Annotated in this window: 55 protein-coding genes (1 of these 55 running past the window's edge); 28 read left to right on the top strand and 27 right to left on the bottom strand. The window is 52.4% G+C overall.

The window, feature by feature from the left end; translation table 11 throughout:
* From HN413_06355 to HN413_06335, 5 genes are all read left to right on the top strand, one after another.
* Nucleotides 1–156, top strand: partial view of an ABC transporter permease gene (locus HN413_06355; GenBank protein MBT3390015.1) — the 3' end only. It extends 978 nt beyond the left edge of the window; the window shows 156 of its 1,134 coding nt (coding positions 979–1,134); the start codon falls outside the window, past its left edge; its stop codon occupies nt 154–156.
* Nucleotides 157–243: 87 nt separating this feature from the next.
* Nucleotides 244–1,368 (top strand): ABC transporter permease, encoded by a 1,125-nt coding sequence (locus HN413_06350; GenBank protein ID MBT3390014.1) that lies wholly within the window; start codon nt 244–246, stop codon nt 1,366–1,368.
* Between the two features lie 22 nt (nt 1,369–1,390).
* Nucleotides 1,391–2,356 carry an ABC transporter ATP-binding protein gene (locus HN413_06345; protein ID MBT3390013.1) on the top strand — a complete coding sequence of 322 codons (966 nt, stop codon included), beginning with the start codon at nt 1,391–1,393 and terminating at the stop codon, nt 2,354–2,356.
* Nucleotides 2,357–2,415: 59 nt separating this feature from the next.
* Complete coding sequence (locus HN413_06340) at nt 2,416–3,741, top strand: HlyD family efflux transporter periplasmic adaptor subunit (protein MBT3390012.1); 1,326 nt, start codon at nt 2,416–2,418, stop codon at nt 3,739–3,741.
* A 130-nt stretch (nt 3,742–3,871) separates the two neighbouring features.
* A complete protein-coding gene (locus tag HN413_06335) occupies nt 3,872–4,078 on the top strand; it encodes a hypothetical protein (protein ID MBT3390011.1) in 207 nt (68 codons plus the stop codon).
* A gap of 109 nt (nt 4,079–4,187) precedes the next feature.
* Here HN413_06335 and HN413_06330 read toward each other — a convergent pair whose 3' ends face one another.
* From HN413_06330 to HN413_06300, 7 genes are all read right to left on the bottom strand, one after another.
* Nucleotides 4,188–5,873, bottom strand: coding sequence for an AarF/ABC1/UbiB kinase family protein (locus tag HN413_06330; protein MBT3390010.1), 1,686 nt, complete (start codon nt 5,871–5,873; stop codon nt 4,188–4,190).
* Complete coding sequence (locus HN413_06325; protein MBT3390009.1) at nt 5,870–6,376, bottom strand: hypothetical protein; 507 nt, start codon at nt 6,374–6,376, stop codon at nt 5,870–5,872. The genes HN413_06330 and HN413_06325 overlap by 4 nt, the downstream gene beginning before the upstream one ends.
* Nucleotides 6,377–6,560: 184 nt before the next feature.
* Nucleotides 6,561–7,628 (bottom strand): phosphotransacetylase family protein, encoded by a 1,068-nt coding sequence (locus HN413_06320; GenBank protein ID MBT3390008.1) that lies wholly within the window; start codon nt 7,626–7,628, stop codon nt 6,561–6,563.
* A 10-nt stretch (nt 7,629–7,638) separates the two neighbouring features.
* Entirely contained in the window at nt 7,639–9,741 is a 2,103-nt protein-coding gene (locus HN413_06315; GenBank protein MBT3390007.1) for a CoA-binding protein, read from the bottom strand.
* Between the two features lie 302 nt (nt 9,742–10,043).
* On the bottom strand, nt 10,044–11,078 hold the full coding sequence (locus tag HN413_06310; GenBank protein MBT3390006.1) for an RNA 3'-terminal phosphate cyclase: 1,035 nt from the start codon (nt 11,076–11,078) through the stop codon (nt 10,044–10,046).
* Nucleotides 11,075–11,902, bottom strand: coding sequence for a carbon-nitrogen family hydrolase (locus HN413_06305; protein ID MBT3390005.1), 828 nt, complete (start codon nt 11,900–11,902; stop codon nt 11,075–11,077). Before HN413_06305 ends, HN413_06310 begins: the two co-directional genes overlap by 4 nt.
* Nucleotides 11,903–11,922: 20 nt before the next feature.
* Nucleotides 11,923–13,263, bottom strand: coding sequence for a YvcK family protein (locus HN413_06300; protein MBT3390004.1), 1,341 nt, complete (start codon nt 13,261–13,263; stop codon nt 11,923–11,925).
* 61 nt (nt 13,264–13,324) lie between these two features.
* Between HN413_06300 and HN413_06295 the strand changes: the two genes are divergently transcribed.
* Complete coding sequence (locus HN413_06295; GenBank protein MBT3390003.1) at nt 13,325–14,089, top strand: methyltransferase domain-containing protein; 765 nt, start codon at nt 13,325–13,327, stop codon at nt 14,087–14,089.
* Here the strand turns inward: HN413_06295 and HN413_06290 are convergent.
* Entirely contained in the window at nt 14,055–14,429 is a 375-nt protein-coding gene (locus HN413_06290) for a hypothetical protein (GenBank protein ID MBT3390002.1), read from the bottom strand. The genes HN413_06295 and HN413_06290 overlap by 35 nt on opposite strands.
* A 165-nt stretch (nt 14,430–14,594) precedes the next feature.
* Here HN413_06290 and HN413_06285 point away from each other — a divergent pair, with 165 nt between their 5' ends.
* Nucleotides 14,595–15,533: an ROK family protein gene (locus HN413_06285; protein ID MBT3390001.1), complete on the top strand. Its 939-nt coding sequence runs from the start codon at nt 14,595–14,597 to the stop codon at nt 15,531–15,533.
* Nucleotides 15,530–17,227, top strand: coding sequence for a single-stranded-DNA-specific exonuclease RecJ (gene recJ, locus HN413_06280; protein MBT3390000.1), 1,698 nt, complete (start codon nt 15,530–15,532; stop codon nt 17,225–17,227). The genes HN413_06285 and recJ overlap by 4 nt, the downstream gene beginning before the upstream one ends.
* Before the next feature lie 58 nt (nt 17,228–17,285).
* Here recJ and HN413_06275 read toward each other — a convergent pair whose 3' ends face one another.
* Nucleotides 17,286–17,969: a glycosyltransferase family 2 protein gene (locus HN413_06275; GenBank protein ID MBT3389999.1), complete on the bottom strand. Its 684-nt coding sequence runs from the start codon at nt 17,967–17,969 to the stop codon at nt 17,286–17,288.
* 127 nt (nt 17,970–18,096) lie between these two features.
* Here HN413_06275 and HN413_06270 point away from each other — a divergent pair, with 127 nt between their 5' ends.
* The 4 genes from HN413_06270 (at nt 18,097) to HN413_06255 (ending at nt 23,863) form a co-directional block, all read left to right on the top strand.
* Nucleotides 18,097–19,437 (top strand): AAA family ATPase, encoded by a 1,341-nt coding sequence (locus HN413_06270; GenBank protein MBT3389998.1) that lies wholly within the window; start codon nt 18,097–18,099, stop codon nt 19,435–19,437.
* A 9-nt stretch (nt 19,438–19,446) separates the two neighbouring features.
* Nucleotides 19,447–20,217 (top strand): glycerophosphodiester phosphodiesterase, encoded by a 771-nt coding sequence (locus tag HN413_06265; protein ID MBT3389997.1) that lies wholly within the window; start codon nt 19,447–19,449, stop codon nt 20,215–20,217.
* Nucleotides 20,217–21,023 carry a hypothetical protein gene (locus HN413_06260; protein ID MBT3389996.1) on the top strand — a complete coding sequence of 269 codons (807 nt, stop codon included), beginning with the start codon at nt 20,217–20,219 and terminating at the stop codon, nt 21,021–21,023. Before HN413_06265 ends, HN413_06260 begins: the two co-directional genes overlap by 1 nt.
* A gap of 68 nt (nt 21,024–21,091) precedes the next feature.
* Nucleotides 21,092–23,863 carry a hypothetical protein gene (locus tag HN413_06255; GenBank protein ID MBT3389995.1) on the top strand — a complete coding sequence of 924 codons (2,772 nt, stop codon included), beginning with the start codon at nt 21,092–21,094 and terminating at the stop codon, nt 23,861–23,863.
* Nucleotides 23,864–23,883: 20 nt separating this feature from the next.
* Here the strand turns inward: HN413_06255 and HN413_06250 are convergent, their stop codons facing one another.
* On the bottom strand, nt 23,884–24,873 hold the full coding sequence (locus tag HN413_06250; GenBank protein MBT3389994.1) for a serine/threonine protein kinase: 990 nt from the start codon (nt 24,871–24,873) through the stop codon (nt 23,884–23,886).
* A gap of 27 nt (nt 24,874–24,900) precedes the next feature.
* On the opposite strand from HN413_06250, the gene HN413_06245 reads away from it, so the two are divergent.
* From HN413_06245 to ychF, 3 genes are read left to right on the top strand one after another with little or no spacing between them, the layout of a single operon-like run.
* Nucleotides 24,901–25,587 carry an FHA domain-containing protein gene (locus HN413_06245; GenBank protein MBT3389993.1) on the top strand — a complete coding sequence of 229 codons (687 nt, stop codon included), beginning with the start codon at nt 24,901–24,903 and terminating at the stop codon, nt 25,585–25,587.
* Between the two features lie 30 nt (nt 25,588–25,617).
* A complete protein-coding gene (mscL, locus tag HN413_06240) occupies nt 25,618–26,064 on the top strand; it encodes a large-conductance mechanosensitive channel protein MscL (GenBank protein MBT3389992.1) in 447 nt (148 codons plus the stop codon).
* Nucleotides 26,065–26,074: 10 nt separating this feature from the next.
* The gene (ychF, locus tag HN413_06235) at nt 26,075–27,169 is read left to right on the top strand and encodes a redox-regulated ATPase YchF (protein ID MBT3389991.1); all 1,095 of its coding nucleotides are present in this window, start codon (nt 26,075–26,077) and stop codon (nt 27,167–27,169) included.
* A gap of 91 nt (nt 27,170–27,260) precedes the next feature.
* Here the strand turns inward: ychF and HN413_06230 are convergent, their stop codons facing one another.
* The 4 genes from HN413_06230 to HN413_06215 form a co-directional block, all read right to left on the bottom strand.
* Nucleotides 27,261–28,637 (bottom strand): hypothetical protein, encoded by a 1,377-nt coding sequence (locus HN413_06230; protein ID MBT3389990.1) that lies wholly within the window; start codon nt 28,635–28,637, stop codon nt 27,261–27,263.
* Between the two features lie 113 nt (nt 28,638–28,750).
* Nucleotides 28,751–30,301 (bottom strand): GAF domain-containing protein, encoded by a 1,551-nt coding sequence (locus tag HN413_06225; GenBank protein MBT3389989.1) that lies wholly within the window; start codon nt 30,299–30,301, stop codon nt 28,751–28,753.
* A 66-nt stretch (nt 30,302–30,367) separates the two neighbouring features.
* Nucleotides 30,368–31,684 (bottom strand): acetyl ornithine aminotransferase family protein, encoded by a 1,317-nt coding sequence (locus HN413_06220; protein ID MBT3389988.1) that lies wholly within the window; start codon nt 31,682–31,684, stop codon nt 30,368–30,370.
* Between the two features lie 205 nt (nt 31,685–31,889).
* Complete coding sequence (locus HN413_06215) at nt 31,890–33,242, bottom strand: L-lysine 6-transaminase (protein ID MBT3389987.1); 1,353 nt, start codon at nt 33,240–33,242, stop codon at nt 31,890–31,892.
* Nucleotides 33,243–33,402: 160 nt separating this feature from the next.
* Here HN413_06215 and tgt point away from each other — a divergent pair, with 160 nt between their 5' ends.
* The 3 genes from tgt to HN413_06200 are packed head-to-tail and all read left to right on the top strand — an operon-like array spanning nt 33,403 to nt 36,135.
* Nucleotides 33,403–34,500 carry a tRNA guanosine(34) transglycosylase Tgt gene (gene tgt / locus HN413_06210; GenBank protein ID MBT3389986.1) on the top strand — a complete coding sequence of 366 codons (1,098 nt, stop codon included), beginning with the start codon at nt 33,403–33,405 and terminating at the stop codon, nt 34,498–34,500.
* A 43-nt stretch (nt 34,501–34,543) separates the two neighbouring features.
* A complete protein-coding gene (uppP, locus tag HN413_06205; protein ID MBT3389985.1) occupies nt 34,544–35,407 on the top strand; it encodes an undecaprenyl-diphosphatase UppP in 864 nt (287 codons plus the stop codon).
* A 56-nt stretch (nt 35,408–35,463) separates the two neighbouring features.
* On the top strand, nt 35,464–36,135 hold the full coding sequence (locus tag HN413_06200) for a hypothetical protein (protein ID MBT3389984.1): 672 nt from the start codon (nt 35,464–35,466) through the stop codon (nt 36,133–36,135).
* Here the strand turns inward: HN413_06200 and HN413_06195 are convergent.
* Both HN413_06195 and HN413_06190 read right to left on the bottom strand, forming a co-directional pair.
* A complete protein-coding gene (locus tag HN413_06195; protein MBT3389983.1) occupies nt 36,127–36,699 on the bottom strand; it encodes a hypothetical protein in 573 nt (190 codons plus the stop codon). The genes HN413_06200 and HN413_06195 overlap by 9 nt on opposite strands.
* Entirely contained in the window at nt 36,696–37,115 is a 420-nt protein-coding gene (locus HN413_06190) for a response regulator transcription factor (GenBank protein MBT3389982.1), read from the bottom strand. The genes HN413_06195 and HN413_06190 overlap by 4 nt, the downstream gene beginning before the upstream one ends.
* A 180-nt stretch (nt 37,116–37,295) precedes the next feature.
* Between HN413_06190 and HN413_06185 the strand changes: the two genes are divergently transcribed.
* Complete coding sequence (locus HN413_06185; GenBank protein MBT3389981.1) at nt 37,296–38,015, top strand: hypothetical protein; 720 nt, start codon at nt 37,296–37,298, stop codon at nt 38,013–38,015.
* A gap of 12 nt (nt 38,016–38,027) precedes the next feature.
* Nucleotides 38,028–38,726: a hypothetical protein gene (locus HN413_06180; protein MBT3389980.1), complete on the top strand. Its 699-nt coding sequence runs from the start codon at nt 38,028–38,030 to the stop codon at nt 38,724–38,726.
* Nucleotides 38,727–38,787: 61 nt separating this feature from the next.
* On the opposite strand, the gene HN413_06175 is transcribed toward HN413_06180, so the two are convergent.
* The 3 genes from HN413_06175 to pdhA form a co-directional block, all read right to left on the bottom strand.
* Nucleotides 38,788–40,038, bottom strand: coding sequence for a 2-oxo acid dehydrogenase subunit E2 (locus tag HN413_06175; GenBank protein MBT3389979.1), 1,251 nt, complete (start codon nt 40,036–40,038; stop codon nt 38,788–38,790).
* Complete coding sequence (locus tag HN413_06170; protein MBT3389978.1) at nt 40,038–41,021, bottom strand: alpha-ketoacid dehydrogenase subunit beta; 984 nt, start codon at nt 41,019–41,021, stop codon at nt 40,038–40,040. Before HN413_06170 ends, HN413_06175 begins: the two co-directional genes overlap by 1 nt.
* Before the next feature lie 102 nt (nt 41,022–41,123).
* Nucleotides 41,124–42,080, bottom strand: a complete 957-nt coding sequence (pdhA, locus tag HN413_06165) for a pyruvate dehydrogenase (acetyl-transferring) E1 component subunit alpha (protein ID MBT3389977.1) — start codon at nt 42,078–42,080, stop codon at nt 41,124–41,126.
* A gap of 399 nt (nt 42,081–42,479) precedes the next feature.
* Between pdhA and HN413_06160 the strand changes: the two genes are divergently transcribed.
* The 4 genes from HN413_06160 (at nt 42,480) to HN413_06145 (ending at nt 46,031) form a co-directional block, all read left to right on the top strand.
* Nucleotides 42,480–44,057: a sulfatase gene (locus HN413_06160; GenBank protein ID MBT3389976.1), complete on the top strand. Its 1,578-nt coding sequence runs from the start codon at nt 42,480–42,482 to the stop codon at nt 44,055–44,057.
* Between the two features lie 8 nt (nt 44,058–44,065).
* Nucleotides 44,066–44,947: a prolipoprotein diacylglyceryl transferase gene (gene lgt / locus HN413_06155; GenBank protein MBT3389975.1), complete on the top strand. Its 882-nt coding sequence runs from the start codon at nt 44,066–44,068 to the stop codon at nt 44,945–44,947.
* Between the two features lie 106 nt (nt 44,948–45,053).
* The gene (locus tag HN413_06150) at nt 45,054–45,653 is read left to right on the top strand and encodes a TetR/AcrR family transcriptional regulator (protein ID MBT3389974.1); all 600 of its coding nucleotides are present in this window, start codon (nt 45,054–45,056) and stop codon (nt 45,651–45,653) included.
* Between the two features lie 12 nt (nt 45,654–45,665).
* On the top strand, nt 45,666–46,031 hold the full coding sequence (locus HN413_06145; protein ID MBT3389973.1) for a hypothetical protein: 366 nt from the start codon (nt 45,666–45,668) through the stop codon (nt 46,029–46,031).
* An 85-nt stretch (nt 46,032–46,116) separates the two neighbouring features.
* On the opposite strand, the gene HN413_06140 is transcribed toward HN413_06145, so the two are convergent.
* Nucleotides 46,117–47,892: a protein kinase gene (locus HN413_06140; GenBank protein MBT3389972.1), complete on the bottom strand. Its 1,776-nt coding sequence runs from the start codon at nt 47,890–47,892 to the stop codon at nt 46,117–46,119.
* Nucleotides 47,893–48,090: 198 nt separating this feature from the next.
* Here HN413_06140 and HN413_06135 point away from each other — a divergent pair, with 198 nt between their 5' ends.
* Together HN413_06135 and HN413_06130 are read left to right on the top strand one after the other, a co-directional pair.
* Nucleotides 48,091–48,801: a hypothetical protein gene (locus HN413_06135; GenBank protein MBT3389971.1), complete on the top strand. Its 711-nt coding sequence runs from the start codon at nt 48,091–48,093 to the stop codon at nt 48,799–48,801.
* Between the two features lie 164 nt (nt 48,802–48,965).
* A complete protein-coding gene (locus tag HN413_06130) occupies nt 48,966–49,496 on the top strand; it encodes a PH domain-containing protein (GenBank protein MBT3389970.1) in 531 nt (176 codons plus the stop codon).
* 194 nt (nt 49,497–49,690) lie between these two features.
* On the opposite strand, the gene HN413_06125 is transcribed toward HN413_06130, so the two are convergent.
* A complete protein-coding gene (locus tag HN413_06125) occupies nt 49,691–51,754 on the bottom strand; it encodes an elongation factor G (GenBank protein MBT3389969.1) in 2,064 nt (687 codons plus the stop codon).
* 184 nt (nt 51,755–51,938) lie between these two features.
* Here HN413_06125 and HN413_06120 point away from each other — a divergent pair, with 184 nt between their 5' ends.
* Both HN413_06120 and HN413_06115 read left to right on the top strand, forming a co-directional pair.
* A complete protein-coding gene (locus tag HN413_06120; GenBank protein MBT3389968.1) occupies nt 51,939–52,490 on the top strand; it encodes a cob(I)yrinic acid a,c-diamide adenosyltransferase in 552 nt (183 codons plus the stop codon).
* Nucleotides 52,487–53,221 carry a DUF554 domain-containing protein gene (locus HN413_06115; protein MBT3389967.1) on the top strand — a complete coding sequence of 245 codons (735 nt, stop codon included), beginning with the start codon at nt 52,487–52,489 and terminating at the stop codon, nt 53,219–53,221. Before HN413_06120 ends, HN413_06115 begins: the two co-directional genes overlap by 4 nt.
* 57 nt (nt 53,222–53,278) lie before the next feature.
* Here HN413_06115 and HN413_06110 read toward each other — a convergent pair whose 3' ends face one another.
* The 6 genes from HN413_06110 to HN413_06085 form a co-directional block, all read right to left on the bottom strand.
* Nucleotides 53,279–53,995 carry a DsbA family protein gene (locus tag HN413_06110; protein MBT3389966.1) on the bottom strand — a complete coding sequence of 239 codons (717 nt, stop codon included), beginning with the start codon at nt 53,993–53,995 and terminating at the stop codon, nt 53,279–53,281.
* A 229-nt stretch (nt 53,996–54,224) separates the two neighbouring features.
* Nucleotides 54,225–54,932 carry a CPBP family intramembrane metalloprotease gene (locus HN413_06105; GenBank protein MBT3389965.1) on the bottom strand — a complete coding sequence of 236 codons (708 nt, stop codon included), beginning with the start codon at nt 54,930–54,932 and terminating at the stop codon, nt 54,225–54,227.
* On the bottom strand, nt 54,929–55,771 hold the full coding sequence (locus HN413_06100; protein ID MBT3389964.1) for an alpha/beta hydrolase: 843 nt from the start codon (nt 55,769–55,771) through the stop codon (nt 54,929–54,931). The genes HN413_06105 and HN413_06100 overlap by 4 nt, the downstream gene beginning before the upstream one ends.
* Before the next feature lie 81 nt (nt 55,772–55,852).
* Nucleotides 55,853–56,473 carry a hypothetical protein gene (locus HN413_06095; GenBank protein MBT3389963.1) on the bottom strand — a complete coding sequence of 207 codons (621 nt, stop codon included), beginning with the start codon at nt 56,471–56,473 and terminating at the stop codon, nt 55,853–55,855.
* Between the two features lie 74 nt (nt 56,474–56,547).
* Nucleotides 56,548–57,417, bottom strand: coding sequence for a GNAT family N-acetyltransferase (locus HN413_06090; GenBank protein ID MBT3389962.1), 870 nt, complete (start codon nt 57,415–57,417; stop codon nt 56,548–56,550).
* Between the two features lie 17 nt (nt 57,418–57,434).
* Nucleotides 57,435–57,632 (bottom strand): hypothetical protein, encoded by a 198-nt coding sequence (locus HN413_06085; protein ID MBT3389961.1) that lies wholly within the window; start codon nt 57,630–57,632, stop codon nt 57,435–57,437.
* Nucleotides 57,633–57,671 lie beyond the last annotated feature (39 nt).

Genomic DNA, 57,671 nt, shown 5'->3' with positions numbered 1-57,671 from the left:
GGACTGCCCGGCACCCATTATGCCGTCATTACGCGCGGAATTTTCCTTCCCGGCGTAGGTCTTAAAATACTCTGGCCGTATGCTGTGATGCTGGTTGGGTTGGGTTTCGCCTTTACGGGTGTGGCGGCGCTCTTCTTTAAGAAAAAACTCGGTTAAACGATTGAACGGTTGAAGGTTAAAAGTTGAAAATTAGTGCAACACCTTCAACCTTCAACCTTTAACCTTTAACTTTCAACACACATCATGATCAGACGCATCTATTCGCTAATAGTCAAAGAATTTATACACCTGCGCAATGATTGGTGGATGCCGGCCTTCATGCTCTTCGGCGGCGCGCTGGAATTACTGCTCGTGGGGTGGGCTACTTCGCGTCCGATGAGCAATTTGCCGCTGATGGTGTGGGATCAGGACAAAAGCCCCGCCAGCCGACTAATTGTTATCGCGCTGGAGAATACCGGCACCTTCGTCCTGGAAGATCAAGTGGAGGGCATGGATGCCATTGAATACGCCCTCGACCGCGGCAATATCACGGCTGCGATCATCATTCCGCCAGACTATGCGGACGAAGTTGCCAGCAACAACGGACAGCCCAGTCTGGCAGTGATTCTCAACGGCGCCGAGAGCATCCCCGCTCGTGAAGCGCTGCGCGCCATTGAGGGAGTCACGCGTCAGCTTGGCGAACAAATTACCATCGAGCGCCTGGGGTTGGACCCTGGCACCTTCGCCGGGTTTGATTTCAGTTTGCGGGTGTGGTTCAACGAAGCCCTCAGCGAAGCCCTCTACACCACTCCTGCCGAACTCGGCTTGATGCTCGAATTCACCGTGCTGCTCTTTGCGGCGCTTTCGTTCTCGCGCGAGCGCGAACTCGGCACATTGGAGCAGCTATTGGTAATGCCTTTCTCCTCGCTGGAGATCATCATCGGCAAGGCAATTCCCGTTATCCTTGTCGGATTTTTCGATTTTGTGCTCATGCTCACGATGGTACATTTCGCTTTTGATGTCCCCATTCGAGGCTCGCTACCCCTGCTGCTGATTCTGGCTTTCGGCTATTTGATGGTTGAACTCAGTAAGGGCATGATCGTCTCGGTGATGTCACACACCCAGCATCAGGCCTTTTTGCTGGTGATGCTGCTTGGAATGACCGACTTCATGTTTACCGGTTATGCCGCCCCGGTGGAGGGTATGCCGAAAGCAGCCCAACTTTTCGCCAATCTCGTCCCGGCGCATCATTGGCTGGAGATTTTACGCGGCATTTTGCTCAAAGGTTCGGGGCTGGATGTACTCTGGCCGCATGTACTGGCGCTCGCAATTCTTGGCACAATCATCGGCGGCTTCTCCCTGCGTTACGTCCGCCGGGCATTGGACTAAAACTCAACGCAAAGTTGCAATTATGAACAACAAAATCCCTGCCGTTACTGCCCGCGGGCTGACCAAATATTTTGGCGATTTCACTGCCGTCAACGGAATTGATTTCGATGTTTATCGCGGAGAAATATTCGGCTTCTTGGGCCCCAACGGTTCCGGCAAAACGACAACAATCCGCATGATGCTGGGATTACTGCAACCCAGCGCGGGATCAATTTCTGTCTTGGGGCTGGATGCCCACGGTGAGGCAGCCCGCATCCGGCCGAGGGTGGGATATATGTCCCAGCGGTTTAGTTTGTACAATGATCTGACGGTGATTCAAAACCTGAAATTTTATGGTGCTGCCTACGGCCTGAACGAGAATCTGCTCCCGGAGCGAATCCAGGAAGCCCTGGCGATGGCCGGGCTGGAAGGCCGTGAACACGCCAAAACCAAAGACCTTTCTGGCGGCTGGCGGCAGCGGTTGGCGCTCAGTGCGGCGATTTTGCATCGCCCGGAAGTACTTTTTTTAGACGAACCCACCGCCGGGGTAGACCCGATCTCGCGGCGCGCTTTCTGGGATTTACTCTACAAGCTTGTCACAACCCCAACGAATGAGGAAGCCCAGAGGGGCGTTACGGTTTTTGTCACCACACACTATATGGATGAGGCCGAACACTGTCACCGGCTGGCTTTTATCCAACGCGGTGAGATGATTGCCTATGGCTCTCCTAAAGACATCAAACACCAGAAGATGAATGGGCAGGTACTCGAAATCGCCCCATCAAATGCTGTAACTGCTGTTAAAGTCTTGCGCGATGCCCGCAATTCAGGCCAACTACCCCTCGATGAAGTTGAACTATACGGCGCGCTGGTGCATGTCGTCGCTCCGGGCGTGGAACACCTTCAAAGCCGAATCACCACCGAGCTACGTCAGGCGAGCATCCATATCGAACAAATGGAAATAATCGAACCATCACTGGAAGATGTCTTCATCGCCTGTATGCGTTAATCCGATACAAGCCACAGAGAACACAGAAAAAACAACTGTGGCGAGAATGGAGTAAACCCATGAAAAAACATTATTTTTCAATATTCTTGCTCATTTGCGTATTTGCACTCTCGGCCTGCACGCTTCAAGCTACAGAAGAGAGCGGTATTCAGGCATCGGGGTCAATTGAAGCCGTGGAAGTAGTCATCTCGGCTGAGGCAGGCGGGCGCGTGGCTGAGGTTTTTGTCGCCAAAGGCCAGAGCGTTGTACCCGGCGATGCGCTTTTTCGGCTGGAAGACGAACTACTAGAATCGCAATTCAAGCAGGCTGAAACGGCCTTGGCCGTCGCCCAGGCAAGTTACAATTTAGTTGCCGCCGGGCAGACCGCGGCGCAAAAACAGGCTGCACTTGCTGCCGCGCAACTAGAATTGCTCACTGCTCGTCAGGCGTTGGATGAACTCTACGACAACAACGCTATCGCTTTGGCACAGGCTGAACAGGCAATCGCCGAGGCTACGAAAGCCATCCAGGATGCCGAGCGGCGCGTCAACAGTCTCTCGCGTTCCGCAGGTCAACCCGATATTGACCAGGCTTTCGCCAATATGATTTTGGCAAAAGACAAACTCGATGACGCTACAGACGATTTCGAAGATTACGCTGACAAGCCCGAAGATAATTTGGCGCGCGCAGCCTACCTGAGCGTGATGGCGCAGGCGCAGAAAGATTACGACGCCACGGTGCGCCTGTACAACAGTCTTACTGGCACGGGCGACGAGATCGATATTGCCAGAGCCGAAGCCGATTTAAGTATGGCGCAGGCACTGCTGGCTCAAGCGCAAAAAGATTACGATACCCTGCTCAACGGCCCCGACCCCGATGACGTTGCCCTCGCCGAAGCACAGGTGGCGCTGGCAGAGGCGCAGGTGGCGCTGGCTGGCGAAGAATTTCCCACCCCAGAGCAATTAGCCGTGGCCCAGGCGCAAGTGGATGCTGCCGCAGCCAGCCTGGATGCGATCCAGGCTCAGGTGGACAAACTTATCGTCAACACGCCAATTGGCGGCGTTGTCACTGTGCGCAACCTGGAAACCGGCGAGGCGATCCAGCCCGGACTGGCCGCCATGACAATCAGCCAGATTGAGCGCCTAACCGTGACGGTTTATATTCCCGAAAATCAATACGGGCAGATCAGCCTCGGTGACACAGCCAAACTCAAGGTCGATTCCTTCCCGTTGAAAACCTTCGAAGCTGTAGTCACACGCATCGCTAACCGCGCCGAATACACCCCGCGCAACGTCCAGACTCAGGAAGAGCGTCAAACTACTGTATACGCCGTGGAGTTGCAGGTGGATGACCCTGACGGCAAGCTTAAGCCAGGGATGCCCACGGATGTTGTTTTTGGGGAGTGACAGCAGATGGACGACGGAAGACAGGTGGCCGCACTTGACGCTACCCGACTCCCGTGCAATAATGAAGTCAGCACTCGAAATAGATAGCTTCTGAGGTTTTTTGAAATCTCATAGCGCTTAAGGAGACCCCGTGGCTGAGAAAAAATTACCCCACTGCAAGGAATATTTATCCGAAGATACCCGCAAGCATCTCAAAAAAGCGCGTAAAGAAATGCGCAAAAGCGTCAGGGCGCTGCTGCCCCCCGAATTTTTGGAGCACCGCCAAACGGCCCGCCGTGAAATGCTGATGGCCGCCCGCGGCATGATTGACGCCGCCATTGAACATATCGAAGGTTAATTACCACAGACCTCTGAGATTTTTACCAAAACTCGCACTGTACGCCGGATTGCTTTGCAAACCAACTCGATTTACAGCAATGTTTAATAAAATCTCGGAGGTATTTTCTCTATCGCCGCCGCGACCGGCGCAAAACCGCCCACAAAAGCGCCATCAGCGCGCCGGCCAGCAATCCTCTCCCCAGCATCACTTCCCCCGCTAAATACATCTGAATCCCCCCCATAAGTAGCACCGAGAAGACCAGCGCGGCCATCAGGCGCGCCAATCCTGCTTCCAGCCGCCGAAAATGGTCACTCAATTCTGGCACGCGCACCTGCATCTGGCCCTTCTCGATCAGCGCCAGCGTGCGCTCCAGGCGTTTTGGCAGCACCAACCCGGTTTTTAGCAAATCCACGGCCTCATCACGCCAAAACTCCCAGCCGCCGATCGTCTCTTCAGCAATCAACTCTTTGGTCACCGGGGCAATCGCGTCCCATACATTGAAATCCGGTTCCAGGCCGGTACACATCCCCGAAAGTATCGCCACGCAGCGCCCCAGCAGAATCAAATCTTCGGGCAACTGGAAGGGCATATCGTATATAAGTTCCCGAAACTCATCCGCAAGCTCGCGGATTTCGGCATGATCAATCTGTGCCAACTCGCCCATATTTTTACCCCCAAAGCGCTCAAATAGAACCTGATCGGCTTTTTCGATCAAGCTCGTATCGGCCTGAGGTAGCAGCACGCCCAAGAGTTGATAGGCCTTGAGCAGCCGCGCCGTATCCTGCGTACCGGCGCCGATCACGCCCTCACGCAATCCGGCGCGCATATTGAGTGGCACACGCCCCACCATGCCAAAATCCACAAAAGTCAGTTGCCAATTTCCATCTTCGGCAGGGCAAACAAATAAATTCCCCGGGTGCGGATCAGCATGAAAAATTTCGTGCTTAAAAATCTGCTCCATATACACATCAAAAAGCCGCCGCGCCACTTCGCCACGCGCCACCCCCGCAGCAGTAATTGCATCATAATCGGTGATCTTAATCGCGAAGACATCCTCCAGCGTCAGCACGCGGCGCGTAGTTTGTGGCCAGAAAACCCGCGGGACACACACATCCGGCCGATTGGCAAAATTGACCCCAAACGTCTCGGCATTGCGCCCTTCGGCGAGATAATCAATCTCCTCGTAGAGAATGCGCTCAAACTCCCCCAGCAAGGCGGGCACATTCGCGCGACGGCGGATCGGTTTATAGCGCCGAATCCAGCGCCCCACAGTACGCAAAGCGGCGATATCGGTTTGGATGATTTGTTCGATGCGAGGGCGTTGAATCTTGACGACAACTCTGCCCTCGAAGGTTGGTTCACCCGCAGGGTTGGCTGAATCAACCTCCGGCTCCGGGTTGGTCTTCAAAAAGGCACGGTGGACTTGCCCCAAAGAAGCCGCCGCCATCGGCTCCGTTTCAAAGAATTCAAAATACTGACTCAACGGGCCGCCCAACTCGGCTTCAGCCAAGCGGCGGATCTCGTCGAAATCTTCCGGCGGGACTTCATCTTGCAGCCCGGCCAACTCGTTAGTAACCACTTCGGGCAACACATCCACGCGCGCCGAAAGAAATTGACCCGCTTTAATCAACACGCCGCCCATTTCGATGGCTAATTTACGATACGAGACAGCGCTGCGGCGCAAACGTTCGTGACGCGTGCGACGCGCCCAGCGCTTGAAACCCAGGTTAAAGAGAAGAATATCCCACCAGAAAATACTGGTGATGACGCGGGCAAAATAAAGTGTAATTCGACGATAGCGTGAGCGTATCATAAAATCTTTCCTTCTCCATCTGCGGCTCGGCGCTCACCCGCCCGCGCGCCAAACCATGAAATTAGCAGGGCGATCATATCCACGCCGATTTCATCCATCGGGCCAGGGATTGGCCCGCCGAACAGCGTATACAGGGCGGCGAGCAATAGCGGAATGAGAATCCATTTGGGCGTCTCGGCATTCTTGCGCAAAGCCAGCGCATAAGAGAATAGCGCGCCAGCCGCCGTGGCTGCGGCGTCATCCACCTGCAGGGGCATATCCGGAATAATGGTGTACAAGCTGCCAAACAGAAACGGCAAACTGGTTGTCAACCAGGAGAGATCGCGCACCGTCCACAGCGACAAGATGCCAATTGCGAAAAACGCGGCGAAGATCCCGATCAGCAACAGGAAACCGGCCTGGGCATCCCAGCGCCACCAGCCATAGGCCAGGCCAACCAGGGGAAAGGTGAGCGCGGCAATGAAAAAAAATAATGCCAGCACGATTTTAAATCTATCAGACATAGGAGCCTCCAACAGTTAGTGGTTAGCGGTAATTGTACTGCACATTACCACAGAGTTCACAGCATATTCATCGGCTTTCACTGAAATCTCTCTGGCTCAATGCAACAAAAAGGCCCCGCCAGCCAAAACTCACAGCCAGCGAGGCCGATTTTTTTAACCTTCAACTTGCCAACTTGTGACCGAATTACAAGCCCAAGCCTGCATAGATTCGTTTCAAATCTACATGCGAATTCAACAAAGCCTGGAACTGCTCCAACTTGGCGGTTTGGCCCAGACGGGTTTTGCCAAAGATTTTGTCAATCGCTTCAACTGTTTCCATGGTATTGCCCGGGACGAGTAGCACGGGCACGCCCATTTGATCGGCTTGTTTGATGATTAATGGACTGGGGCGCAGGTTGCCGGTCAGCACCAAACAGGTTGTGGATGTTTCCAGGGCGGCCAGTTGAATATCGGTACGGTCGCCGCCAGTGATGACGGCCTTGTTGCGCTGCTTGCGGAAGCGGCTCAGCGCGGCTTCGGCGGTCATGGCGCCCACGGTTAGATGTTCGATGACCGCATCGGTGCTTTGGGTTTCAGTGAGCACTTGCGCATCGAGTACTTCGAGCAATTCGGATACCGTCAATGAGGCCAGCGCGCTGACTTCGGGGAGTACGCCCAAAACGGGGATATTATGCTTCTCAAAGTAGGGTCGGGCAATTTCTTCAACGAATTCGGCAGCAGCCTGAGGAACACGGTTAATGATAATACCGCTGAGCGAATCGCCCAGGCGGAAGCGCGCCGTGAGTGCGTCATCCATCAGGCGCACATCGTCGCGGTATTTGACCAGCACCAGAACCTGACTGCCTAATTCGGCGGCCACTTGTGGAGTAGGCAAACCCATCACATAGCCCTCTCGCAGACTGCCCCCACCTTCGAGTAACAGGACATCCTGTCCTTCGCCAGCCTTGACGGCCGCGGCACGAACTTTGGGCATCAGGTCTTCTGGGGTTGCATCGGAAACATAATCGCGCAGCAATTTGGATGTCACCACCACAGGCGACAAATCTGCGGGGGCAACGGCCAACCCCAGAGCTTGTTTAACGAAGGCTGCATCTTCATCGGTAATTTCATTACCCACTCGCCAGGGTTGCAAACTCAGCGGTTTTAAATATCCAACCTGATAACCATCTTGCAGTAATCGCTTACCCAACGCCAGGCACATGGCAGTTTTGCCAGAATAACGTTCAACAGATGTTATATATAATGTTTTCATGTTTCTCCTCTTACTTTTTCAACACCAAACGCATATCAATGGCGATAGCCCCCTGCCCTTTGGGGTAAACAATGAGGGGGTTAATATCGAGCTCGATAATTTCAGGAAAATCAGTCACAAGTTGACCGATTCGCAACAAGGCGTCTTTGATGGCTTCTTTATCCACCGGCGGCTGGCCGCGCACACCATCGAGCAAAGCGTGGGCACGGATTTCGCCGAGCATATTTTCGGCATCCCGCACGGTGAAAGGCGCAACCCGGAAAGTGACGTCTTTGAGGATTTCCACGTAGATTCCGCCCAGACCAAACGTAACCAGCGGTCCGAACTGCGGATCTCGGTTCATACCCACCAGCACTTCAACGCCGCCGGGGGGGGCCATCTCTTGCACCTGACAGCCCCACAGGCGCGCTTCAGGCAAATAGCGTTCGGCACGATAAGTCATCAACTCGAAGGCATCGCGCACTTCTTCGGCGTTGCGCAAGCCAACTTTTACACCGCCAACATCGGTTTTGTGGAGAATGTCGGGGGAGGCAATTTTGAGCACCACCGGGAAGCCGATTTCAGCCGCCAGTTCAATGGCTTCAGCCGGGGTGGCTGCCAGCCGGGAATCGGGGGCTTTCAGCCCGTAGGCCAACAGAATATCGCGCGCTTCAGCATCGCCAATCGACAGGCGTTTTTCACTACGCACGCGCTCAAAGAGCTGATGTGTGGCCGGGCGATCGACATCGAAATGGGCATATTCTGAAGCCGGGCGAGTTTTGATCTGGCGGTAGCGCGACATAGCCTTAAAGGCGCTCGCTGCCCGCTCCGGAAATGGATAATTGGGAACGCCGTATGTGGCGAGGATGTCAATTCCGGCGGCGATTTTAGCTTCACCCATAAAACAGGTCAGCACAGGCTTGTCCAAGCGTTGCGCCAACTCGCCAATCGCTTTGGCGGTTTCGGCAATTTCGGTCATCGCCTGGGGAGTTAATACGACCAGCAGGCCATCCACATTGGGGTCAGCCGCCACTTTTTCAAGAGCAAAGGCATAGCGGTCGGCACGCGCATCACCCAAAACGTCCACGGGATTAGCAGCGCTGGCCGCGCCAGGCAAGAATTCTTCCAGCGCCAGTTTGGTGTTCAACTCGAAGCGCGCCAGAGACATGCCCGCGTGCTCAAGAGCATCGGTTGCCAAAATACCAGGGCCGCCAGCATTGGTGACAATTGCAATACGGTCGCCCAGTAATGCAGGTTGATAGCCTAACGCCAGCGCAATATCGAAGAGTTCTTCCATCGATTCGGCCCGGATCACCCCAGCCTGGCGAAAGGCAGCCTGATAAGCCTGCTCGGAACCGGCGAGCGAGCCAGTATGCGAAGAGACGGCACGCGAACCCGATTGTGTAACACCCGATTTAATCGCCACGACGGGCTTCTTTAGCGTCACTTCACGCGCCACACGGATAAATTCTTCGCCGTTGGGCAGCCCTTCGCTGTAGATCAATATTACCTTCGTGGCAGGGTCATCGGCCCAAGCTTCCAGTAAATCAATTTCGCTGACATCGGCCTTATTCCCCAGGCTGACAAATTTCGCCAATCCCAGCCGTCCGGCCTGCGCCCAATCGAGAATCGCCGTCCCCAATGCGCCCGACTGCGACATAAAAGCCATCGGGCCGCTGGGTGGCGTTCCCGCTGAAAAGGATGCATTCAGCGGTGTGTTTGTATCAATCACGCCCAGACAGTTCGGCCCAATCAATCGGATGCCAAATTCGGTCGCAATCGCAATCAATTCACGCTCGCGCTCCAGGCCTTCCATACCGGCTTCGCGGAAACCGGCGCTAATCACAATCGCGGCCGGGATGCCCTTCTCGCCGCACACCCGCAACGCATCCGGCACATAGGGATATGGAATCACGATCACGGCCAAATCAATTGGGCCGGGCACATCCATCACCGAGGGGTATGCCTGAAGGCCCAAAATTTCATCGGCCTTCGGATTTATTGGATACACGGCGCCTTTCTCGGCGTAGCCACCCTCCACCAGATTATGCAAAACCGCATACCCCAGCTTCTCAGTGTCACGCGAGGCGCCGATCACCGCCACAGACGACGGTTCAAAAAAAAGTTTCAGCATTACAACAGTACCTCCAAACTTGCAATCCAACGAATAATTTGACAATGTCAAATTCGCTAAAAGTTTCCGAAATTAGGGGGTGGAAGGGGCGCTGCGCGCCATTTCCACCCCCTAATTTCGGGCTTCTTGTCGGCAAGGTGATATTGTCAAAATAATTCCAAATAACAAAAAGGCCAAACAACGATTATAGTGGATTACAAGGGATATGGATTATGAATTATTTCACGAATACAGCCTGACATCTGTACCCCAACGGGCACGGCGGACTCGCTCGAAGGTGATATACATCAAAAAGCTGAATCCTAAACCCCTGGCGGATACACTTTAACCAGGCCTGCTTCCCCTAATTTTCCCTGAATTACAATGCGCGCCGCGGAAAATTGCTCGATCACCCAGGCATTGGTCTGCAAATGCTGCGTGATGCGCTCCGTGCGCAGCATGGATTTACCCCGCGCCAGCGCCATCGGCAACAAAAGCTGATCGACAAGATAGCGATCTACAGCGCCATCAGTTTGCATAAAGGTTTCAATCGCATCGGCAACTTCATCGGCAATGGCTTCGGCGCGCTTACCCGGTGCGCCCAGGGCACAACAACAGGCCTGCCCATATTCAAATTCAGCCACCAGCGCAATAAACGTGCCTTTGGTGGGAGCTTTGATCTCAGCGATGCGAATATCATTCAACGGGAATTTACTCCCTAAACACGCCACCACGCGCAGACGCTGGCGTTTGGCAATTTCACGCGGCAACCCTACCACTGCCGACAGACCGCGAATTTGTTTCAATTTACCGCGCTGCATGATGGATAATGGGCTGATTTCAGCAACCGGTTCAATCTGCGCACGCAGCACCCCGCCGCCTTGCGGATTGAAGCCCGGCCGCTCCAATGTCAGGGTGGCTTCAAACCCCATCCGCTGCATAAAGGGCAGCCAATGTTCATCGAGATAGTGAAAACAAGGACTCCAGGGTACGTGCGTCCCCCCGGTGATCGTGACCACAGAGCGGTTAGGTGCAAAACTCAAGGGCAAGAATATCGCTTGCAATACTAATGATGTCGCCCCTGCGGTACCAATATCAAAGTGATATTTCCCGGCGTTGATGGGGCCAGGATGAAAATCCAACTCCATCGAGCCGATTTTAGCCTCTTCAACTTGTGCCGCGCTGATCGCCGCGGCAGCCCGCACCGCGGCCAGATGTTGCGGACGCAATCCCGGCTTTGAGCGTCCGGCACGGATATTTTCAATGTGTAAGGGGGTGCCGGTTAATAGCGAAAGTGTTAACGCGCTGCGCAGAATCTGCCCGCCGCCCTCACCGTAGGAGCCATCAATTTGTATCATTCCCACTGGCAATATAAATCCTCGCGCCGATCTTCAAGCACAGGTATTTCCCTACGAGCGTCATCTACTTCTTCCAGATTAATTTTCGCTGTCAAAAGCGCGCCACTATCGCCACCCTCAACCAGTATTCCACCAGTAGGGCTGATGACAGCACTATGACCACCTAACTTCACTGTTTGACTTTCCCCAACCTTATTGACCGCGGCAACGAAAAATTGGTTTTCAATTGCGCGCGCCCGCAACAGGCTACGCCAATGCTCTATCCGCTTCTCCGGCCACTCAGCAACCACGAGCATAAGTTTTGCGCCACGCGCGGCAGAGACACGGAACAACTCCGGAAAACGCAAATCATAACAAATGCTCAAGCCAATAGCTGTACCCCATTCAGGAATTTGAAAATATCCCAAATAGTCGCCAGCGCAAAGATATTGATCTTCCTTTAACAATCGAAAAAGATGGGTTTTTCGATAATCAGCCCAAAGCGTTCCATTGGGTCCAAAAAGAACGAAGGTGTTAAACACGCCGCAATCATCTTCATCAGGATTGCAATTACATTCACTGTCTTTTTCAAGAAAAGAACAACCAATCGCCATATTATGCCCACGTGCCAGTGCGCTCAGGCGAGCAAAACTCCCTTCATTCAGCTTAGTAGCATATTTATAGCGATTTTCCAGATCAAAACCGCTATTCCACAACTCGGGTAATAACACCAATTGGCTACCGCTCGCGGCAGCTTCGGCGATTTGCGCGGAAGCGCGGTCAAAATTTTCTTCAACATCACCAAATTCAAAAGCTAGTTGAACAAGTGAAATTTGAAGTTCCATAATACCCTCCTTGAGATTATTTACGCTTCCGTCAGCGGCCCGGTGCGTAGCTGATACAAATCCATCAACACGGTCGCCAACTTTTTCGGATCGTGGTGCCAGGGCTCATCTTCATCGATCAAGTCAATTTCATACACGGGTAAACGCGTATCTGTTTCATTGCCGAGGTAAACCCATTGCATCTCTGGCTGCAATTTGCCCACAAAATTATTATTGTGCAGCACAAGATCAAACAAACCTTCGCCAACATGCTCGCGGATCACCTTCACATGATCTGAACAGGTAAATCCTTCGGTCTCGCCGGGCTGTGTAGCTACATTACACACAAAAACCTTAAACGCCTGGCTAACTCGAATCGCGGCGGCAATATCGGGCACCAACAAATTGGGCAAAATGCTGGTGTATAAACTCCCTGGCCCTACCAGAATAATATCGGCAGCGAGAACAGCCTGAATCACTTTGGGGAATGCGGGCGGATTATTCGGCTCCAACCAGACATGGCGAATGCGACCGCGAATTTTGGGAATACGACTCTCACCGCGGATGCGCACTTCTTGCGTGGCATGCTGAGGGAGGATATCCGCAACCAAACGGACATCGTGCAGCGATGAGGGCAGCACTCGCCCGCGCACCGCCAGCACCTTTCCCGATTCGGCTACCGCTTCTTCAAAACTGCCGGTGATCTCAGATAGCGCGGTAATAAATAAATTTCCAAACGAATGACCCCGAAGTTCAGCATTATCCGCGGCGAAACGATACTGGAATAATTGCGCCATCATAGCTTCATCATTCGACAAAGCCGCCAAGCAATTGCGAATATCGCCGGGCGGCAAGATGCCCATCGAGTTACGCAAACGCCCCGAAGAACCGCCATCATCCGCTACGGTGACAACTGCGGTTATCCGGTGGGAATAGGCCTTCATCCCGCGCAACAACATCGAAAGTCCATGCCCGCCGCCAACCGCGACGATGCGCGGCCCATACTGGCGACGGCGGTGAGCATCCAGCGTATCTACAAAAGCGCGTCCCGGTTGGCGGTAAGGCAGCAGCAGTGCCCGATTCAAACCTAGAATACCGCCGAACAAAATCAACAGACCAACACTGCCGAAAATTATCACACGCAACAGCCGCGGCAAAGGGCGCAGCGCGGCCCACGAAAGCAATGGCAGCCACCAACTCTCTGGCGCAGTTCGATAGAAATCCAGCAGGAGCAGCGCAAACCCAACCGCCAAAAAAGTTGTCCCTAACAACACCAACCCCAGCCAACGTTTCACGCCCAGTCCGGGGCGTAACCAACGCAACGAAGCCGTGATACGTTTCCAAAACTTAAAAATTTCGACGTCAGGAACTGTTTTATTCATGTTAGCATAATAGCAAGCTTTCAAACCGGCGTCAACGTCCATCAAACTCAAAAACACCTTTATGAGAAATCCAAATTCGTGGAAAACGAGCAAATTTATTCTAAAAAAAGGGAGACTTATTCCGTCGCTCGATCGCGCCAAGTTAGGGGTTGGCTCGCGTCTGACTGCCGGGAGGATTGCCGCTTTCTATGCACAGGCTATCCCCGAACATGCGCGCGGCAAATTGATTGACCTGGGTTGCGGGAAAATCCCTCTTTATCCGCTCTACATTCCTCACACCGAGGCAATTTTATGCACCGATTGGCGAATCAGTCTGCCACAAAGCCAGTATCTGGATTTTACCTGCAATCTAGCCGATATACTGCCGCTGAGTGCAGAGACCTTCGATACCATCATCCTGGCCGATGTGCTGGAGCATATACCCAACCCTCAAGGTTTGTGGAACGAAATGAACCGGATTCTCACCCCCGGGGGAAAGCTGCTCCTGACGGTGCCGTTTTATTATGGCATCCATGAGGCGCCACACGATTATCATCGTTTCACGGAATTTGCGTTGCGCCGCTACGCCTCGGAGGCAGGCTTCACCCTTCTGGAACTGGAACCTCTGGGGGGTTCGCCCGAAGTCCTGGCCGATTTACTGGGCAAACATCTCAGCGCTATTCCTCTCATCGGCGCGTTTCTCGCCATCCTGTTACAATCCCTCGTTCAAGTTTTTACCACTTTTGGACCAGGAAAGAAATTCTCACATATTTCCAGCCGCGCTTTCCCGCTGGGGTATGCGCTGGTGGCAGTCAAGCTACATCATCGCCAATTAACCACTCTGTAGCAGCACGCATGTCAGCAAATGTTTTTATAAAATGTCCCCGGTTGATAAACATGGTTTCCAGAAAATAAAATTCTGAGGCTTTATCCCCCACAACAAGCGCACGCTGGCTTTGTGCATCGATGCCCGAATCGCTTGCGGTTGTAGGCATATTAAAAATCTCAATCGCAAGCTGTGCAGCGGTAGCATTGCGCAAGTCATTAAGCACGCGCTTACAACCCGTCTCATGCATCAGTATTGCCACGCTTTTTGCCATATTCTGGAGCAGCGGCAAATCCAGTTCGTCGGAAACGGTAACCTGAATAATATCTGCTTCCAGATCGTAATCAATTGTATAGGGCACTCGCTGCTCCACTGTTTATTGATCGGGGATGACAAGTCTAAACAACTTCTATTATACATCACAGAAATCTCAGATGTCGAAAAGCTGTGCAGGTTCTTTGGGAATTACCATGAGACCCCCAATACGAAGTACTCAGAATTCGGGTGCTTATGCTATACTTGGCGCATGACTGTTTTCATTGCTATTGATCTTGGCGGCACTCAAATGAGGGTTGCTGCCTTCGGGGGAAAAGGCTTCACACCCATCCACGTTGAACGAATTCCATCACAAAGCCCCGGCGCTTCACCTCAGGAACGTCTCATCCAACTCATCGCAAAAGTAGCGCCCAAAGGCGAGCAAATTTCTGCCATCGGCGTAGCCGCGCCCGGCCCTATTAACCCGCAAGAAGGGATTATTCTGACCGCGCCTAATATTCCTGGCCTGATGAATTTTCCCCTGGTCGCTGATTTACAAAATAAATTAGGCGTGCCGGTTTTTCTGGATAACGATGCCAACCTGGCTGCGTTGGGTGAATGGCAAGCTGGCGCGGGCCAGGGGCACAATCATCTGGTCTATTTGACAGTCAGCACTGGTATCGGCGGCGGTATTATCAGCGCCGGGCATCGCTTGCATGGCGCGCAAGGCTTTGCCACCGAATTGGGGCATATCACCGTTTTGCCCGATGGCCCGCTCTGCGGATGCGGTCATCGCGGCCACCTGGAAGCGATCTCATCCGGCACATCCATTGCCCGCTGGGTAAAACACGAACTTGAGCAAGGCGCAACTTCTTCGCTAATCGGCAAAAGCGAGATTTCTGCCAAAACAGTTGCCGAAGCAGCCCGTCAGGGCGACCCGTTGGCGCAAGCGGCCTACGCTCGCGCCGGTTATTATCTGGGGCAGGCGCTGGCTGATTTTTTGCACATTTTCAATCCCAGCATCGTCATTTTTGGCGGCGGGGTCTCACGCAGCGGGGAGCTTTTGCTAAACCCGGTGCGCGAATCGCTTCACCAGCATATACTATCTGAACAGTATATTAAAAATCTCACGATCACAACCGCTGCCCTCGGCGACGATGCTGGCATCATCGGCGCGTTGCTACTGGCACGCCAATCGATACAAGTATGAATCCAACTCCCAAGAACTGGCAACTCGCCCACCGTCTCACACCCGAGGCCGATCAAGCCCTGCACGGCTATCCGCCGCTGATGCGACAAATTCTTTTTAATCGCGGCTACTCAACACATGAACAGGCGCGCAATTTTCTAGAAGCGAAATCCGGCTTCGACACCAATCCCTTCCAGCTGCCCGATATGCAGGCCGCAGTCGAGCGCATTCTTTTCGCCATCGAAAAGCAGCAAAAAATCGCCATTTATGGCGATTACGATGTGGACGGCGTCACCGCAACCGCGCTGCTGGTGCAGGTTTTCAACTCGCTCCAGGCAGATGTGGTGGGGTATATTCCTCATCGTTTTGAGGAAGGCTATGGACTCAATACAGCCGCCCTGAGCCAACTGAAAGAAGAAGGGGTAGACCTGGTGATCACCGTTGATTGCGGGATTCGCTCGTTGGAAGAAGCGCGTCACGCGCGTGACATCGGGTTGGATCTGATAATTAGCGATCACCACAACCCTGGGGAAGAACTGCCCGAGGCGATCGCTGTGATAGACCCCAAACGCGTCGACAGCGATTATCCCGAGAAAAATCTCGCCGGGGTAGGGGTAGCCTACAAATTAGCCGCGGCGCTTGCCAGTAAAATTGAATTTTCGGCCCACGCCCAGGCCGAAGATTATCTCGATTTGGTAGCCCTAGGCACTGTGGCCGATCTCGTCCCCCTGATTGGCGAAAACCGCACGCTGGTGCGCGATGGTCTGTCGCAATTACGCCAGACACGCCGCCAGGGCATTCGCTCGCTGATGGGAATCGCCAGTATCCAGCCCGAGAAAATGACGGCCACAGATATTGGTTTTGGCCTGGGGCCGCGGCTGAATGCCGCCGGGCGGCTGGATACGGCCACAGACGCGCTGCACCTGCTGACTACTCAGGACTTACTTAAAGCTGGAGAAATGGCCCAGCAACTTGAAATCCAAAATCGCAAACGCCAAAGCATCACCCGCGAGATTCAAGCGCAGGCCGAAACCCTTGCCCTGGAAGAAGACCCGGACGCGTTCCTGCTCTTCGCCGCGCATCCGGATTTCAACGCCGGTGTAGTTGGGCTGGCAGCTTCACGGCTCACCGATCAGTATTATCGTCCGGCGGTTGTGGGCCATACCGATGGCGACTATACCCGCGCTTCGTGCCGCAGCATCAGCGAGTTTCACATCACCGAGGCATTAGATCAGTGTGCTGACTTGTTGGAAAAATATGGCGGCCACGCCGCAGCGGCAGGCTTCACTGTCCATAACAAGAACCTCACCGAGCTGGTCGCGCGGCTGAAATCCCTGGCCGCAGAACAACTCTCCGAGTTAGATTTACGGCCCACTCTCACGGCCGATCTGGAACTCCCCCTCTCAGCGCTCAAGCCCGAAGTGCTCGAATATCTCGATTGGCTGCAACCCACCGGATACGGCAATCCGCAGGTTGCGTTTATCAGCCGCAGGCTCCAGGTAACAAATAGCCGCCGGGTAGGCAAAGATCAGAGTCATCTGAAATTATCTGTCACAGATGGGCAGCTAACTTTCGACGCGATTGCATTCCGCCTGGGTGATTGGCACGATGACATGCCGCCGCGCATCGATTTGCTGTATCGTTTTGAAGTTAATGAATTTCGGGGGCGAAAAACCTTGCAACTCAACGTGAGGGATATTCGTCCATCACAATAACCAAAAAGAGAACGGAGCGTTGGTATAAAAACGCTCCGTTCTCTTTTTGGTTATTTTCTCAGTCAATGAAGCGGTATTTGAGCAAGGCCCAAACAGCTTCAAAAGCATCGCTAATCCCGATTTTCTTGCCTTCATCATAATCGCGGGGGTTGAACGAGATCGGCACTTCGAAAATGCGCACGCCGCGTTTTAGAATCTTTGCCGTAAATTCAGGCTCAAATTCAAAGCGTTTGGCGTGCAAGGGAATATCGGCAATCACTTCACGTTTAAAAACCTTATAGCCGGTTTCCATGTCGGTCAGAATCGTGTCATAGAGAATATTTGTCATCAGCGTGAGCAGCTTGTTTGCAAGCATATGCCAGAACATTGCCACGCGGTGCGGTGCGCCCAAGAAGCGGGAACCATAGACGACTTCGGCCAGGCCTTCTTCAATCGGCTGCAATAGCTTGGGATAATCGCGGGGATCGTACTCCAGGTCAGCATCTTGAATGAGCAGAATATCACCGGTAGCAGCTTTGATACCCGTGCGAACAGCCGCGCCTTTGCCCTGATTATGCTCATGCAGGATCACCCGGACACCATCCTTACCATCCAATTCTTGTAGAATCGCCCGCGTGCCATCGACGGATCCATCATCGACCAGAATGATTTCATCAGCCAATTGGGTTGCATAGACGCGCTTCAAAATCTCGCGAATGGTGTTTTCTTCGTTATAGATTGGGATCAATACGGTGAGGGTCATGGCGGCGATTATACCGCGTTTTTGGGGAGCTTTTTCGGGTGAGTTTTCCATGCGCGGCTTTTGAATGTTCAACCTGCGTGCTATAATCAGCATACGTTTCAGCTCATCTAGCCAACCGGGAGAGTCTATGACCGCGCTGAGTTCATCAAAGGGAGGTTTAAATCCTCCAACCGGCAAAGGGCCGTTTATACCCGCGCCGATCACAAAGGTAGAAGATACCGGGTTATCGCAGTTATGGTTGCAAGACCTGGTGCTCAAGGTTTTGTATTTTCAGGGCTATCTAACCGGTTTTCAGGTGGCCGAAACAGTGGCTTTGCCCTTTGCTGGAGTCACCGATCAAATTCTAAATGCACTAAAAAGAGAGAAATTTGTTGAGGTAAAGTCTTCCCAAATGGGGTTGGGTGAGGGGTCCTATCAATACGCTATCACTGGGGCCGGAATCGACCGGGCCCGCGAAGCACTAGAACGCAGCCAATATGCCGGGCCAGCGCCGGTTCCACTGGAAGTCTACAACCGCTCGATTCGCAATCAGCAGCGCGGGCGGCTGCGCGTCACTAGCCGGGTTCTGCGCCAGGCGCTCGCTCATCTGGTACTCAACGAAACAACATTCCAGCGCATCGGCCCTGCGGTCAATTCAGGCTCTTCAATTTTCCTGTATGGTCCGCCCGGGAACGGAAAAACCAGCGTAGCGCGCTCCGTTGGGCAAATGATCCTCAGTACTACTATGTATATCCCCTATGCGATTTATGTCGATGGTCAGGTGGTCAAACTTTACGATAATGTAAACCACAAACGCGCCCCGGAGAAAGACACCACGGCACGCGGCACCGGATCGCTACGCGCGGGTGCGCGGCGCGACACCCGCTGGGTGCTGATTCAGCGCCCCTTTATTATGACCGGCGGCGAGTTGACCATGGATGGATTGGACCTGGTATTCGATGACGTTAATAAATTCTATGAAGCGCCCTTCCAGGTGAAGGCCAACGGCGGCATTTTGCTGATAGATGACTTCGGACGCCAGCTTGTGCGCCCGCGCGATCTGCTCAACCGCTGGATTGTTCCGCTGGAAAACCGCATCGACTATCTGACCCTGCACACCGGGCGCAAGGTTGAAGTTCCTTTTGACGTGCTGATTGTGTTCTCCACCAACCTGCCCCCGAAAGACCTGGTGGATGAAGCTTTTCTACGGCGGTTGCGGCATAAAATTGAAGTCGGCGACCCCACCTATGAGGAGTATCGCGAAATTTTCCAGCGGATGGCGAAAGCCAAGGGGGTTGGCTATCGCGATCAGGGATTGGCGTATTTATTGCAGGAATGGTATATCAAACACAATCGCAAACTGCGTGCATCACACCCGCGCGATTTATGCGATCAAATCCTAGATATTAGCAATTTTATGTCATTTGAGCCAACTATGACCCGTGACCTGATTGATCGCGCCGCTCTGGCCTATTTTGTGGATTTGTAACCCGCAGCGATGTTTGAAAAACTTCCTACTCCCACTATTTTTGCTCACCGCGGCGCCAGCGCGCACGCTCCTGAAAACACCCTGGCAGCCTTTGAATTGGCCGTGCGCCAGTTTGCCGACGCAATTGAACTGGATGCCAAACTATCCGCAGATGGCGAAGTGATTGTCTTCCACGACCAAACCCTGGAACGCACAACCGATGGCAGCGGCTGGATACACGAACACTCTTTGGCGGCGCTGAAAGAGCTGGATGCGGGTTGTAGTTTCGATGTCACCTTTTGCGAAGAAAGAATCCCCACATTGGCCGAAGTTTTTGAAAGCGTCGGGCAAAAAACCTATATTAATATCGAACTCACCAATTACCGCAGCCCGCGCGACACACTCCCCGAAAAAGTGGTTGCTCTGATTGAGCAATACGGCCTAACGGAACGGGTTTTCTTTTCTTCTTTCAACCCGATTGCGCTGCGCCAGGCGCACAAGTTGCTGCCGCAGGTTCCCCTGGGGTTGCTGGCGCTCTCGGGGATTGGGGGCGCGTGGGCGCGCTCGGCCCTCGGGCGTAGTATCCCCTACAGGGCGCTGCACCCAGCCCTGAGCGATGTCACGCCGCGCCTGATTCACAAACAGCACCAGCACGGATGCAGAGTCCACGCCTATACGGTTAATCATCCGGAAGATATGGCTCGACTCTTCGCCTGGCAGATTGACGGGATCTTCACCGATGACCCGTTGCTGGCGCGTGGCATTCTCGAAAAATTGCCAAACCCCGAGGCAGCGGCCTGATGTTCACGCCTGCCGAAGTTATGGTAGCGTGTATGGCGCGTCAGGTAGAAAACGGCGAAGTCGTTGCGCAGGGGATCGCCACCCCGTTAGTCACGGCGGCCTATTTGCTCGCCCGCCATACACACGCCCCCGACTTGTATTTTGCCTCCGCCATTGGGCAGGGTATTTGCCAACATCCAGCCCCGCTGGGAATCGCCAGCATTGAAAGCCTGTGGCTTGACCGTTCTCTGAATAACGTGGGTTTTGTGCGCGCAGCGGCGGATATTTTGCCCAATTTGCGTCCAAAGGAATTTTTTCGCCCAGGCCAGGTGGATGCACACGGCAACTTCAACAACCTGGCCTTCGGCAATGACTATGCGAAGCCCCGATTACGCTTGCCGGGCAGCGGCGGCATCCCTGATGTGACCACGTTTATCAGCGATATTTACCTGTATGTGCCGCGCCACTCGCGGGTAACATTCGTCGAAAGGGTTGATTTTCGCTCCGGGCTGGGCTATCATCCTGAACGGCAGCATGGCGCGGGGCCGCGCTACCTGATCAGCGATCTGGGACAATTTGACTATGCAAACGGGCACATGCGCCTGATATCCTATCACCCCGGCGTCAGCATTGCACGTATTCAGGCCAAAACCAGGTTTGAGCTTGAAATTGCGCCGGATGTTCACGAAACAGAACCGCCCTCCACCGAGGAACTCGAACTCATTCGCCATGAGGTTGACCCGCTCGGTGTGCGCGACCTGGAGTTACTCAGCGGCAACGCCCGCCGAAAACGATTGCGCGAAATACTCGCGCAAGAACGTGTATAACCGAAAATAAGGACTACCGCTACTATAGCCTCACCTCCCTATTTTCGGGCTTCATTGGAGAAGGATCATTGAGAAGTTTTCGCCATACAAAACTGGCGCTAGTTTTGGCGTTGTTTTTGTTATTTCTGCCCTATATCTCCGGACAGGCCGCGCTTCCGATACAAGAAGGCAGCCCTGAAACGCGGGCGCAAGAACTGCTTGCCCAACTCACTCCGGAAGAACGCGTTGGGCAGCTATTCCTGGTCACCTTTCAGGGCACCGAAGCCGGATCGGAAACTCAAATCTATGATCTCATCACCAATCATTACCTGGGCGGAGTGATTCTCAGCCAGATCAACGATAATTTCACGATTGACCAAACCGCGGAAAATACCCGCTATCTCATCACAAAATTACAAAACAGCCGTTATTCCAGCAGCCAAACCGAACACAGCGACCCTATCAGTGCGGAGATGTTTTTACCCGCCAATATTCCCTTGTTCGTAGGCATCACCCAAGAAGGCGATGGCGCGCCGCGCTCCCAGATCCACCACGGAATTACACAGCTTCCCAGCCAATTGGCGATTGGCGCAACATGGAATCTCGACCTGGCTCAACAAATTGGTGCGCTGGCCGGACGGGAATTAAGCACCCTGGGATTTAATTTACTCTTCGGGCCTTCGCTGGATGTGTCCGATATTCCCAACCCGGACGGCGAAGGCGATTTGAATGTGCGCGTTTTCGGCGGCGACCCATATTGGGTGGGTGAAATGGCGCGTGCCTATATTACTGGTGTCCACGAAGGCAGCCAGGGGAAAATTGCTGTTGTTGGCACCCACTTCCCTGGGCTGGGCAGCGCCGACCGCCTGCCAGAATATGAAATCGCCACGGTGCGTAAATCGCTGGAACAACTTCAACAAATTGAATTAGCCCCTTTCTTTAGCGTTACTGGCAGCACTGAAGATGCCACAGAACGGCTCGACGCGCTGCTGGTATCGCATATTCGCTATCAGGGGTTGCAAGGCAATATTCGCTCAACCACGCGCCCGGTGAGTTTTGATCAACCCGCGCTCAACTTGCTGATGCAACTAGACCCCATCTCTGGCTGGCGCGAGGATGGCGGCATTATGATCAGCGATGATCTCGGCAGCCGTGCTGTGCGCCGCTTTCATGACCCCACTGAGCAAACTTTCAATGCCAGCCGATTAGCCCTCGATGCGTTTCTGGCGGGCAATGATATTCTGTATCTAAATAATTTTATTAGTAGTGACGACCCAGACGCCTACACAACAATTTTGGGCACGCTCGATTTTTTTGCCCAAAAATATCGCGCTGATCCTGTCTTTGCACAACGGGTGGACGAATCTGTATTGCGCATCCTGACGCTAAAATTCCGAATGTATGGCTTTTTCACGCCTAATCTGGTGCTGCCACAGGGCGATATTGCCGAGATCAATTCTGCCGAGTCGAAGCAAATCACCTACGAAGTAGCCCAACGCGCGGCCACCTTGCTCAGCCCGCCGCTTGACGAGTTAGATAATGTCATCCCAAATACCCCCAACCGCAACGACCGAATCGTCTTCATCACGGATACGTATGACAGCCAGCAATGTAGCGAGTGCCCGATTGAACCGGTGCTTTCACCCGATGCGTTACAGCAATCGGTTATCAGCTTGTTTGGCCCCAATGCGGGCAATCTAATCACCCCGGCGAATCTGAGTTCAATCACTTTCGCGCAACTCGCCAATATACTGGATAACAGCGACGAAGCGCAATCGGTCGAAAACAGCATTGGCCGCGCGCACTGGCTGGTTTTTACCATGCTCAATATTGATCTGGGCCGCCCGGAATCGCTGGCCTTACAACGCTTTCTGGCTGAACGCCCGGACCTCAGCAGCAATAAAAAAATCATCGTCTTCGCGGCCAACGCACCTTATTACCTTGATGCTACAGATATCTCCAAACTGACAGCCTATTTCAGCCTATACGGGAAAACATCGGCGTTTATGGATGTTGCTGCGCGTTTGCTTTTTAAGGAAATTTCCAACCCCGAGGGTGCACTGCCCGTCTCTGTTCATGGGATTGGCTACGACCTCATCACAGCGACTTCTCCCAACCCGGCTCATCCGATCCCCCTGAGAGTGGACACACAGCCCTTGCTCGTTGGTGATCCTGGCCTTCAAGCGACTCCTGTCTCTCGGTATGAGTTGGACGATACCATCCACCTGGAAACAGGCGTGATTCTCGATCACAATGGCAATCCCGTTCCAGATAATACGCCCGTGCAATTCATTATCACAATCAACGGACAGGAGATGCCCGCCATCAGCGTAATGACGCAAGCCGGTATCACAGCTACCGATTATCAATTCGTCCAGTCCGGCTTTATCAATATCAAAGCCACCAGCGGATCAGCAGCCTCCGTGGAAATTATCTTTGAAATCCCTGTTCCTGAAGGCCCCACACCAACCCCCACACCAGAGCCAACCGCAACACCAGAACCAACCGCCACGGCCACCCAACCGCCGCCCACGCCGCTGCCAACTCCCATGCCCGAAACACCTTCGACCAGTAGCCAGGTACTCGATTGGATTTTTGCTCTTGCAATTATCTTTGCCGTAGCCTGGGGCGCATCCCGCAGCGGAGCTTTGCGCGGACAGGTACGTCTGGGAGTGCGCTGGGGCTTTGCCGCCATTATTTCGGGGCTATTGACCTACACCTATGGCGCACTGGCCTTGCCCGGCAGCGCATGGATTGCAGAGGGGAATCACCCCTGGGGATTATTATTACTGGCTTTTCTTGGCGCGTTATTTGGATGGGGAGCTATGGTACTTTTCTTCAACGATCAACCTAAAAAATAAACCATACAAAAAGACGCTGGCTACTGCCAAAGGGTGGCGATCAAACTGACAAATAGCAGCCCTAATGAAATCCAGATCAGGCGGCGTTCAAACGGCGATGCGAGTAAATCGATCAGAGTGGGGGCAGGCATAAGCGACTTTGGCTGGTTGACCGGGTTCCAATCTCCCAACAATGCTTGCCGAAATGTTTCCATACTTTGCGGTCGTTCTTCCGGGTGCAAACTCATCGCCCACAGGATCGCGCGCTCTGTGCGCGGGCTTAGGGATGTGTTGATATCCCGCGGCAGGACAAGAAGCCCCGGCTGCAAGAAGCGATCACGCGCTTCCCGCGGAGATTGATTTGTGAGCATGTGATAGAGCGTGGCTCCAAACGAGAAAACATCGCTACGCACATCGGTATGACCGGCATCGCCGCCATATTGCTCCAGCGGCGTGTATGCGGCGGTGCCACGCCCTTGTACAACAGTTATCGTGATTTCATCGCTGGCAAGAATTTTCACCAAGCCAAAATCAACTAATTTAACCACCCCCGCGGGGGTGAGTTTAAGGTTGCTCGGCTTAATATCCCGATGCACAATGGAGGGTTCTTGCCCATGTAAATAGATCAACGCATCAGCCAATTGGGCCGCCCAAGTGAGCACTTCGCGCTCATCCAAAAATTCCTTTTTCAGGCGCGCTTCTGTCATCAGCACGCTTAGATCGCGCCCGGGAACAAAATCCATGACCAGGTAATCGCGTTCTTCAATGGCAAAAAAATCAGATACCTTAGGTAAATTCGGATGGTCCAGGCGCGCCAAAACTGTCGCTTCACGCAAAAATTGATCACGCGATTGTTGGCGCAGAGTTTCCGATATCTGCGGGTCATGAAATACTTCTTTCAAAGCGCATAAGCGCCCTTCCAGACGTAGATCATCCGCCAGATAAACACTCCCCATACCGCCCTGACCGATAATGCGGTTTATTTTGTAACGCTCTTTTAGAATATCTCCAGTATGATGTGGTACAGGCATATAACAATTTTCCCAAAGCAAAATTTTATGATATTATACTCGGATATGGTGTCGAATAACCACGATATACCAGTATTAATCGGGCATGAGGGCAATCTCGACGGTCAGCGCTGGATGCTAAGAGAAGACATTATCCTGGGCAGGGATCATGACTGCGGCATCACGATTCAGAACCGTCAGGTTTCCCGGCATCACGCACGAATATCGCTCACCCCAAATGGCGCCTTGCTTGAAGATCTCAACAGCAAAAATGGCACGCACTGCAACGGGGAACGCCTTACCGTACCGACGCCATTAGTAGACGGGGATGTTATCTACATTGCTTTGGCGCAAAAATTTGTTTATTTGAGTTCTGATGCCACTTTACCGATTGAATTGGAAGCCCCACTCCACCCCGCAGAGAATGTCAAATTGCGGATAGAAAAACGCTCTAGGCGGGTATGGATCAATAATATTGAATTGCTGCCGCCTTTGTCCGCATCACAATATAAGTTACTCGAGATTCTCTATGAAGAGAATGGCAATGTAGTTTCCAGGGAGATTTTGATGGCTACGGTCTGGGGTGATGATTCTGTTATGGACATCACGAATCAAGCCTTAGATGCGCTGGTACGGCGTTTGCGCGGGCGACTGGCCGAAATTGATTCCGTGCATACCTACATCGCCACAGTCCGCGGTCACGGACTGCGTATTGATAATCCCTCCCAAGAATAAATCAATAAAAGGTACACAGAAGGAGTCATTATGCTCAAAGAATTCAAAACTTTCATGATGCGCGGCAATGTGCTCGATATGGCAATTGGCGTTATTATTGGCGGCGCTTTCGGCGCCATTATTAAATCTCTCGTCAATGACGTTCTTATGCCGCCAATTGGGCTATTGCTCGGGGATGTAGACTTTTCAAACCTGTTTTTTATGCTGAAGTCCGGCGCAATCCCCGGCCCATACACCACGCTGGCACTGGCTCAGGAGGCCGGAGCAGTGACAATCAACTATGGCCTGTTCATCAACTCCATTATCATTTTCCTGATAATGGCTTTTGCGCTTTTCTTGCTCATTCGCGGTGTCAACCGCATGCAGAAGGAAGAAGAAGCTCCCCCTGCAGAACCCACCGAGAAAGAATGTCCATACTGCTTCACTACAATTCCGCTAAAAGCCACCCGTTGTCCACATTGCACATCGGAACTGTAAATCTATTCAAATGAGCCTGAAAATTGGGATCGTTGGCCTGCCAAATGTTGGAAAAAGCACTGTATTCAACGCGCTTACCCGCACGCAGAACGCCGAAGTCGCCAACTACCCTTTTTGTACGATTCAGCCCAATCGAGCGATTGTACCCTTGAGAGATACGCGCCTGATGCGCTTGAAGGAGCTCACAGGTGTACCCGAGGCCATCTTCGCCACAATCGAATTTGTGGATATTGCCGGTCTGGTTCGGGGCGCCAGCCGAGGCGAAGGGCTGGGGAATCAATTTCTGGGCAATATCCGTGATGTGGATGCGATTGTGCATGTGGTGCGCTGCTTTGATGATCCCAATGTGGTGCATGTCAGTGGGGAGTTTGATCCACGCATGGATATTGAAACCATCCAACTCGAGCTGGCCATTGCCGATCTGGAACAGCTTGAGCGTAAGATCGAACGTCTCACCAGCGCCATCAAAGGGGATCGAAATCTCATCCCGGTGATGGAAACCGCACAGGGGTTGAAAGCGCACCTCGAAAACGGCAACCCGGTTTCAAGTTTCCCTTCGAGCAATCCACTCACCTTACTCATCCAGGAATTGCGCTTCCTGACCGCCAAACCGGTCATCTTCGCTGCCAATGTGGACGAAACCGGGCTTGACGGCGCGAATTCCTGCATACAAATCATCCAGACCATTGCTACGGGGCAAAATTCTGAATTCGTTCTACTATGCGGCAAACTTGAAGAAGAACTCATCGGCATGACCCCGGATGAACAAAAAGAATTCCTGGAGTTGGCAGGCGCGCAAGAGAGTGGCCTCGAGCAGGTGATCCGAAAGGGTTTTGCAACGCTTAAATTAATCAGCTATTTTACAAAAAATGAACGGGAAGTGCGCGCCTGGCAAATTTTGTGCGGCACCAAAGCGCCACAGGCAGCCGGGATCATCCACAATGATTTTGAACGCGGTTTTATCCGGGCGGAGGTAGTACCTTTTGAAATTTTTGCCGAATATGGCAGTGATGCCGCCCTAAAAGCAGCCGGTTTGCTGCGTTCTGAAGGCAGGGATTATTTGGTACAAGATGGGGATGTGATTCTATTCCGTTTCAACGTATAAATTCGTTGGCTTTGTTCACAAGAAAAACTACAACAAAAAAAGAACAGCGGCATTTACGTCGCTGTTCTTTTTTTGTTGTGTGGTATAGGCGCTACCCTTTAATGTTTTTTTCCATAGAAAACTGTAAAGCGATGTTGAATACTTGTTGCAGTTGATTAGCCAATTCCAGTTGTTGTTCCCTTGCAGCACCCTGAGCCTGTTCGGCGCTGGTCTGAACCTGCGTCAATAAATTCATCAACAGTTCAGAGAGCTTCTGTTGGGTTTCCTCGGTTTGGGATTGCAACAAGTGCTTTACAGCATCTTCGTCATCTGCAAGTTCGAGTAATTGCTCAACAAATTCCATTTCGGGGGGTTGGGCGCTGAAAGATTCAAGCGCCGCCATAACCTCGCCAAGTTTTTCGGAGCGTGCCAAATCGCCAGCCTGTTGAGCTTCTTCGAGGGCTTCGGTTAATGCCTCCACAAATAATTCATCCACCGCGCCGAGATTGGATTGCAAGGCTGCAGCAATATCGTCTACTTCCAGTAGTGAATCCAGATTTTTACGGGCAAGCTGCTTGCGTTGTTCAAGCACACGATCAATCTCTTGGGTGAGTTCAAGTAATTGCGCGCGCAAAGCTTCCAGGCGTTGTTTTTCATCGCCCGCCGCCGAATCGATACGCTCACTCAATATCTGGAAAAATTGATAATCCAGGCCGGGGCGTACCATCTGCACATAGGCGCGGGTACGCGCAGCATTGGGCGAAGCGATGATCAAATCAAGCAATGTTTCGCGGGTTAGGGCCTGACCAATCGCTTCCAGCTCTTGCCGCGCGGCGTGAATTTCTTCGGCTTCCTTTTTGAGTTGGCGGCCTTTCGTGCTGTGCAAGAGCAGTGCTTCCTGTGTGGCGCGCAAACCCTCAGCGTTGGCGGAATCGTTGCTCATCAAGGCAACTTCTGCCAAGCGCGAGAAGAGGGTAAAGAAATCATCATCGATCAAAGCATCTTCTTGTTCGATCAGCGCCTTGCGCCCATCGAGCGAAGCTTCTAACAGGCGCTGAATCAGCCCCATGCGTTTTTCCTGCGCATCAAGCATCTCTTTACTAATCCCATCCGCTTCAAGAATTAATTCAATCATGCCCTTAAAAGTCAGCATCGTCTTGGGGCTAAAAAGATAGCCTTTGCGTTTTTCCTGGGGGAGATTATCAACAACTCTCTTAATCAGTGGCCCGACCAAACGCTCTTGCTCATTACGCGGCATATTGAGTTCGGGCGGGAAAAAGGTTAGCAACAATTCTTTATCAGGATCGTGATATACGATCGGGGTAGCTAGATTGCCCTGATACCCGCAATGGGGGCATTGCGCCAGGTTATACATCCCAGAGAGCAGGTTTTGTTTGGCTTGCGGCTCCTGAGCGACATCGAAAAGCTGGTTAACGTCCGCCATAATTGGTTGGCGGCAATTGGGGCAAGAGATTTGGGTTTGCGGCATGAATTAAACTCCGTAATTGAAATCCGAAATAACTATATGCAGTGCCTTATCACCACATCCATATTTCAGCATTAGAAAGGACTGTACAAGCCCCATAGGATAACACAAAAACCCTATCGCGGCAGCGAAAAACAAATGCGCGCACCATCCCCCGGACGCGGGTCTACCCAAATGCGCCCGCCGTGGGCTTCGATAATCGCCCGAGTAAGATATAACCCCAAGCCTGCCCCCTTGGTCGTGCGGCTGGCTTCATCGGCGCGGTAGAAGCGATCGAAAATGTGCGGAATATCCCCGGCAGCAATACCTGGCCCGTCGTCCTGCACACACATAATCACCTGATCGTTACGCACTTGCCCGCTCAGACGGATTTCGCCCCCCTCCGGGGAATATTTGATTGCATTTGAAAGCAGGTTGGAAAGTACCTGGCCGAGGCGAGCTTCATCGGCCATCACAATGGGAAAATCAGATGGAAAATCAACCTGAATTGTATGCCGCGCGATTTGTGTGCGGAAACGCTCAGCCAGCCGTTCAACAAAGGCATTCAATGCCAAATCTGCAAGATTCAACTTCAATCCCCCTGCTTGCAGACGCGAGGCATCGAGCAAATTCTCAATCATCGCGGTCAGGTGATCGGCTTCTTCCTCAATCACTTCGAGGCTGTCTTGCACAATTTCGTCATCCCAGGAAACATCATCGCGGCGCAAGGTGCTGGTGTAACCTTTTATCAACGCTACAGGAGTCTTTAGTTCGTGACTCACCACGGAAATAAAGGTACTTTTTAGTTCTTCGGCCTCGCGAAAATGGGTAATATCTCGAATGGTGGCAATGATATTGAGCAAAACGCCTTCGGGGGAAATCAGCGGGGCGTAGGTAATGCCCACGGCCAGAGGCACCCCGTTGGGGCGTTCGATATCCCCTTCGACATACAGAGTCGCGTTCGGGGTCAGCGGCCAACCTCCGGTTTCCGCTTCTTCGAGAGAGGTGCCCTGTTTGCGGCGAATCCAGCGAATAATATGATCGTGCGATTTGCCTTGTAATACTTCTGCTTTGTCTCCCCATAAACGCACAAAAGCCGGGTTGCAACGCTCGATGGTGTGATCGGGCGTTAATATCATGATGCCATCGGCAGCCGAATCCAATAGTGCATCCAGGCGTTGTTTTTCACGCCGCACCTGACTATAAAGTTGTGCGTTGTGAACGGCGATGGCCGCCTGATCGGCGAAACTCTGCAAGAGGGCGCGGTCGTTTGTTGAGAATACTGTACGATAGGCGCGGAAGATAAACGTCAGGCCAATCACGCGGTGCTGGGCAATCAGCGGTAGCGCAACGCCGGTAAGCAGGTTTTGACTGGCTGCGCGGGTGAGCGACTGCAACAAACGATTGACTTCGGGGATTTCAAAACGCGCCGGGTCATCGTTGTCGGGGACTTGCGCCAAGAGTGGGTTGAGTTGCTGTAAAAAGGCCCCCGAAAGACCATGCGACGCGGCTACTTTCCAGGCGCCCTGCTCACTACGCAAGGCAATCAGACCGGCCTGTCCAGCCAGCATTTCGACGGCAATCCGCAAGATTCGCTCGAGCAGTTTATCAAGCTCAAGCTCTTGCGTGATGGTGCGAGCAATATCGAGGAGAAAATCGCGTTGTCGACTGCGGAAATCGGGAAGCATAATTCTGTACCCAGTGTCCAGTATTCAGCAACCCGATCGACTGGTTACTGAATACTAATTATTATCCTATTCTTTCTCTGTCAGTGTGATGGCGTGCTCGAAGATCTGCAAGCCTTCATCCACTTCGGTCTCGCTGATGCTGAGGGGAGGCGCGAAGCGCACGGTGCTTTTGCCACATCCCAGCGTTACAAGGCCATGTTCGAAGCAATGTTCTTCCACGCGGTTGCGGAAGGTTTTAGCGGGCATGCGGGAGGCCTGATCTTTGACGAAATCGACACCAATCATCAACCCCAGGCCGCGCACCTGACCGATAGATTTATGCCGCGCCTGAATTTCTTCCAGGGCGTCTTTGGTATATTCGCCTACTTCCGCCGCGTTCTGGATAAATTCTTCTTGTAACAGGTCAATGGTTGCCAGGGCCGAGGCGCAGGCCAGCGGATTGCCGCCATAGGTATTGCCATGGGCGCCTTCGGGCCAGGTCATCATGCTTTTACGGGCAATCGTCGCCCCCAGCGGAACGCCAGAAGCAATGCCCTTCGCCGAGGTGACAATATCCGGCTCAACGCCAAAGTGTTCAATAGCCCACATCTTGCCGGTGCGTCCCATCCCAGCCTGGACTTCATCATCAATCAGAAGAATGCCATGCCGGTCACATAAATCGCGCAGCGCGGGGAAAAATCCCGGTGGAGGCACAATATAGCCCCCCTCGCCCTGCACTGGCTCCACCAGAATACCAGCCACATCTTCCGGCGGCACCAAACGGCCCAGAATTTCTTCTTCGATATACCGCACAACTACCTCGCCATAATCTTCGCCGGGGCGTGAAGCCAAAAGCGGGCGATAGGTATCGGGATAGGGCGCATGGTAAACGCCGGGCATCGAGGGGAAAAATCCGCTGCGATAAATCGATTTACTGGCCGTGAAGCTTAAAGCCCCCATTGTGCGCCCGTGGAAACCTCCCAGAAAAGCGATAAACTGGCTGCGGCCCGTGTGATAGCGCGCCAGCTTAACCGCGGCTTCAACGCACTCTGCACCGGAGTTAGATAAAAATATGCCTGCCTCTTCAGAAAATGGTGCGATTTCACTCAGCTTTTGGGATAAATCAGCCCAGGTAGAATGATAGAAATCGGAAGAAATATGCAAGAATTTCTCTGCCTGATCTTGAATCGCTTTAACAACTTTCGGATGCGCGTGCCCGGTTCCTATCACGGCTATCCCAGAAGCAAAATCCAGAAAGCGGTTGCCATCTACATCCCAAATTTCGCTGCCTTTTCCATGCGACATCACAAGGGGATGCGCCCGTGGATAAGACGGAGATACGTATTTGCTATCCTGTTCCAAGATTTTTTTGGCTTTCGGCCCAGGGATATTCATTTTTTGCATCAGTTTTATTCTCCTGCAAGAATTCTTAAATAGACGTGTTCCTGAATAAACCTGATTGCTCAGGCATACGCCTCCGCAATCAAGATTTCGCAAAAAAGGGTGTGCATGGGGTGCTGTGCACCCCATGCACACCCTTTTTTGCGACTTTTCCCCACCGCAGGCGAGGGATGCCGAGATAGTAGTTTTTTGGGAACAACCCTAATATCTACATTGTCGAAGTCGGAATGCTCCTGGCGATGATCTCCATCGCCTTATCAACAACTTCTTCAGAAGTATCCAACATACCGCGGAAACGAACCGAGCGGTTACCTGATTTTAGTACCTGGAGGCCATTCTCGAAAAGTTTCTTTACCATCCCATCTCGTTTTCTTTGGTTTGGCAGGTCGTAGGCAATCATAAAACCTTTGCCCCTCACGTTAGTCATCAACCCTTTCGATTCATCCGCTACAGACTGCAATTCACGAATCATCTTATCGCCCACTTTGGCGGTATGCTCAAGGAGATTTTCTTCCTCAATAATTTCTAAATAGCGCGTGCAACGTACCATATCGACCAAATTGCCGCCAAAGGTGGAATTGATGCGACTGGACTCGGCGAATACGTGATTGCTGACCTCTTCAATACGCTTTCCAGCAACAATCCCGCAGACTTGGCTCTTTTTCCCAAAAGCGAAAATATCTGGTTGACAATCATAATGCTCAAAAGCCCACATTTTCCCGGTGACGCCCATACCACTCTGTACTTCATCGAAAATGAGCAAGAATTCGTACTCATCAGCCAGGCGGCGTAGCTCGCGCAAGAATTCAGGCCGAAAGTGGTTGTCGCCGCCCTCGCCCTGAATGGTTTCGATAATCAATGCAGCCATATCACCCTTATATTGATTTAGCGCAGTTTGGATTTGAATAAAAGCAATCTCTTCGAGTCTGGAAACTTCTTCGGTTACTTCATCATCCATCGGAAAACGAAGTTTTGGATTAACGATGCGCGGCCAATCAAACTTCGGGAAGTACATATATTTACGGGGGTCATCCGTATTCGTTAATGACATGGTATAGCCCGAACGACCGTGAAACGCCTCCCTGAAGTGGAGCACCTTGGACCCCAGCCCATCTATCATTGCTGGAAGGGCTGTCTGAAGGTCGGCGTTTGCCATGGCGGCGAAATTCTTGCGCGCCTTCCAATCAAATGCGGTTTTAAGGGCATTTTCCACGGCCAGAGAACCGCCACTGACCAGAAAGAGATGCGGCATCGACTCTGGCATCGCCAGGCGACCAAAAGTTTCCACAAATTCCGCCATTTCAGGCGTATAAATATCTGCACTCGCGGGCTTGTGAATAGCAGCGTGGGTTATTTTTTCTAAAAATTCTGGATCCTTTACCCGGGGATGGTTATAGCCCACTGGAATACTGGCAAAAAAAGTATAGAAATCGATATACTCGCGCCCTGTTACAGCATCAACCAGATAAGCGCCGTGAGAGCGCTCTGCATCAAAGACGATCGTACTACCATCGGCGAGCATATAGCTGCCAATTGCCTGATGAACTTGGGATGGATTCATGCCGGGAATTTTCTCCAATACTTTCGGTAGGGAATTCTTGGTGATTTCGGGATGGATTATATTCTTATAATCCATCCCCAACAAGAGGGAGGCCAGACAGGAAGACATTGACTTATTTCGCAGCGGCAGTTATCACATCTACGGTATAATCTCGACCGCTATGAGTACACCCTTCGAGTTCAAACAGCTTGCCCAAGATGGGCGCGCCCGTGCGGGCGTGTTCCACACCCCCCACGGCGACATCCCCACCCCGATCTTCGCCCCCGTGGGCACTCAGGCTACGGTCAAATCGCTGACTCCCGCCCATCTGGATGAAATTCAGGCCAGCCTGATTCTCGCCAACACCTATCATCTCTACCTGCGACCGGGGGATGAGTTGGTTGCCGAAATGGGGGGCTTGCACGCCTTCATGAATTGGCCGCACCCCATCCTGACCGATTCGGGTGGCTTTCAGGTTTTCTCGCTGGGCGGCATTAACCAGATCGACGATGAGGGCGTGACCTTCAAGAGCCACGTGGATGGCTCGCTGCACCGCCTGACCCCCGAACGCTCGATTGCGATTCAGGAGAATTTGGGGGCCGATATTATTATGGCCTTTGACGAATGCGCTGAACCTTATGATCGCGCCTACAACGAAATCGCCATGCAACGCACACATGCCTGGGCCAAACGCAGCCTGAACGCCAAAACGCGCTCCGATCAGGCGTTATTTGGGATTGTGCAAGGCGGCATTTTTCCCGAACTACGTCAGCAATCGGCAGAATTTATCGCCGGGCTGGATTTCCCCGGAAATGCGATTGGTGGGCTCTCGGTAGGCGAAACCAAAGAGGAGATGCATACCATCCTGGATGTGGTGAATGCCGTGCTGCCCGAGGAAAAACCGCGTTACCTGATGGGGGTTGGCACGCCCGACGATCTGGTCAATGGGGTGCTGCGCGGCGTGGATATTTTTGACTGTGTGCTGCCCACACGGCTGGCGCGCCACAAAGCAGCCTTCAGTAGACGCGGGCGCATCAATATTGGCAAAGCCGAATATGCTCGTGACCCGCGCCCTCTGGTTGAAGGCTGCACCTGTTATACATGCCAGAATTTCAACCGCGCCTATCTGCGGCATCTGGTGAGCGTTAAGGAGATGCTGGCCTCAAGCTTGCTCTCGATTCACAATTTGCACACATTAATTCATCTCGCTCAAGAAATGCGGCAGGCGATTATAGCCGGGGAGTTTGACCGGTTCACACAGGCGTATTTTTCGCAATAATCGGGTCTATCCATAAAGAAACCAGGAATGCAGGAAATTTCTCATGGCTTCCTGGCTTCATTATCAACAAATCTCATTCACAATTCCTATGACCATTCTCCAAACCATTATTCTCGGTATTATCCAGGGCATTACCGAATTTCTGCCCATCTCCAGCTCTGGGCATCTGGTGCTGGCCCCACATCTTTTCGGCTGGGAGATCGCCCCGCAAGACGCTTTTGCCTTCGACGTGCTGGTGCAGGTCGCCACACTACTGGCGGTCTTCGCCTACTTCTGGGATGATATTCAGCACATCGCACGCGCGGTATTCAACGGGCTGTGGAAAAAAGAGCCGTTTGGCGATCCGCAAGCGCGTATGGGCTGGTATCTGGTATTGGCGACGATCCCCGCCGGGGCGGCATATTTGCTCTTCAGCGACACATTCGAGCGCGCCTTTGGCAGCCCTCTGGCTACGGCCAGCTTTTTGCTGGTAACTGCCGCCCTGCTGCTCATCGCGGAAAAGATCGGCAAGCGCAACCGGGGCTTTGAAAAAATCACCTGGGTGGATGCTCTCATCGTGGGCGCGTTCCAAATTTTGGCAATTTTCCCGGGGGTTTCGCGCTCCGGCGCAACCATCGCGGGCGGGATGACGCGCAACTTGCAGCGTCCGGCGGCGGCGCGCTTCTCGTTTCTGATCTCGATCCCGATCATGCTGGCAGGAGGTGTGATTGGCGTGTTGAAACTGATCGAAATCCCCAACTACACATCGTTGCTGAACGCCTATTTCGCCGGGTTCGTCACCGCAGCAATAGTTGGCTATATCGCCATCCGTTGGCTGCTGCACTACCTGAGCCAGCGCCCGTTATATATCTTTGCAATCTATTGCCTCATTTTCGGATTGCTCAATCTGGCGCTGATTCTGTTATAATTGCACCCATGTTGCCTATGCGCAGTTTTTTGTCATTATGTCTCGTGGCTTGCGTGATGATTTTCATCTCCTCGTTGACCGCCTGTTCGGGGATTGATTATTCAGAGCCGCCCGCTGAACCGCGCACGCTCTCGGTGAGTTATACCCCAGCCCTGGGATGGATTGCGGAGGATCTAAATCTCTGCGCTTTAGACAACCCTGAAATCGCGCTGATCGTCACTGAGGCACCGGCCTCCGGGCTGGATTTTGGGGCTGCGGAGGTGTATCTCAGGCTGGGCACTGCCCCCGAAGAAACACCGCACATCGCCACTTTGCTTGGATACGAGTCTATCGTCGTGATCGCGCACCCGGATGTTCCACCCTCTCATCTTGAAATCATTGATGTGCAGATCCACTATACCCACCTGAATGCCGAATACCAAACCTGGGCGTATCCCCCTGGTGATGAGATGCGCGCCACCTTCGATACGGTGGTGCTGAAAGGCGCGAAGCCTTCGCCACACACCAAAATCGCCCCTCATCCTGAGGCCATGCTTGAAGCAATTGCTACCACCCCGGGGAGCGTAGGCTACAGTTCCGAGCATTGGCTACGATCCGAGGTTCAATCCGCAGATCCCGGCCTGGATTATGCCCAGGCGCTGCGACAGCCGATTCTGGCGTTAACTGCCACCGAACCCCAAGGGGCTACGCGCCAACTTTTGGCTTGCTTGCAGAACGCATTACCATAAGATATTCCCCCACAAATACCAGTAAGTTTCTCGCGGGAAGCCTGCGCGCAAATCTTCACCCCAGAGAAAATCCCCCACAATCAGCCAGCCGCGCAGTATCGTATCGAGCATCGCCAGCATCTGAAGGTCAGCCGGTTCGGGCTGACCCGTTTCTTTGAGCAGTAATTCCATCAACACGCGCAAACGCACTTCTTGAGCGTAGTAAACGCCGTGTTCCGGCAAATCTCCCTGTGTTTCGTGGATATATTGCCCCCACTGACGCAGCCGCGAGCGAAACTCCCAGGCGGATTTCTCCTCCCAGGCAACGCGCCATTTGGTACGCAACGCTCCCAGGCGGGCAATCAGGCTTTCGGTCTGTGCGCGCTGCTGTGGGGATTCGGCCCGGGGGCCAAGCCGCGCTACGGCGAGCAGCAACCCACCCAGGGTCAATTGACCGAAGGGCGGTTCCCCAATCGGCGAGGGCGCGTTCAAAGGCCAAAATAAATCATTGCCAAGCAAATAAGATTCCAACTCTTCCAATCCGGCTTCAATATATCCCAAATCATAGGCGAGTGAAGTTTTCATGGTGTATTCTTACTCTTCGGTTTCTCGGCCAACACAGCACGAATAGTATCCGCTAATTTTTGCGGCGTGGTAGGCTTTGTAAGATAGCGAGCAACACCCAATTCTCTGGCTTCAATTTGTTTCTCGAAAGCTGTCACGGCTGTCAGCATAATCACCGGCGGCATGGGCGTCAGGACAACTTGCAGCGAGCGAAGAATATCAAACCCTGAGCGTTCCGGCATCATCAGATCGAGTACTACCGCAGCAATCGGCCTGCCAGTTTGATAATTTTCCTCAATTTTCTGCGCGGTTTCATCCCATGATGCAGCAGTGATTGGTGAAAAGCCCGCTTTTTCCAGCGCAATGCTGAGAAGGCTTAAAGTATCACGTTCATCATCAATCACCAGGATAGTGGGTTTACTTCTGTAATTCAGCATGTTATCCTCCAAAGTCATTGTACACGAAAGTAGCACAATGCACAGGGTAAGCTACGCGAAAAAACTGCAGATTTTGCGGTTCGAGATTACTCCTGGGTAAATTCAGTATTCTGAGTATAATTAGGATAATATTTTGCCGCGATTTATTTCTGTTAGTAAAAATCGCACAAGGAGATACACGTGCAACGAAAATTTCTGATCATTCTAGTCCTATTGGTAGTGGCAAGCTTGATGGCTGCCTGTAACAGCAGCGAGGCCGTTGCTACCGAAGCAGACCCTAATCAAAAGGTAACATTTGCGCTTGAAACAGTTTATGCCCAGTTGACCAGTACGCTCCAAAGTATGGCTGCGGCTGCCACAGCTACAGCAACATCAACGCCTGTGCCGCCCCCCACGGCGACTCCCGTTCCCCCAACCGAAACACCCACCAATGTTTTTGAAGGCACCCTGACGGCTGAAGCCGCGGAAGCTGCTGGAGAGCAACCCGCCCCAGCTGAAAATAATGCTCCAGCAAATAATGCTACGAGCAGCGACAAAAATTGCTATCACGCCAATCTGGAATACGAATCGGTGCCCGATGGAACTGTATTTTTACAAGGCCAACCATTTCAAAAAGAATGGCGCTTAAAAAATATCGGTTCTTGCGATTGGAACGGCAATTTTAGTTTACGCTGGGTTGATGGTGAGATTATGGGCGCGGGATCATCGATCCCCTTCCCGGACGGAACCATCCCCACCTGGGGCTACTTAAATATCGTAGTGGATATGAAGGCCCCCCTGGAAGTTGGTACCTACCGCGGTAATTGGATGATTGTCAGCGACGATGGGAAAATCTTTGGTATCGGCCCCAATGCAAAGGGCTGGTTCTGGGTTGAGATCAAGGTTGTGGCTGAAAAATAGAGGAGATCCAAAATGAAAAAGCTAACACTTATTTCGCTCATTTTCATATTTGCGGCTATACTGGCCGCGTGCAGCATCACAACATCTGCTGACGCGCCGCCAGAGGCACAGCCTGCCGCCGATGAAGACCCCAACGCAGTTGTCACACAGGCTGTGATGACGGTTTATGCGCAACTGACACAAACCGCCGAAGCCGCCGCACTGACCGCTACCGCAGCATATACACCGCCGCCCACAGAAGCGCCTACTGAGATTCCCCCCACGGAAATTCCAACAGAGGCATTTACGCCAACGCCGGAAATTCCACCCACGCAAGCGCCAACCGCGACGGCTACCAGCAATATGCCCTGTAACCGGGCCAATCTGGAAACCAAAACGGTACAAGATAATGACGTTGTCTTCGTTGGGCGCACTTTCACACAAACGTTTCGCATCAAAAACACCGGTTCATGTACATGGAACCAGAATTACGAATTACGTTTCGCCCAGGGCGATTTAATGGGCGCAGGCGCATCAATCCCGATGGGCATCACCAGCCTCCCCACCTGGAGCTATGTGCATGTCGATATCCTGATGAAAGCTCCTGACGTTCCCGGAACTTACACCAATTACTGGATGATTAAAAGCGACAAAGGTGAAATCTTTGGGGTTGGTACCGCAGCCAATGGCTGGTTCTGGACAACCATCAAAGTGATTAACCCGGACGCATAATTCATAAACCCCCTTACCCCTACACCCTCCCTCGAAATCGAGGGAGGGTTGTTTTTTTAATTTACACAATCATATTCAAAGGGTTTTCAAGGTATTTTCCGAAAACTTGCATAAATTGCGCCGCCTCGGCGCCATCGCTGACGCGGTGATCGACAGAGATTGTCGCTTTCATGCGCAGGCCGGGTTTGATCTCGCCATTGGCGACGACCGGCACCGAGCGCACTGCCCCCACAGCTAGAATCGCCGCTTCGGGGGGATTGATGATGGCAATGAAGTTCTCAACATCGAACATGCCTAAATTACTCACTGAGAAGGTCGAGCCTTCGATATCATCGGGGCGCACTTTACCTTCACGTGCCCGGCCAACCATGGCCCGCGTGTCCGCTGAAATCTGGCGCAGGGATTTACGGTCGGCATGGCGGTTGACAATCGTCAGCAAGCCACCTTCGACGGCGACAGCTACGCCTACATTGACCTCCCCATGGCGCAAGATCGCGCCATCTTTCAGCGAGGCGTTCAGGTTGGGGAACTGGCGTAAAGCCAGCGCCACGGCCTTGACGATAAAATCATTGACGGAAACTTTTTCGCCCGCATCAACCAGGGCAACATTCACCTGTTTGCGCAAATCCATCAGGGCAGCCATATCATATTCGCCGGTGACGTAGAAATGCGGCAATTGCTGTTTCGACTCGGTCATACGGCGGCCAATGGCGGTGCGGAGTTTGGTGAGCTTTACGGTTTCATCGGAAGACGGGAGGCCAATTGCGTCGGACGTCGAACGTCGGACGTCGGACGGTTTTGCCAAGAAGGTTTCGATATCGGCTTTGATGACGCGTCCCCCGGGGCCGCTGCCGCGGATAGCGCTCAGATCGAGAGAATGTTCAGCAGCCATGCGGCGGGCGATGGGGGAGGCTTTGACGCCGCCGGGGAGTTGACCCTCCTCCGGGGTGGACGCGCCCACCGCGGGGGAGTCTGGCGGGGCGGCCTCGGGGCTGGATTCTGCTTCAGGGGCAGGAGTCGCCCCTTCGGGCTGGTTCGCGCCGCCCGTCAGGGCAGCCACATCCACGGCTTCACCGGCGTTACCAATCACGCTGATCGGCGCGCCTACGGGCAGCACATCACCTTCCCCAGAAAGGTGCTTTAAAACAACCCCGCTGAAGGCCGATTCGACCTCCACGGTGGCTTTGTCGGTTTCAATTTCGGCCAGAACTTGCCCGCGCTCAATAGCGCCGCCCTCGGCAACCACCCAACGGACAAGAACACCTTCGGCCATATCGAAACCCAGCTTGGGCATCGTAACGAGTTCGGCCATTAGAACACCTCCTTGACGGCTTTGACCACATCGGCAACCTGCGGCAGCGCCATTTGTTCGAGGGCCTGATTATAGGGCAAAGGTACTTCTGTCTGCGCCACGCGGCGAATGGGGGCATCGACATAATCGAAGGCTTCCTCGTAAATACGCGAGACAACCTCCGAGCCGACGCCATACGAGCGCCAGCCTTCCTCGACGACGACAGCCCGGTTGGTACGCTTGAACGACTCGATCACCGGCTCCATATCCAGCGGGCGCAGCGTGCGCAGATCGACGATTTCGACTTCAATGCCCTCTTTGGCAAGCTGATCAGCGGCCTTGAGCGAGAGATCAAGCCCTTTGGCGTAGGTCACAATGGTGACATCGCGCCCCGGTCGCTGGATTTTGCTTTTGCCAATCGGAACGAGATAATCTTCATCCACGGGGACTTCGCCGCGCGTCTGGTACATGGTGGCGTGCTCGATGAACATCACGGGGTCATCGGCGCGGATAGCAGCTTTGAGCAGACCTTTGGCATCGTAAGGGGTGCCAGGGGCGATGACTTTCAGGCCGGGGAAGTGGGCAAAAATGGCGTCGGGGGTTTGTGAATGTGTAGCGCCTAATTGCCGCCCGCCGCCGCCCACAGCGCGGATGACTAGCGGAACAGACATCTGCCCGCCGAACATATAGCGCATCTTGGCGGCTTCATTGACGATATGATCCATCGCCACGAAAGCGAAGTTGATCGTCATTAATTCAGCCACCGGGCGCAGGCCTGCCATCGCCGCGCCAACACCACCGCCGACGATGGCAGTTTCGGCAATTGGGGTATCGCGCACGCGTTTGGGGCCAAAATGATCGAAGAAGCCTTTAGTTACAGCGTAGGTTCCACCCCACACGCCAACTTCTTCGCCCATAATAAATACTTTTTCATCACGCTCCATCTCTTCCCACAGGGCCTGTGAGATAGCCTCGCGCATGGTAATTCGTTTGGTTTCGGTCATAGTTTTTTCCTATTGTCATCCTATACTGGATAGGAGAACCGCAGATGCAAGCGGATAAACGCTGATATTTTGTTATCTGTGTACATCTGTGTTTATCTGCGGTTAATTGGCATATACATCTTCAAATAAAGCTTCGGGCGCGGGATCAGGGCTAGATTCAGCAAATTGCACCGCGGCTCGCACTTCTTCCGTGATTTGATCGTCAATGACATCCAGTTCTTTCTTCGTGGCGATTTTCTCTTTTTTGAGATAGGTACGATAAATCCCGATAGGATCGTTTTCTTGCCATTTTTTGATCTCGGCCGATTCGCGGTAGCGTTCCGGGTCGCCCATCGAATGGCCACGGAAACGATAGGTCATAATTTCTAAAAAGTAGGGGCCTTCCCCGCTGCGGATATGCTCCATCGCTTTCAGGGTGGCCTCACGCACAGCCATCACATCCATGCCGTCCACGCGCTCATTGGGGATGCCGTAGCCTTCGGCCTTCTGACGAATCTCCGAAACAGCGGAGGCGCGCTCGATGGTGGTGCCCATACCATATTGATTATTCTCGCACACCCACAGCACGGGCAGATTCCAGACTTTCGAGAGATTAACACCTTCATGGAAGAAGCCAATATTCGTAGCCCCATCGCCAAACATGCAAATGGTCACGCCGTCGCTCTCCGTATACTGATCCGCCAGGGCCATCCCGGCGGCGATGGGCAGATGCGCGCCCACAATGGCATGTCCGCCCCAAAAATTCTTCTCTACATCGGCCATGTGCATCGAGCCGCCCTTGCCCTTTGAGCAGCCGGTAGCCTTCCCCAACAACTCCGCAATGACTTCGTTGGCGCTCATCCCCACATTCAGCGCAACACCATGATCGCGATAGGCGGTGATAATGCGATCCTGCGGTTTGCGCGCTGCAACCAAGCCGGTGCTGACGGCTTCCTGGCCAATATACAGGTGCAAAAATCCGCCAATCTTGCCTTGCTGATACAACTCGGCGGCGCGTTCTTCCACGCGGCGAATAAGCACCATCTGGTAATAAATATCCAGGTGATCTTGTTTTTCCATAATATATTTTTCCTTCTATTCGCCCAAAGGCGAAGCTATAAAACCAGGGTTGATCCGCTCATGTCTTGGAAATCAGCCTATTTGGGTTCCCACCCCGGCAAACGAACTTGCAAAGCTTACAAAAATAACACCGAGATGATCTCGGCGTTACAGTATTTACAAGATATTTCATCCTAATTATACCAAAACGGTCTTAATTTTCCATAAGAATATTCTCGGTTCGACGATTGAAAGCGCAATGACCGTTGCAAAACTTGCCATCGAAATTATGTTTCGTTCGCCGGGCTGAGTAGTTACGGCTATGGTAAAATTCCACGGCTCTAAAAAATCCTGGGCTTTCTAAATATTTCCCTTCTAATTTCTACTAAAACCCTGCGGGGTTTGACCAGCACTATTTCTATGACTCACCAACTTCCTAACATTGTTTTCATCGTTCTCGATACCCATCGCGCAGACCGCCTGGGCAGCTATGGGTACAAGCAACCAACTTCGCCCAACATCAACGCTTTTGCCCAGGGAGCCACGCTCTTCGAGAATGCTATCGCACCCGCTCAGTGGACGATTCCTTCGCACGCATCCATGTTTAGCGGGGAATATCCCAGCACCCATCAGGTTGTGCAATCAGGGGCAGCGCTGCACACCACATTCCCCACCAGCACTGAGTATTTGCGAACAAAGGGGTATACGAGCACCGGTTTTTGCAACAATCCGCTGGTAGGTGTGCTCAACAACGGCCTGCGCCGCGGCTTCGATGCCTTTTATAATTACGGCGGCACAGTTCCCACAATTCCATCCAGCAATGGGCACAACGGCCACAAAACGCTCCAGTTACTCACCGGCCTGCGTAATGGATACCGTAACCTGATTGACCGCATTGCCACACCCATCCAGCAAGCGGTAGCTTCATCCCCCGATGTCTTTCAGGTCATCCTCAATCCCCGGTTGGTATCGCTATGGACGCGCTACGCCAATTTCAAAGGCGATACGAACGCATCCATCATGGATGCCACGCAATTTATTCAGCAAAATCTTTCCAACCCTGAAACGCCTCAATTCGTTTTCCTGAATTTGATGGAAACCCACTTGCCCTACTCGCCGCCCGACCCATTCGTGCGTCAATTCGCACCGATCATCAAAGACGAGCCTGCCGCGCGGGATTTTATGCGTATCTATAACACACAGGCGCTGCGCTGGCTGCTGCCGCTGGAAACTCCGTATACCGAACTTGAAGCACAAACCCTGAGCCAGATGTATGATGCCGAGATTGCTTATCAAGATCATCTGCTGCACCGCCTGTTCAACACGCTGGATACGCCAAATCACCGCGAGAATACAATGGTCATCCTGGTGGCAGATCACGGCGAAATGCTGGGCGAACATCAATATATGGGGCATGGATTGGGGCTGTATCAGGAGTTGATCCGCGTCCCGTTGGTGATTCGCTCCCCTGGGCAGATGCGCGGCGAACGCGTCTCGAGGGTGGTTTCTACCACCCGGTTATTCGACACCGTTCTCGATGCGGTGGGCATCCGCACGGTTGCTACGCGTTCGCCCGAAAATGCTGAAACACGCCCGCGCAGCCTCGGGCATAGCCCCAACTTCGATGAGCAGAATCAGCCCCTCACATTCAGCGAAGCGTTCCCCCCCGATAATATTATCCAGATTATGCGCAAGCACGAACCCGAATTAATGGCCGCGTTCCACTGTCAGGCCATCCATCGTACTGTGATTCAGCAGTCGAATAAACTTTATCGTGTCGAAAATGTGCACGACCAGCTCTTTGATTTGGAAAAAGACCCTTTCGAGAGCCAGGCGATTGAAACCAACGAAATGCGCCAAATATTAATGGCCGCACTCGACCAACATACAGCCAGCGCCATCAAACGCCGGGCGAGCGATACGCATGCAACAAAAACAGACAATCTCACAGACGAAGCCGTGCTAGAGCGTTTGCGCGGACTTGGGTATATCGAGTAGGAGAAATTATGGATCCGGTTATTTTTTCATTCAACATTGGCAGCCTGGAACTGGCATTTCGCTGGTACGGCTTGTTGATTGCCGTGGGGGTTATGCTCTCAACCTGGATCGCCGAAAAAGAAATCGTGCGCCGCGGTGGTAAAGCCGAATGGGTTTGGGATGCGTTATTGTGGGCGCTGCCCGCAGCAGTGATTGGGGCGCGCTTCTGGTATGTAGTGAATGATATTCTGGGGGGCGGGCGCATTTTTATTGATCAGCCCGCCCGTATCTGGCGCATCTCGGAAGGCGGACTGCACATTTTTGGCTCTTTTGTCTTCGGACTGGTTGCAGTGTATCTTTACGCCCGCCGCAACCGCGCCGATATGCTCCTGCTACTCGACGCAATTGCGCCTTCATTGCTGATCGGGCAGGCGATTGGCCGACTGGGGAATTTCATCAATCAAGAGCTTTACGGGCCGCCCACCAATTTACCCTGGGGCATTGCCATTGATGCATTGCACCGTATGCCCCCCTGGAACGATCTAACGCTGTACCCCGAAGCGACGACGCGCTTTCACCCCACCTTTGCCTATGAAATGCTGTGGAATTTTCTCGCCGCGGGATTAATCTTGTGGTTGACACGCAAATTCATGGATAAATTCAAGCCCGGAGCCGCTTTCGCTGCCTGGATGCTGCTGGCAGGCGTGGGGCGCGTGTTCATTGAAGTCTTCCGCCCCGACCAGCCGCGCATCCCCGGCACCGATTTCAGTTGGTCGCGCCTGATCTATCTATTGCTGGCAATTGCGGGCCTGGTATGGCTACTGGTGCGCAACAAAGTGATAAAAATATCATTTCTTTCCCCTGGCCCCGAGAAGTATAAACTCCCCAAAAAGCGGCGTAAAAAATATTAGTCAATTTGTTACTTCGGCAATCACTTATTTGCTTCCTGCTTGACAGTCCTCTAGTTTTTCGATAATCTATAATCGACCAGCAAGTCAGTTATCAGGAGCAAAACCTATGTCTCCGCGGCCGGATGTAAGTGAAGCGCGTAAAAACCAGATTTTAGATGCTGCCACAAGTGTTTTCATTCGCATGGGGCTGCACAAAGCACGCGTGGATGATATTGCCGGTGAGGCCAATCTCAGTAAGGGGGCCGTATATTGGTATTTCAAAAGTCGGGACGAAATCATTATCGCAATTCTAGATCGTCTGTTTGAACGCGAATTTCGTGGCTTACGTGAACTTCAAAGCAATGATCGGCCCGCGCTTGAACGCCTGGAACATTTCATTACTCTGACCATCGAGGATATTCAAGAGTGGATGCGATTGCTCCCGATAGCCTATGAATTTTTAGGTCTGGTTTTCCATAAGAAATTTGTCCAGCAAAGTTTTCGCAAGTATTTTCAAACGTACACCGAACATCTGACCGTTATCATACAGCAAGGCATTGATAATGGCGAACTGCGGCCCTATGATGCCAAAGATGCGGCCATAACCCTGGGAGCAATTATTGAGGGCACAATCCTGCTCTCGATCTATGACCCGGACGCAGTCGACATCCCCAAACATATCAAAACCGGAACCCAAATCTATTTTGATGGGTTGAAAGTGAGGTAACAAATGTCTGCTATGCCCGCAAAATCCAACTTCATGTCGATTCTGCTGTGGACCGCGCGGCTACTAAGTGTGGTCGTAATAGCGGTGTTATTGCTATTTATGGTTGGCGAGGGCGGTTTTGGCAATCCATCGGCGCTTTCGGCAAAAGAATGGATTGGGTTACTCTTCTTCCCGTTTGGCGTCATCGTGGGTATGCTGATCGCCTGGTGGCGCACTGGACTGGGCGCTGCGATTACGCTCGGCAGCTTGCTGCTATTCTACATTTCCAATTGGCTCTTTTCAGGCAATCTGCCGAGCGGGCTATTTTTCATGCTTTTTTCACTCCCTGGGTTGCTATTCGGCCTGTATTGGCTGCTAACACGAAAATCTATCGAATAAAAGATTCAAAAAAATAAGGGTATGGGGCGCGAAGCGCCCCATACCCTTATTTTTTGATTCCCCGCATGTGGTCAATTTCCCATCATCATTCGTCGGCAACAACCTCATAAATAACCAGATTATCCACTAAAAGCTCGCTTTCACCACTGGTCTCAATCCAGAGATCGCCACCTCCAAAGGGTTCATCGGCATCGGTATAATCGAGATATTTTTCACCGTCGATATAAACCTGAATCCGATTGTCAATAAATACATATTGCACTGTGTGCCAGCCCTCAAGCATGAAATTACGGTCGTTTTTTATCAAAACATAGCCAGAGCCTTCCTGACATATTGCTTTGTCAACCCAAATCTTATCGGGCGAAATCAATAAAGAATAAGCCTGCATCGCTGCCATCGTCGGTGGGCAATCGGTGATGCGCCCACGCAGCCAAAAATAATAAGCGCCGAATTCATCGGGATTCTCGAAGAAAAAATCAAACTGGATCGCGTAATTTTCCCAGCTGGTACCTCGAATTTCAGCCACATTCATCCCCCCGGCCTGTGATGGTGGAATCGTGCGCATCACGCTGCGACCGTCAAAGGTATCTGCCTGCCAGGGGTTGAGATAATGCTCCGCCGTGAATTGCCAACGCGGCGAAATGCTGCCATCAAAATCGTCCTGAAATAAAATTCCTCCCAGTACACCTTCTGAGATCACAGGGGTGGGCGCAGGCGCATCTATCTCGCCAATGCTGGGCAATTGATAGGGTGAACCCTCGCACCACGGGGGAATCGGCCACGGCCCCGGGGGTGGGCAAATATCGAAAACGCCCATCAACACCACCCCCAGAAAGAGAATCCCCAACGCAGCCAGCAGCGTAAAGCCCACTTTTCGGAACAAATTCCCCCGCGGCGACGCAGGTGCATCATCCACCACCTGGGGGCGTTCAGCCGTCACGGTTTTCTGTTCCGAAAATGCGATAATCTGTCCTAAATGAGCCTGAACATTTTCCAACGCGGTTGCCAACTCATCGGCAGTCTGATAGCGATCGTCCGGGGCTTTAGCGGTTGCTTTCAGAATCACGCGCTCCAACTCTTCTGGAATGGCCGGATTGACAGCCCGCGGCATTGGCATGGGCGCCGTCATATGCTTGATTACAATTGCCATTGGCGTATCGGCACGGAAAGGCACATCGCCAGTGAGCATTTCGTAAAGCATAATGCCCAGCGAGTAAATATCGGTGCGATGGTCTACCGGATGTCCTTCGCCCTGTTCCGGCGACATATACATCGGTGTGCCAACCCCAACGCCAGTACCGGTGAGTTGACCCGAGTTTTCGACCATTTTCGCCAGGCCAAAATCAGCCAGCAACGGCCATTTGCCGTCTGAAAGCAGCACATTGCTGGGCTTGATATCGCGGTGGATGATGCCGCGCTGATGGGCAAAAGCCAGCGCCTGCACCACGGGCAAAATCAAGCGAATGGCATCTTGCGGACTGTGAACTTGACCGCGCGATTGTTTCAATGTGCCCCCGGCCACATATTGCATGGCGATATAGGTAATCGATTTATCTTCACCAAAACTGTATACCGGCACAATTGCGGGATGATTTAACTGCGCCACAGCTTTGGCCTCGCGTTGAAAACGCTGCATAAAGTTGGGATCGTTGGCAAAAAATTGCGGCAATACCTTCACCGCCACATAACGATCCAGCACCGGTTCATAAGCTTTATAAACCGTTGCCATGCCGCCCTGCCCCAAACGTTCTGTCAATTGATACGCCCCCAGCGTATGCCCAACCAGCGCATCTTCGACACTAAGTACAGTATCATCCGATTGTTTCGGGTTAGCTATATGAGTTTGATCGCTATCTTGCATTTTGTCTCATCCTTGTTGATCACCTGCCACAATATACACACATCTTATTCTAATACAAAACTCATCAAACACTCACGCTGAAGCCATAATTTATTCATGCTTCCTGAACATTTTCTGAACATCTCCTTGTTATCCTTTAGCCACTCCGAACAAAGCTTCGGAATTCAATAAAACATTCGTACACAAAGGAGACAAACGATGTTTAAGAAAAAATGGTTCAATGTTTTAATAATCGGCACAATTGCCGTTCTCTCGCTGAGCGCCCTGGCGTTTGCGCCCCTCGATGCCAATCACGCCTCCGGCCCCGACGGAAAAGGCGGTCCCTCGCAGAATTCTGGCGATAACCAATATCTGGCCGATGCACTGGGCATCACAGTTGAAGAACTCCAGGCTGCTATGGAAGAAGTACGTTCCAATAGCGCCGGGCCAAGCAGCGATTTTTCAGCCGCCCTGGCGACCGCCCTGGGCATCAGCGCAGACGAGCTCACTGCCGCCCAACAAAGCGCTCACACAGCCGCACTGGAGCAAGCGCTGGCGGATGGCGAGATCACTCAGGAAGAGTATGATAATTTCATCGCTCGGCAGGCGCTGCAAGACTATATGGATCAAGAAGCCATGCTTGCCACAGCGTTGGGGATGAGCGCAGAAGAGTTGCAAACAGCTCTGGCAGAGGGTCAGCGCATCCCGGATTTGCTCGATGAGCTAGGTATCTCCCAAGAAGATTTCCAGACTGAGATGCAGGCTGCCCAACAAGCGGCCCTGGATGAAGCCATCGCCGACGGTGTCATCACCCAGGAACAGGCCGACCAGATCGGCAGCGGTGAATTCCGCGGCCCCGATGGTGGTCAACAGCCTGGTGGACGCAAACCCGGTGGACAACGCCCCGGAGGCAACAACAACGGCGGCTAATTAAAAACCGTATTCCAAATCCACATCCCCTCAACTTTGAGGGGATGTGGATTATCACAAAAGAGATGAGTTTGTTGTCATACCACCAAACTCATCTCTTTTTTTTGGTTCCCCTCAGGTAAAATATAATCATCTCACCATAACCAATCAATCTGGAGGCAGCTATGTCTGTTGATAAAATCCGTGCTCAAATTGTTGCCAATATCTGGCAAGCGATTGCTCAAAGCCAGGTAGACCTTTCTATCATCAACCAGGCAGAGCAGGAAGCGCTGGTCAATAAAATTGCCGATAATATGCTGGTTGCTTTTGACGCGATTATCGGCACTGAAATGGAGAATAACACCGAAACCCCCGCACTGGGTACAGATGAGAAAATTCTGTGGAAAGGCCGCCCCTTTCTGTCTGTTGTAGAATCATATATCATCACCACAGAACGCATCAAACTCGTCTCCGGGCTGATCGCTCGCAAAGTCGAAAATTATGAGTTAATTCGTATCCAGGATATTGATTTCAAGCAAAATATGGGCGAGCGCCTGATGGGCATGGGTGATATTACCATCCGCGGGCAAGACCCATCCGATTCAGAGATTGTATTGCGCAATATTCCTGATCCCGAAAAAATCTACGAGTTGCTGCGCAAAGCATGGTTGGAAGCCCGTAGCCGCTACGGTTTACAATTTCGAGAATATATGTAGATTGACAAATATTATATTACAAACAAGAAGCCCGAAATTAGGGGGTGGAAGTGGTGCTACGCACCACTTCCACCCCCTAATTTCGGAAACTTTTCGCGAATATGGCATTGTCAAAATAGACACCATAATATTAACAAAACGTCCCTGTTCATTGTGAATAGGGACGTTTTGTTAATATTTATACCAGGGCAAATTTACTTCTCTTCTTGTTCCTTTTGAGCGGCGTCAACAATCTCTTGCATCAGATGCGAAGGCACGGTTTCGTAACGATCAAACTCCATGCTAAAGACACCACGGCCACCGGTCATAGAACGGAGATCAGCGGTATAGCGCTGCATCTCGGCCAGAGGTACATGGGCTTTGATCGTCGATTTGCCGCGATCCGTATCCATGCCTTGCACGCGCGCCCGGCGGGTATTCAAATCGCCGAGAATATCACCCATATTGGAATCAGGAACCAAAACCTCTACATACATAATCGGCTCCAGAAGTACGGGAGCAGCCTGCCGCATAGCCAGCTTAAAACACTCACGGGCAGCAATTTCAAACGCGACGGGTTTCGAGTCAACGGGATGTTCTTTCCCATCGAAAACCGCTACTTTTACATTATGAACCGGGAACCCGGCGATAACACCATCACGCATCACATTGCGCACACCTTTTTCAATCGCGGGCATATAATTCTGTGAAACGGCGCCACCAAATACTTCGTTTGCGAATTCAAAATCTTCATCAGGCAGGGGTTCCACCCGCAAATGCACCTCGCCAAACTGCCCCGCGCCACCCGATTGCTTCTTGTGGCGGTATTGTGCAGAGCCAGATTTGGTAATCGATTCCTGGTAAGGCACCTTTGGCTCTTCCATCAGCAGCGTAGTCCCGAATTTCTGTTCGGCTTTGCGAATGGCAACGCCAATGTGCTGACCGCCCATGCCCTGCAAAATCGTCTGCCGGGTGCTGGGTTCCTGACGCCAGGATAAGGTCATATCCTCTTCGCACAAGCGAGTCAGGGTGGGGCTAACTTTCGCAGAGTCGGCCTGAGTTTCGGGGCTAACCGCCACACGATAGAGCGCATTGGGATAGGCCGGCACGGGCAATACTAACGGATGGCCTTTATCACACAGCGTGTGCGAAGTTGATGTATCGCCAAGTTTGGCAACAACGCCAATATCGCCCGCATGGATTGTTTTTACAGAAATTTGTTCTTTACCGCGCATCAGTGAGATGCCGCCGAAACGCTCTTCATCACCTACATTCTGGTTCCATACCCGGCTGTCGGCACTGACGACGCCCGAATACACTTTATAATACGTGATTTTCCCAACAAAGGGGTCAGCGGTCGTCTTCCACACATACGCGGCCAACGGCCCTGCATCGGAAATGGGCAATTCTTCGGGACCAGCCGCGCCTTCGGCTATAGATGCTGGTCGTTCTGCTGGATTCGGCATCATCTTGGTCAATGTATCCAACAACGGGAACAAACCAATTTCAGCGGTAGCTGCAGCTACAAATACGGGAACCAACTCCCCTGCACAAATAGCGCTGCATAAACCACTGATAATCTCAGTCGGGCTTAATTCTTCGCCATCCAGATATTTCGTCAGCAATTCATCATCACCTTCGGCTGCTGATTCAATTAACTCCAGGCGGGCTTCTTCTACCTCGTCGCTATATTCGGCCGGAATATCCTCCGCTTTGTCGCCAGCGCCAGCATAGGCCTTCATGGAAAGCAAATCTATCACCCCTTTGAAATCAGCTTTTTCGCCCCAGGGCAATTGCATGGGCAACATCCGCGTCTCAGAAATCGTCTGCACCGAAGCCAAAGCCTTTTTGAAATCGGCATTGTCGCGATCCATCTTATTAATCACAATCGCGCGCTGCAGTTGAAATTCCTCACAATAATTCCAGGCAATCTCGGTGCCCACTTCTGCACCGGCCACCGAATCGACCACCAGCAATGCCGAATCGGCGACTCGCAGCGCCGAAATGACTTCGCCAACAAAATCCGTATATCCAGGAGTATCCAGAAAATTTAGCTTGAACTCCTTATACTCGACGGGGACCATCGAAGTGGAAAGGGATATCCCTCGCCGAATTTCTTCATCTTCATAATCGGAAACAGTAGAGCCGTCCTCAATCCGCCCCAAACGCGTTGTTGCACCGGTAACATGTAGTATGGCTTCAAGCAGCATGGTTTTTCCTGAACTGCTGTGTGAAGCCAGAGCGATATTGCGGATATTTTCGGTTTTATATTCTTTCATGGATAGGGTACCTTCCTTAGAAAAATTTCGGCGAAGTTTTGTGCATATATGCAATTCTCAAACCACTCAGCTAAAGCCAATTATTATAGCTGGACAATTATATGGTAAAAACCCAAATTCGTGTATGGCTGTATAGCAGATTTTTTAGGACGATCTTCATAGTATCGCGGTTATAATTGCGCCCATGAGTAAATTCTATACCCGAAAAGGCGACGACGGCACCACCGGAATTCTGGGTGGGGAGCGCGTTTCCAAAGATCACCCACGCCCCGAGGCCGTTGGCAGCATTGATGAAGCCAACGCGGCGCTAGGAGCCGCACGCAACACTTGCATGCATCCGCTCAGCGGACCTATCATCATCCAGGTGCAGCGCGATCTATATCAGCTCATGGCTGAGGTTTCTGCCAGCCGCGAACACGCCCACCGCTTCCGAACGATCGAAAGCCAGCGCGTGGCCTGGCTGGAAGAACAGATCGAAACGATCAGCCAGCAGGTCATCATCCCTAAAGAGTTCATTGTCCCCGGCGACACCGCAGCCGGAGCCATGCTGGATATTGCCCGCACCGTCGTGCGCCGAGCAGAGCGCCGCGTGGCTGGCCTGTATCACCGACAGAGCATTGAAAACATCTATCTGCTCCAATATCTTAACCGGCTATCCTCATTATGCTTTGTGCTCGAACTGCTCGAAAACCAGAGCGCAGGCCAACGCAATACAACGCTGGCAAAATCATCATGACCGGAACCATCATTAACATTATCACTGTTCTGATTGGCGGAACGTTGGGGTTATTTTTCGGCGCGCGCTTGCCCGAACGCGTACGCAGCACGGTTGTAGCAGGGTTGGGACTTTTTACAGCAGCCATCGGCATCCAGATGTTTCTCAATAGCGAGAATCCCATCATTGTGCTGGGCAGCATCCTGGTAGGCGGCATTTTGGGGGAGTGGTGGCGCATCGAAGATGGCCTGAATCGGATTGGCGGCTTATTGGAAGCGCGCTTCTCCAGGGGTGCCGAAAAGCCTTCACCCGCAGAAACCACCCCGAGCGAGTCCGCCAGCCGCATCCGTTTTATGCGCGGCTTCCTGACCTCGTCCTTACTCTTTTGCGTCGGTCCCATGACAATTCTGGGATCCATCCAGGACGGCCTGACAGGCGATTACAGCCTGTTGGCGATCAAATCGGTATTAGATGGTTTTGCGGCGCTGGCATTTGCTTCTACGTTTGGCGTGGGGGTGCTGTTCTCGTCGCTCACGGTTTTGGTGGTGCAGGGCGGCATTAGTATGATGGCGGCGCTGGCGCAGTCTACGATTACTACAGCGATGATGAATGAAATGACCGCGGCCGGGGGGCTGATGCTGGTGGGAATTGCGATTAGCAGTCTTCTGGAGATTAAACCTATCCGGGTGGGGAATTTCTTACCCGCCCTGGTGTTGGCTCCGTTAATTGTGGCGATTCTTGCCTCGATGTAAAAAAATGGGAGCGCCGTGTATACAGCGCTCCCGTTTTTATGCCTGAAGAAAAAAGATTTACTGCGACAACGCAGTTTCGATAGCGGCCTGGAAATCGGCGAAGGGCAAATTGCCGATGAGCAACTCACCATTTACAGTAAAGCTGGGCGTAGAATTGATGCCCGCTTGCACAGCATCCAGTTGGTCTTGTTGAACCTGGTCGCGATGGGCGTTAGATTTATAGCAGCTTGAAAACGCATCCATATCTAACTCAATCGCTTCTGCAAACGCTGTTACATACTTCTCAACGGGGACATTGGTGGAGGAATAAATTGTGAGCTGGTTAGCAAAAATATAATCGTGAAATTCCCAGTATTTGTTCTGATCGGCGGCGCAATAAGCGGCCTCAGCTAACTGGAAAGAAACCTCAGACCCCAGCAAAAGCCCCACGCTGTGATCTACAAAATAAACCTGGCCGGAAGCCACATAGGTTTCTGCGATTTCAAGTCCGGTACCTTCTGAGAAGTTGGCACAATGTCCACAGCCAAAATCTGAATATCCATGAATGACAACCGGGGCATTCGGATCGCCCATTGCGCTGCCATCCACCAGGGGGCGTTCTACCAACTCAGGGTGAATAATCTCACCCACAGGGGTCATTGCCAATCGAATAGACGGCAGCATCAAGAGTGCAGCCAAAATCAGAACCACGCCACTAATGACCATCACCATCGTCATACGCTGCTGTTTCTGCCGCTGACGACGCCGCGCTTGTATTGCTTGACGACTTTGCATAAATACCTCCAAAGAATTATTCTGTGACTGCTCAGGCTTACGCTTTCGCAGAGGAAGTTTCGACAAAATTGGGACATGCGAAATGAGCCGCGCCCCGCACATCCCCATTCTATGAAGCATTTTGCCACGACCCGCGCGGCTTGTCCAGAAAATAAAAGAGAAACTGCTCAAACTCTTAGCAGTTTCTCATTCAACGAGCCGATCAAAGCCTAAAAACAATTGTTGAAGGTCAGACGCCAGCCAGTTCCGGGAAACGCGCTAATATTAGTGCGGCCCCCAACGCCAAAAGATTGGTGGACATATGCATGATAATTGCCGGCCAAATTGAGCCACTGTAATGATACAGAAATGCGAAGATCATGCCCATCAAGAAGATGCCAATGATTGCCAGGGGTTGAAAATGGATGATCGCAAACAGGCCAGAACTCAGCACAGCGGCTTTTACCCAACCATAGCGCGCTTTGAATCCGGCAAAAATGAAGCCCCGGAAGATAATCTCTTCCACAAATGGGGCAATCACTGCGCCAGCCACAAGAATCAACCAGGGGAAAGATGCATCGGCAAAAATGGGCGAAAAATCAGGCTGCGCACGCGCATTAAATAATGCCAGAAAAAGACTATATACCAGATTAAAACCCCAAGAGAGAATCATCAACCCGCAGCCAATTCCCAGCGCCACCGGAGTAAATTTTCGCAACCCCAATGTGCGCCAGGAAGCGCCATATTTACGCACAGCCAGCCACCATACGGGTACTAACAACGCCAGTTCACTGCCCGCCAGAATCAGGCTCATATCCAAATTTGGCAGGAAATACAAAAACACCAACAGCCCAAGCATTACAAAGAATAGTAACCCGGCACCGAGCCAGGCATCACGCGCATCCCAGGGAACCGCCTCTGTTTCTGGGAGCGTTTCAGTTTCCTGGGCTGCGATCAAATCGCTGCTCCCATATGCTGATCGAGCCAAGCAACCATAACGGTCAAAACCTGATCTTGTTCAGGCTCATTGTGAATTTCATGATACAAGCCATCCCAAATTTTGAACGTGCATAGCTCCCCGGCCGCGGCGGCAAATTCCGTGCTGGCCTGAGCGGATGTCAGGCGATCTTCGGAGCCGTGCATCATCAACAACGGGCAGGGAAATTCCGCGGCATGTTCCAAAGCCCATAAGCCAGAATCAAAAGTACCTGTGAACAGCCGCGCGGAGATCGCATCATGCACCAGCGGGTCGTTTTCATAGGCATAGACAACTTCACGGTCCCGGCTGATAGCGGCAGTTTCAAGACCGCTGGCCTGAGTAAAATCGGGTTTGATTTTATCCATCATGCGTCCCAGGAATATTTTCACGGGAGGCGGTTCAAAAGCCAGCCGCAATAAGGGGGCAGTAGCGACTACGCCTGCCAGTGCGGGCTTACGGCGCAGAGCCATATTCAGCACCAGGCCTCCTCCCATGCTATGCCCATACAAGAATATGGGAACATCCGGAAAGCGGTCCGCGGCGTCGACGAGTAAAAGCTGAATATCATCCAGCAGTACATCATACGTTTTGACATGGCCGCGCGGCCCGGGGGTTTTCCCGTGCCCGCGTTGGTCAAGCGCCACTACTGCATATCCGGCTCGATTCAGAGCCGCGGCAACGTGCGCGTAACGAGCGCTGTGCTCACCGAGACCATGCACCAGGCACACCACAGCGCGCACTTCGCCTTCGGGTCGCCAATAGCAGGCAAACAAATCGCGGCCTTCTGCGGCTAAAGAATATTCCAAGTAAGTTTCCATTGTTTTCCTCATAAAATTCGATTCTTGCACAAGTATTAACCTGAGCCATTCAAACTGACTTCTGAATCGTCAGATTCTTACTCATTTAATGGGATCGTCAATTTCAAATTGGCAGAAATCATCCCCCATGGCGATACACGCTGTCTCGCGGACAATATAATCATCACCGGTAGCCCACTTGATCGCCTCACTCAGCGAGCCAATATACAAATGGCAAATGGGCTTATCGCTGGTGCGTCCGTTGCAGATGGCACAGGTGCGCTCGACATAGATCAGCTTGCCGTCTTTGTCACCGGCCCAGGCTTCAACCTGGGGATTGCTCTTCTTGAGCGCGTCAACCATGCTATTCAGTATAAATTTTACACGCTGTTTCTTGGGTAATGCTTTGAGTGCCACGCCCGCGATGCCCATCAAGGTAGATTGTTCGCGAATCGCATATTGAAAAGATGCCCGCCCGATACGCTTGAGAATGCCGCGCCCGCCGCGCCCGTAAAATTCTTCAACAGCTTCATTAAAACGCGCATATTGCCAGGCGTCGATGCCGGGTTCCAGATTATCCGGTGGAAAATTATTAATAAATCGTTTTAAACCGGAGGCGCGCAGCACCGCATTCAGCCCGTTTTCGCCCATCACTTCCTGTGCAGCTACCAACGCTTGCCGTACTAATGCGTTAACGATGACCGCGTTTTCTTGTGCTACCATAGTCCCTCCGCGAAGGTTGAACACACCTTATGAACAGAATCAGCCTGAAAGGAGTCCGCAATTCCATGCCCCATTCAGGCCTCAAATGCATAAATGGGATACACTTCGCCGGTTGGTTGAAATCCAACTTTATCGTACAGTGACAGAGAAGCCTGATTGCTTGTTTGCGTGTTCACGGTAACGTGACGGATGCCACGCTGGCGAAGGTTATTGAGGACATCTCGCAACAATCCATAGCCCACACCGCTGCGTTGTGCCTGTGGATGCACCGCCAGTCGAGCCAAATGCCCGCTGCCGCCATTTACAGTACAAATTTGATAGGCAATAATTCCGATACGATTTTCGGCAATGGTGGCGAAAGAAGCATTTTGAAAAGCAATTTTTAAAAGCTCGATGGAGTGCTGCCAGACGGGATTGAAAGCCTGAGCATCGAGATTGTGAACCGCTGAAAGGTCATCATACCCCATCGGGCGGATGCAATAATCCTCATGGCATGGCTTTGCCTTTAAGGATTGTCCGTGATCGCTCCATTTGAGCATGATAACATCATTGGCATGATCAAAATGACTACTTTCCAGGATGCGGCGGAACCAGCTCTGAAGTGGGAGCGCGGCAATAGGGGCATTTCCAACCATCTGGCGGTAGGCCACGGGCCACAGCGTTTCCCAGGCTTCATCCAAATCCAGCGCCAGCGAAACAGCGAACAGGCGCACCCAGGTTAGTTCGGGTATATCGGGCGGACAGGCCAAAGCGGCCACAATCTGGCTGTCGCGCTCGGCCAATAAAAATGGTTCTTTCCCTAACCAATCCAGCGGAGAGCGCCAATCGAGATGCCGGTGTACATAGGGGCTGAAATGGATCAGTGTAGCCAGTTTTTGTCGGTCATCCTCTGTGGCTGATCGAACTGCAATTTGGGAGCGTAGTGTTGGGGCATACGTAGTCATGCTTAGACAATCTCGCTTTATCGCTTCATCAGCTTTGCGGGCATATCGAGCAGGCGTTGTAATATCCGATGCCGCATTTTGGGATTTTTGAGACCATCTACGCCCGCTTGCATGGTTGTTAATGCCTCCAGCGAGTGCCCGGTTTTGAGTTGTAACGCCGAGAGCGATTTCATCACGTCCAGGCGAAGTTCATCAGCATTTATTTTTTTAAGCAAATCCGCGGAAGCTGCGTAATCCTGTATGGCGTCGTCATA

It is taken from the genome of Chloroflexota bacterium (assembly GCA_018648225.1).
In the GTDB taxonomy this organism is placed as follows: domain Bacteria; phylum Chloroflexota; class Anaerolineae; order Anaerolineales; family UBA11858; genus NIOZ-UU35.
The sequence above is the reverse complement of the archived record's forward strand: the minus strand, read 5'-3'. Positions and strand labels throughout refer to the sequence as shown.

Bases quoted from the DNA above. Each gene is read 5' to 3' on its own strand.
- HN413_06160 (MBT3389976.1), top strand. From the start codon at position 42,480: ATGACTCACCAACTTCCTAACATTGTTTTCATCGTTCTCGATACCCAT.
- HN413_06230 (MBT3389990.1), bottom strand. From the start codon at position 28,637: ATGCCGCAAACCCAAATCTCTTGCCCCAATTGCCGCCAACCAATTATG.
- HN413_06340 (MBT3390012.1), top strand. From the start codon at position 2,416: ATGAAAAAACATTATTTTTCAATATTCTTGCTCATTTGCGTATTTGCA.
- HN413_06270 (MBT3389998.1), top strand. From the start codon at position 18,097: ATGACCGCGCTGAGTTCATCAAAGGGAGGTTTAAATCCTCCAACCGGC.
- HN413_06180 (MBT3389980.1), top strand. From the start codon at position 38,028: ATGAAAAAGCTAACACTTATTTCGCTCATTTTCATATTTGCGGCTATA.
- HN413_06100 (MBT3389964.1), bottom strand. From the start codon at position 55,771: ATGGAAACTTACTTGGAATATTCTTTAGCCGCAGAAGGCCGCGATTTG.
- HN413_06300 (MBT3390004.1), bottom strand. From the start codon at position 13,263: ATGAATAAAACAGTTCCTGACGTCGAAATTTTTAAGTTTTGGAAACGT.
- HN413_06330 (MBT3390010.1), bottom strand. From the start codon at position 5,873: ATGATACGCTCACGCTATCGTCGAATTACACTTTATTTTGCCCGCGTC.
- HN413_06260 (MBT3389996.1), top strand. From the start codon at position 20,217: ATGTTCACGCCTGCCGAAGTTATGGTAGCGTGTATGGCGCGTCAGGTA.
- HN413_06325 (MBT3390009.1), bottom strand. From the start codon at position 6,376: ATGTCTGATAGATTTAAAATCGTGCTGGCATTATTTTTTTTCATTGCC.
- HN413_06295 (MBT3390003.1), top strand. From the start codon at position 13,325: ATGAGAAATCCAAATTCGTGGAAAACGAGCAAATTTATTCTAAAAAAA.
- tgt (MBT3389986.1), top strand. From the start codon at position 33,403: ATGAGTACACCCTTCGAGTTCAAACAGCTTGCCCAAGATGGGCGCGCC.
- HN413_06120 (MBT3389968.1), top strand. From the start codon at position 51,939: ATGAGTAAATTCTATACCCGAAAAGGCGACGACGGCACCACCGGAATT.
- HN413_06250 (MBT3389994.1), bottom strand. From the start codon at position 24,873: ATGCCTGTACCACATCATACTGGAGATATTCTAAAAGAGCGTTACAAA.
- HN413_06265 (MBT3389997.1), top strand. From the start codon at position 19,447: ATGTTTGAAAAACTTCCTACTCCCACTATTTTTGCTCACCGCGGCGCC.
- HN413_06320 (MBT3390008.1), bottom strand. From the start codon at position 7,628: ATGAAAACATTATATATAACATCTGTTGAACGTTATTCTGGCAAAACT.
- HN413_06110 (MBT3389966.1), bottom strand. From the start codon at position 53,995: ATGCAAAGTCGTCAAGCAATACAAGCGCGGCGTCGTCAGCGGCAGAAA.
- HN413_06190 (MBT3389982.1), bottom strand. From the start codon at position 37,115: ATGCTGAATTACAGAAGTAAACCCACTATCCTGGTGATTGATGATGAA.
- HN413_06350 (MBT3390014.1), top strand. From the start codon at position 244: ATGATCAGACGCATCTATTCGCTAATAGTCAAAGAATTTATACACCTG.
- HN413_06225 (MBT3389989.1), bottom strand. From the start codon at position 30,301: ATGCTTCCCGATTTCCGCAGTCGACAACGCGATTTTCTCCTCGATATT.
- HN413_06135 (MBT3389971.1), top strand. From the start codon at position 48,091: ATGTTTAAGAAAAAATGGTTCAATGTTTTAATAATCGGCACAATTGCC.
- HN413_06175 (MBT3389979.1), bottom strand. From the start codon at position 40,038: ATGGCCGAACTCGTTACGATGCCCAAGCTGGGTTTCGATATGGCCGAA.
- HN413_06305 (MBT3390005.1), bottom strand. From the start codon at position 11,902: ATGGAACTTCAAATTTCACTTGTTCAACTAGCTTTTGAATTTGGTGAT.
- HN413_06275 (MBT3389999.1), bottom strand. From the start codon at position 17,969: ATGACCCTCACCGTATTGATCCCAATCTATAACGAAGAAAACACCATT.
- HN413_06315 (MBT3390007.1), bottom strand. From the start codon at position 9,741: ATGCTGAAACTTTTTTTTGAACCGTCGTCTGTGGCGGTGATCGGCGCC.
- HN413_06125 (MBT3389969.1), bottom strand. From the start codon at position 51,754: ATGAAAGAATATAAAACCGAAAATATCCGCAATATCGCTCTGGCTTCA.
- HN413_06145 (MBT3389973.1), top strand. From the start codon at position 45,666: ATGCCCGCAAAATCCAACTTCATGTCGATTCTGCTGTGGACCGCGCGG.
- HN413_06195 (MBT3389983.1), bottom strand. From the start codon at position 36,699: ATGAAAACTTCACTCGCCTATGATTTGGGATATATTGAAGCCGGATTG.
- HN413_06150 (MBT3389974.1), top strand. From the start codon at position 45,054: ATGTCTCCGCGGCCGGATGTAAGTGAAGCGCGTAAAAACCAGATTTTA.
- HN413_06215 (MBT3389987.1), bottom strand. From the start codon at position 33,242: ATGAATCCATCCCAAGTTCATCAGGCAATTGGCAGCTATATGCTCGCC.
- HN413_06200 (MBT3389984.1), top strand. From the start codon at position 35,464: ATGATTTTCATCTCCTCGTTGACCGCCTGTTCGGGGATTGATTATTCA.
- HN413_06090 (MBT3389962.1), bottom strand. From the start codon at position 57,417: ATGACTACGTATGCCCCAACACTACGCTCCCAAATTGCAGTTCGATCA.
- lgt (MBT3389975.1), top strand. From the start codon at position 44,066: ATGGATCCGGTTATTTTTTCATTCAACATTGGCAGCCTGGAACTGGCA.
- mscL (MBT3389992.1), top strand. From the start codon at position 25,618: ATGCTCAAAGAATTCAAAACTTTCATGATGCGCGGCAATGTGCTCGAT.
- pdhA (MBT3389977.1), bottom strand. From the start codon at position 42,080: ATGGAAAAACAAGATCACCTGGATATTTATTACCAGATGGTGCTTATT.
- recJ (MBT3390000.1), top strand. From the start codon at position 15,530: ATGAATCCAACTCCCAAGAACTGGCAACTCGCCCACCGTCTCACACCC.
- HN413_06285 (MBT3390001.1), top strand. From the start codon at position 14,595: ATGACTGTTTTCATTGCTATTGATCTTGGCGGCACTCAAATGAGGGTT.
- uppP (MBT3389985.1), top strand. From the start codon at position 34,544: ATGGCTTCCTGGCTTCATTATCAACAAATCTCATTCACAATTCCTATG.
- HN413_06310 (MBT3390006.1), bottom strand. From the start codon at position 11,078: ATGATACAAATTGATGGCTCCTACGGTGAGGGCGGCGGGCAGATTCTG.
- HN413_06345 (MBT3390013.1), top strand. From the start codon at position 1,391: ATGAACAACAAAATCCCTGCCGTTACTGCCCGCGGGCTGACCAAATAT.
- HN413_06095 (MBT3389963.1), bottom strand. From the start codon at position 56,473: ATGGTAGCACAAGAAAACGCGGTCATCGTTAACGCATTAGTACGGCAA.
- HN413_06130 (MBT3389970.1), top strand. From the start codon at position 48,966: ATGTCTGTTGATAAAATCCGTGCTCAAATTGTTGCCAATATCTGGCAA.
- HN413_06115 (MBT3389967.1), top strand. From the start codon at position 52,487: ATGACCGGAACCATCATTAACATTATCACTGTTCTGATTGGCGGAACG.
- HN413_06245 (MBT3389993.1), top strand. From the start codon at position 24,901: ATGATATTATACTCGGATATGGTGTCGAATAACCACGATATACCAGTA.
- HN413_06170 (MBT3389978.1), bottom strand. From the start codon at position 41,021: ATGACCGAAACCAAACGAATTACCATGCGCGAGGCTATCTCACAGGCC.
- HN413_06140 (MBT3389972.1), bottom strand. From the start codon at position 47,892: ATGCAAGATAGCGATCAAACTCATATAGCTAACCCGAAACAATCGGAT.
- HN413_06220 (MBT3389988.1), bottom strand. From the start codon at position 31,684: ATGCAAAAAATGAATATCCCTGGGCCGAAAGCCAAAAAAATCTTGGAA.
- ychF (MBT3389991.1), top strand. From the start codon at position 26,075: ATGAGCCTGAAAATTGGGATCGTTGGCCTGCCAAATGTTGGAAAAAGC.